The sequence below is a fragment of the Vibrio sp. 3-2(1) genome (assembly GCF_963887575.1).
Classification (GTDB): domain Bacteria; phylum Pseudomonadota; class Gammaproteobacteria; order Enterobacterales; family Vibrionaceae; genus Vibrio; species Vibrio anguillarum.
In genome coordinates, this window is record NZ_CAWPGB010000022.1 from 1 (window position 1) to 57,671 (window position 57,671).

General features: G+C 44.5%; 44 protein-coding genes (1 of these 44 running past the window's edge). 12 read left to right on the top strand and 32 right to left on the bottom strand.

Annotated features, from left to right (window positions below; genetic code table 11):
• Positions 1–302 precede the first annotated feature (302 nt).
• The 8 genes from AACQ79_RS08340 to AACQ79_RS08375 form a co-directional block, all read right to left on the bottom strand.
• A complete protein-coding gene (locus AACQ79_RS08340) occupies positions 303–1,496 on the bottom strand; it encodes an acetate/propionate family kinase (protein WP_026028183.1) in 1,194 nt (397 codons plus the stop codon).
• 329 nt (positions 1,497–1,825) lie between these two features.
• Entirely contained in the window at positions 1,826–2,587 is a 762-nt protein-coding gene (gene vctC / locus AACQ79_RS08345; RefSeq protein ID WP_170898908.1) for an iron chelate ABC transporter ATP-binding protein VctC, read from the bottom strand.
• Between the two features lie 6 nt (positions 2,588–2,593).
• Positions 2,594–3,544 carry an iron chelate uptake ABC transporter permease subunit VctG gene (gene vctG, locus AACQ79_RS08350; RefSeq protein ID WP_026028906.1) on the bottom strand — a complete coding sequence of 317 codons (951 nt, stop codon included), beginning with the start codon at positions 3,542–3,544 and terminating at the stop codon, positions 2,594–2,596.
• 22 nt (positions 3,545–3,566) lie between these two features.
• Positions 3,567–4,502: an iron chelate uptake ABC transporter permease subunit VctD gene (gene vctD / locus AACQ79_RS08355; RefSeq protein WP_170898909.1), complete on the bottom strand. Its 936-nt coding sequence runs from the start codon at positions 4,500–4,502 to the stop codon at positions 3,567–3,569.
• Between the two features lie 27 nt (positions 4,503–4,529).
• Positions 4,530–5,441, bottom strand: a complete 912-nt coding sequence (locus tag AACQ79_RS08360) for a siderophore ABC transporter substrate-binding protein (RefSeq protein ID WP_069212134.1) — start codon at positions 5,439–5,441, stop codon at positions 4,530–4,532.
• A gap of 195 nt (positions 5,442–5,636) precedes the next feature.
• Entirely contained in the window at positions 5,637–6,818 is a 1,182-nt protein-coding gene (locus tag AACQ79_RS08365) for a DUF3103 domain-containing protein (protein WP_170898910.1), read from the bottom strand.
• A 239-nt stretch (positions 6,819–7,057) separates the two neighbouring features.
• Positions 7,058–9,502, bottom strand: a complete 2,445-nt coding sequence (locus AACQ79_RS08370) for a M9 family metallopeptidase (protein WP_170898911.1) — start codon at positions 9,500–9,502, stop codon at positions 7,058–7,060.
• A 187-nt stretch (positions 9,503–9,689) separates the two neighbouring features.
• Positions 9,690–10,451, bottom strand: coding sequence for a class II glutamine amidotransferase (locus AACQ79_RS08375; protein ID WP_019282661.1), 762 nt, complete (start codon positions 10,449–10,451; stop codon positions 9,690–9,692).
• A 506-nt stretch (positions 10,452–10,957) separates the two neighbouring features.
• Here AACQ79_RS08375 and AACQ79_RS08380 point away from each other — a divergent pair.
• Positions 10,958–11,203 carry a hypothetical protein gene (locus AACQ79_RS08380; RefSeq protein WP_170898912.1) on the top strand — a complete coding sequence of 82 codons (246 nt, stop codon included), beginning with the start codon at positions 10,958–10,960 and terminating at the stop codon, positions 11,201–11,203.
• Between the two features lie 195 nt (positions 11,204–11,398).
• Complete coding sequence (locus AACQ79_RS08385; protein ID WP_170898913.1) at positions 11,399–14,155, top strand: immune inhibitor A domain-containing protein; 2,757 nt, start codon at positions 11,399–11,401, stop codon at positions 14,153–14,155.
• 73 nt (positions 14,156–14,228) lie between these two features.
• Here AACQ79_RS08385 and AACQ79_RS08390 read toward each other — a convergent pair whose 3' ends face one another.
• The 3 genes from AACQ79_RS08390 to AACQ79_RS08400 all read right to left on the bottom strand — a co-directional run bounded on the left by AACQ79_RS08390 (position 14,229) and on the right by AACQ79_RS08400 (position 18,604).
• Entirely contained in the window at positions 14,229–15,089 is an 861-nt protein-coding gene (locus AACQ79_RS08390; RefSeq protein WP_170898914.1) for a lipase secretion chaperone, read from the bottom strand.
• Between the two features lie 84 nt (positions 15,090–15,173).
• Positions 15,174–16,115 (bottom strand): esterase/lipase family protein, encoded by a 942-nt coding sequence (locus AACQ79_RS08395; RefSeq protein ID WP_170898915.1) that lies wholly within the window; start codon positions 16,113–16,115, stop codon positions 15,174–15,176.
• 266 nt (positions 16,116–16,381) lie between these two features.
• Positions 16,382–18,604: a leukocidin family pore-forming toxin gene (locus AACQ79_RS08400; protein WP_170898916.1), complete on the bottom strand. Its 2,223-nt coding sequence runs from the start codon at positions 18,602–18,604 to the stop codon at positions 16,382–16,384.
• 506 nt (positions 18,605–19,110) lie between these two features.
• Here AACQ79_RS08400 and AACQ79_RS08405 point away from each other — a divergent pair.
• Positions 19,111–20,361: an SGNH/GDSL hydrolase family protein gene (locus tag AACQ79_RS08405; protein ID WP_094123830.1), complete on the top strand. Its 1,251-nt coding sequence runs from the start codon at positions 19,111–19,113 to the stop codon at positions 20,359–20,361.
• A 38-nt stretch (positions 20,362–20,399) separates the two neighbouring features.
• Here the strand turns inward: AACQ79_RS08405 and AACQ79_RS08410 are convergent, their stop codons facing one another.
• Positions 20,400–20,855, bottom strand: coding sequence for an Lrp/AsnC family transcriptional regulator (locus AACQ79_RS08410; RefSeq protein WP_026027548.1), 456 nt, complete (start codon positions 20,853–20,855; stop codon positions 20,400–20,402).
• Positions 20,856–21,004: 149 nt separating this feature from the next.
• Between AACQ79_RS08410 and AACQ79_RS08415 the strand changes: the two genes are divergently transcribed.
• On the top strand, positions 21,005–21,958 hold the full coding sequence (locus AACQ79_RS08415) for a DMT family transporter (RefSeq protein WP_170898917.1): 954 nt from the start codon (positions 21,005–21,007) through the stop codon (positions 21,956–21,958).
• Here the strand turns inward: AACQ79_RS08415 and yegD are convergent.
• Together yegD and AACQ79_RS08425 are read right to left on the bottom strand one after the other, a co-directional pair.
• Positions 21,949–23,301 carry a molecular chaperone gene (gene yegD / locus AACQ79_RS08420; protein WP_170898918.1) on the bottom strand — a complete coding sequence of 451 codons (1,353 nt, stop codon included), beginning with the start codon at positions 23,299–23,301 and terminating at the stop codon, positions 21,949–21,951. The two genes, AACQ79_RS08415 and yegD, sit on opposite strands and share 10 nt — an antisense overlap.
• A gap of 107 nt (positions 23,302–23,408) precedes the next feature.
• Entirely contained in the window at positions 23,409–23,666 is a 258-nt protein-coding gene (locus tag AACQ79_RS08425) for a hypothetical protein (protein ID WP_170898919.1), read from the bottom strand.
• Positions 23,667–24,011: 345 nt separating this feature from the next.
• Between AACQ79_RS08425 and emrD the strand changes: the two genes are divergently transcribed.
• Positions 24,012–25,217 (top strand): multidrug efflux MFS transporter EmrD, encoded by a 1,206-nt coding sequence (gene emrD / locus AACQ79_RS08430; RefSeq protein WP_017043666.1) that lies wholly within the window; start codon positions 24,012–24,014, stop codon positions 25,215–25,217.
• A 99-nt stretch (positions 25,218–25,316) separates the two neighbouring features.
• Here the strand turns inward: emrD and AACQ79_RS08435 are convergent, their stop codons facing one another.
• The gene (locus tag AACQ79_RS08435; protein WP_170898920.1) at positions 25,317–26,285 is read right to left on the bottom strand and encodes an ABC transporter substrate-binding protein; all 969 of its coding nucleotides are present in this window, start codon (positions 26,283–26,285) and stop codon (positions 25,317–25,319) included.
• A 113-nt stretch (positions 26,286–26,398) separates the two neighbouring features.
• Between AACQ79_RS08435 and AACQ79_RS08440 the strand changes: the two genes are divergently transcribed.
• A complete protein-coding gene (locus AACQ79_RS08440) occupies positions 26,399–28,369 on the top strand; it encodes a PAS domain-containing sensor histidine kinase (RefSeq protein WP_212756365.1) in 1,971 nt (656 codons plus the stop codon).
• A gap of 22 nt (positions 28,370–28,391) precedes the next feature.
• Here AACQ79_RS08440 and AACQ79_RS08445 read toward each other — a convergent pair whose 3' ends face one another.
• From AACQ79_RS08445 to AACQ79_RS08455, 3 genes are all read right to left on the bottom strand, one after another.
• The gene (locus tag AACQ79_RS08445) at positions 28,392–29,165 is read right to left on the bottom strand and encodes a transporter substrate-binding domain-containing protein (RefSeq protein ID WP_017045093.1); all 774 of its coding nucleotides are present in this window, start codon (positions 29,163–29,165) and stop codon (positions 28,392–28,394) included.
• Positions 29,166–29,215: 50 nt separating this feature from the next.
• Positions 29,216–30,763 (bottom strand): DUF3369 domain-containing protein, encoded by a 1,548-nt coding sequence (locus AACQ79_RS08450; protein ID WP_017048193.1) that lies wholly within the window; start codon positions 30,761–30,763, stop codon positions 29,216–29,218.
• A gap of 236 nt (positions 30,764–30,999) precedes the next feature.
• Complete coding sequence (locus AACQ79_RS08455) at positions 31,000–31,842, bottom strand: AraC family transcriptional regulator (RefSeq protein WP_029388320.1); 843 nt, start codon at positions 31,840–31,842, stop codon at positions 31,000–31,002.
• A 94-nt stretch (positions 31,843–31,936) separates the two neighbouring features.
• Between AACQ79_RS08455 and AACQ79_RS08460 the strand changes: the two genes are divergently transcribed.
• On the top strand, positions 31,937–33,331 hold the full coding sequence (locus AACQ79_RS08460) for an MATE family efflux transporter (protein WP_170898922.1): 1,395 nt from the start codon (positions 31,937–31,939) through the stop codon (positions 33,329–33,331).
• 76 nt (positions 33,332–33,407) lie between these two features.
• On the opposite strand, the gene AACQ79_RS08465 is transcribed toward AACQ79_RS08460, so the two are convergent.
• The 3 genes from AACQ79_RS08465 to phhA form a co-directional block, all read right to left on the bottom strand.
• Positions 33,408–35,732, bottom strand: a complete 2,325-nt coding sequence (locus AACQ79_RS08465; RefSeq protein ID WP_170898923.1) for a methyl-accepting chemotaxis protein — start codon at positions 35,730–35,732, stop codon at positions 33,408–33,410.
• Positions 35,733–35,944: 212 nt separating this feature from the next.
• A complete protein-coding gene (locus AACQ79_RS08470; RefSeq protein WP_017043156.1) occupies positions 35,945–36,277 on the bottom strand; it encodes a 4a-hydroxytetrahydrobiopterin dehydratase in 333 nt (110 codons plus the stop codon).
• Positions 36,270–37,061 carry a phenylalanine 4-monooxygenase gene (gene phhA / locus AACQ79_RS08475; protein ID WP_017045087.1) on the bottom strand — a complete coding sequence of 264 codons (792 nt, stop codon included), beginning with the start codon at positions 37,059–37,061 and terminating at the stop codon, positions 36,270–36,272. Before phhA ends, AACQ79_RS08470 begins: the two co-directional genes overlap by 8 nt.
• A gap of 249 nt (positions 37,062–37,310) precedes the next feature.
• Here phhA and AACQ79_RS08480 point away from each other — a divergent pair, with 249 nt between their 5' ends.
• A complete protein-coding gene (locus tag AACQ79_RS08480) occupies positions 37,311–39,284 on the top strand; it encodes an acetoacetate--CoA ligase (RefSeq protein WP_170899078.1) in 1,974 nt (657 codons plus the stop codon).
• A gap of 151 nt (positions 39,285–39,435) precedes the next feature.
• Positions 39,436–40,350 (top strand): LysR family transcriptional regulator, encoded by a 915-nt coding sequence (locus tag AACQ79_RS08485; protein WP_026028597.1) that lies wholly within the window; start codon positions 39,436–39,438, stop codon positions 40,348–40,350.
• Between the two features lie 296 nt (positions 40,351–40,646).
• On the opposite strand, the gene AACQ79_RS08490 is transcribed toward AACQ79_RS08485, so the two are convergent.
• The gene (locus AACQ79_RS08490; RefSeq protein WP_049785471.1) at positions 40,647–41,228 is read right to left on the bottom strand and encodes a class I SAM-dependent DNA methyltransferase; all 582 of its coding nucleotides are present in this window, start codon (positions 41,226–41,228) and stop codon (positions 40,647–40,649) included.
• Between the two features lie 213 nt (positions 41,229–41,441).
• Here AACQ79_RS08490 and AACQ79_RS08495 point away from each other — a divergent pair, with 213 nt between their 5' ends.
• Together AACQ79_RS08495 and AACQ79_RS08500 are read left to right on the top strand one after the other, a co-directional pair.
• Entirely contained in the window at positions 41,442–42,320 is an 879-nt protein-coding gene (locus AACQ79_RS08495) for a LysR family transcriptional regulator (RefSeq protein WP_010319645.1), read from the top strand.
• A 239-nt stretch (positions 42,321–42,559) separates the two neighbouring features.
• The gene (locus AACQ79_RS08500) at positions 42,560–43,456 is read left to right on the top strand and encodes a cation diffusion facilitator family transporter (protein ID WP_017043151.1); all 897 of its coding nucleotides are present in this window, start codon (positions 42,560–42,562) and stop codon (positions 43,454–43,456) included.
• A 75-nt stretch (positions 43,457–43,531) separates the two neighbouring features.
• Here AACQ79_RS08500 and yddG read toward each other — a convergent pair whose 3' ends face one another.
• The 4 genes from yddG to AACQ79_RS08520 all read right to left on the bottom strand — a co-directional run bounded on the left by yddG (position 43,532) and on the right by AACQ79_RS08520 (position 46,629).
• Complete coding sequence (yddG, locus tag AACQ79_RS08505) at positions 43,532–44,446, bottom strand: aromatic amino acid DMT transporter YddG (RefSeq protein WP_170898925.1); 915 nt, start codon at positions 44,444–44,446, stop codon at positions 43,532–43,534.
• A complete protein-coding gene (locus AACQ79_RS08510; protein WP_170898926.1) occupies positions 44,443–45,042 on the bottom strand; it encodes a sugar O-acetyltransferase in 600 nt (199 codons plus the stop codon). Before AACQ79_RS08510 ends, yddG begins: the two co-directional genes overlap by 4 nt.
• A 171-nt stretch (positions 45,043–45,213) precedes the next feature.
• Positions 45,214–45,612 (bottom strand): OsmC family protein, encoded by a 399-nt coding sequence (locus tag AACQ79_RS08515; RefSeq protein WP_170898927.1) that lies wholly within the window; start codon positions 45,610–45,612, stop codon positions 45,214–45,216.
• A gap of 30 nt (positions 45,613–45,642) precedes the next feature.
• On the bottom strand, positions 45,643–46,629 hold the full coding sequence (locus tag AACQ79_RS08520) for a Gfo/Idh/MocA family protein (RefSeq protein WP_170898928.1): 987 nt from the start codon (positions 46,627–46,629) through the stop codon (positions 45,643–45,645).
• 849 nt (positions 46,630–47,478) lie between these two features.
• Here AACQ79_RS08520 and AACQ79_RS08525 point away from each other — a divergent pair.
• Positions 47,479–47,922: a dCMP deaminase family protein gene (locus AACQ79_RS08525; RefSeq protein WP_010319355.1), complete on the top strand. Its 444-nt coding sequence runs from the start codon at positions 47,479–47,481 to the stop codon at positions 47,920–47,922.
• A gap of 78 nt (positions 47,923–48,000) precedes the next feature.
• Here the strand turns inward: AACQ79_RS08525 and copI are convergent, their stop codons facing one another.
• The 6 genes from copI to AACQ79_RS08555 all read right to left on the bottom strand — a co-directional run.
• Positions 48,001–48,513 carry a copper-resistant cuproprotein CopI gene (copI, locus tag AACQ79_RS08530; protein ID WP_329605253.1) on the bottom strand — a complete coding sequence of 171 codons (513 nt, stop codon included), beginning with the start codon at positions 48,511–48,513 and terminating at the stop codon, positions 48,001–48,003.
• A gap of 76 nt (positions 48,514–48,589) precedes the next feature.
• Positions 48,590–51,718 carry an efflux RND transporter permease subunit gene (locus AACQ79_RS08535; protein ID WP_170898930.1) on the bottom strand — a complete coding sequence of 1,043 codons (3,129 nt, stop codon included), beginning with the start codon at positions 51,716–51,718 and terminating at the stop codon, positions 48,590–48,592.
• Complete coding sequence (locus AACQ79_RS08540) at positions 51,715–53,217, bottom strand: efflux RND transporter periplasmic adaptor subunit (protein ID WP_170898931.1); 1,503 nt, start codon at positions 53,215–53,217, stop codon at positions 51,715–51,717. Before AACQ79_RS08540 ends, AACQ79_RS08535 begins: the two co-directional genes overlap by 4 nt.
• Before the next feature lie 9 nt (positions 53,218–53,226).
• Positions 53,227–54,639, bottom strand: coding sequence for a TolC family protein (locus AACQ79_RS08545; protein ID WP_170898932.1), 1,413 nt, complete (start codon positions 54,637–54,639; stop codon positions 53,227–53,229).
• Between the two features lie 82 nt (positions 54,640–54,721).
• Positions 54,722–55,138: a hypothetical protein gene (locus AACQ79_RS08550; RefSeq protein WP_088733157.1), complete on the bottom strand. Its 417-nt coding sequence runs from the start codon at positions 55,136–55,138 to the stop codon at positions 54,722–54,724.
• Between the two features lie 112 nt (positions 55,139–55,250).
• Positions 55,251–57,671, bottom strand: the 3' portion of a protein-coding gene (locus AACQ79_RS08555; RefSeq protein WP_170898933.1) for an ATP-binding protein. The gene runs 246 nt beyond the window's last position; 2,421 of the gene's 2,667 nt are visible here — the last part of the coding sequence; its start codon lies off the right edge, out of view — the gene reads right to left on this strand; its stop codon occupies positions 55,251–55,253.

Below are 57,671 nucleotides of genomic sequence, written 5' to 3' on the forward strand. Positions count from 1 at the left end.
CTCGCTGCTTTATAAGTTGCTGGGTGCCATCAGGTGCCTTTGTGAAGGCTTGAGCCTAGTGCGGTGAAAGTTGCACGCTGGGTTCTTAGAGGGACGACACTTGGTAACAGGTGTCGTCTACTCGACATCAACAACCCAGTACTAACCTCGCTAACTTAGATGCAAAAAAATGAATTGTAGAAGGCAATTTAGTAAGCCATGGGTGTGTCGCCATGCACATCCTTAGCGATGGTCTATCCAACATATGAGTACAAAAAAAGCGAGCACTAAGCTCGCTTTTATCTATTTGATTTTAAATTTAATTATAGCAACTCAACCGACTGTTGGGCGATCACGAATTCTTCGTTGGTTGGTACCACAAGCGCTACTGCATTTAGCATGTCTGATTTTGCGATAATGCCAGCATTACCGAATCGAGCTTGCTCGTTGCCTTGCTCATCTTCCACAAAACCAAGAATTTTCAGGTTGCGTAGAATTTCACGACGAATAGGCAATGCGTTTTCGCCAATACCACCAGTGAAAATAATACCGTCGAGCGAATCAAGCGCTGCAAGGTATGACGCGATGTATTTCGCCACACGGTAGGTGAAGACTTGGAAGGCCAATGTAGCGCCTTCATGACCTTGCTCCATGGCTTCTAGAATGCCACGTGCATCGCTGGTTAAACCAGAAACACCCAAGAAACCAGAGGCTTTGTTCAATGAATTAAACACTTGTTCTTGCGTCCAACCCTTCTTCAATAGAAATTCAATGATACCGGGGTCAAGGTCACCACAGCGAGTGCCCATCATCAAACCGGAAAGCGGTGTAAAACCCATACTGGTATCGACACTCTGGCCATCTTTAATTGCGCACACTGACGCACCATTACCAAGGTGAACAGAAATAAAGCTGCTTTCTTCAACTGGCTTGTTGATCATTTTTGCCGCTTCACGGCTCACAAAATAATGGCTGGTTCCGTGGAAACCATAGCGGCGAATACCAAACTCAGTGTATAGCTCTTTTGCAATCGCACCTGTGTAGGCTTTTGCTGGCATGGTTTGGTGGAAAGCGGTATCAAAAACAGCAAACTGCGGTAACTCAGGAAACGCTAGCATTGCCGCGCGCATACCAATCGCGTGTGCTTTATTGTGTAGCGGTGCTAAATCACTAAGCGCTTCAACTTCGTTGACGATTTTTTCGTCTAACTTAACGGTCTTAGTAAACTTCTCGCCACCATGTACTACGCGGTGTCCAATTGCAACGACGTCATCAATCAAGCCGTAGCTTTTCACAAGCTCAACCAGTTTTGCAACCGCCAACAGGTGGTGATTCGCTTCACCTTGAATCGCACAATTGGCTTTTTCTCCGTTAAACTTCCAGCTCATACGGGCATCATCAAGCCCAAAGCATTCACCTAGACCACTCAGTACGGCATCCCCCGTATTTGAATCAATCACCGCAAACTTCAGTGATGAGCTGCCAGAGTTAATAACCAAAACAAACGAGTTCGACATGGGGTAAGTTTCCTGTTTTAGACTAAGTGTTGAAGTATACAACTTCTTGGTTTACGTGACCCTCATTATTCAATAATTTTTTAATCTTTCAACTTTGTTTTAGTTTCAGCATCATGCCAAACGATTTTTTCTTGATCTGAGGCAAGTTATTATTTCTTTTGAAGTGAGAAATATATCAATATTTAAGTCCATCCTGTAGCGCGCAGTAAACGTCTGCGCTTCCACCATTTTGCGTTGACAACATTAGGCAGTAAAAAGGGGCCTTACGGTGAATCGAAAGCGTTCTGTTCAGTACTCGTAACGTTACGCACACCGGCAGTTAAATCGCATCAATGGGTGTAATACATACAAATACGCTTACTTTCTATTTCTAATACGTTGAACGGCGTTTCATAGATATCGCTCAAAACCGACGATTGAATCACCTCTTGTACTGTGCCAGTTGCTACTACTTGGCCTCGTTTCAGCGCAATTATGGAATCGGAGTAACAGGATGCAAAATTGATGTCGTGGATCACCACGACCACCGCTTTATTCAACTCATGTGCTAAACGCTGAATAGTGGCCATGATCTGCAATGAGTGTTTGATATCGAGGTTGTTCAATGGCTCATCGAGAAAGATGTAATCGGTATCTTGGGCGATCACCATGGCAATAAAGGCCAGCTGGCGTTGGCCGCCACTCAGTTCGTCTAGGTATTTATCTTCTATCGCTTTAAGATCAAGATATTCGATCGATTGCTCAATCATCGCATGATCGTTGGCTGTTAATTTACCTTGCGAATAAGGAAAACGGCCAAAAGCCACCAGCTCTTTCACGGTAAAACGCATGGTCAGAGTATTGGCTTGACGCAGAACCGACAGCTTTTTAGCCAACGCTTTAGTATCCCACTCAACCAGCTCTTTGCTTTCAATCCAAACTTTACCGCTATCACGGCAGACCAAACGGCTGGCCATCGACAGTAAGGTACTTTTCCCTGCGCCATTAGGGCCAATAATTGAAGTGACCTTGCCTTTTTCAAACTGCGCACAGGCCTTATCCACAACGGCTTGTTGGCCAAACACTTTAGTCAGTTTATCTAGCTGAATCATATGAAATTAAACCATTTTATTACGTAAAAGGAGGGAGAGAAAATAGAGGCCTCCGATGAAATTGATCACCACACTCAGCGTTGTTTCAAACTGGAATACTTTTTCAACCACCCATTGACCAGAAAGCAATGCACACACCGCCATCGCGGAACAACCAATCAATAAGGTTCGGTGTTGGTATGAACGAAACCACTCGCGCGTTAAGTTGGTGACCAATAAGCCAAAGAACATCACGGGCCCAACTAAAGCTGTAGAAATAGCAATTAATACCGCACTAAGCATCAATACATGGTGCGTCACTCGGCGTACATCCACCCCTAAACTGACCGCGTTATCGTTATCCAACCATAAAACATCCAACACGCGATGCAGGCGAAACAGGCCAAAGCAAACCAACAGCAGTAACGGTGTTACCCAATACACAAGTTCCACTTTCACGTTGTTGAAGCTCGCAAACATATTGGACTGTACCGATGAAAAATCATTCGGATCCATCAGCATGATCAAAAAGGAGGAAATGCTGGAAAACAGTTGCCCCAGAATGACTCCTAATAGCAACAACACCATTAAGTTGCTCTGCTGCTTACGAAAATAAAAAGCGAACAACAAACTAGAAAACAGCAACATGGCGGCAACGGACAACGAAAAATTGAGGTAAGCATTAAGCGCGTAGCTACTTAGGCCACCAAAAAGAGTCACCACTAACACCTGCACAAACAGGTAGAGTGAATCAAACCCCATGATGCTGGGCGTTAAAATTCGGTTGTGGGTAATGGTTTGAAACGCTAGAGAGGACTGCGCAATGGCAATACCCGCTAACACCATCGCCAATACTTTGGGTACACGACGAGAAAGAAAATAGTGATAGTTGCCGGCGTTCAATCCAACACCAATAAATAACCCAGCAAAAAGCAGAGAAGCCAAAACCAGTAACCACAGTTTGGTATGATCACGCAAAGTGATGCTCGCACATACAGACTTACCCATGGCGTTGGCCTCGCAACAGCAACACAATAAATACACTGCCACCGAGAATACTGATGATCATCGAAATCGGCACTTCATACGGGAAAATAATCAAACGGCCGCCCAAATCGCATAGCAGTACCAATAACGCACCGAAAATGGCCGTACGAGGGATATTTTTGCGTAAGTTGTCGCCGTAATAGTGGCTGACTAAATTAGGCACAATCAACCCTAAAAAAGGCAGTTGACCGACAATCATCACAACCGTCGCAGACATCACCGACACCAAACAAACGCCAATCACCAGCACTTGTTGATAGTTAAGCCCTAAGTTCACAGCAAAATCTTTACCCATGCCGACCGCCGAAATTCGCGCCGCATACAAATAGCTAAAGAGGGCAACCGGAATCGCAATATAGAGCAGTTCGAAATCTCCTTTCAGCAAATTGGCAAAATTGGCTACCGTCCAGCTAGAAAGGTTTTGTATCGCATCGTATTTGTAAGCGATGAAGGCGGCGGCGGATTCCACCACATTACCAAAAATAATGCCGATCAAAGGGACAAAAATGGCATTTTTAAACTGCACGCGCTGAATCAGTTGGACAAACAGCAAAGTGCCCGCAATCGAAACCGAGAAAATAAGCCACAAGCTTTCACCGTGACCAAAAAAGACTAAGCTCAACACATAGCCCAGCATGGCGCATTCAATGGTACCGGAGGTAGAAGGCGCGGCAAATCGGTTTTGGCTGATTTGCTGCATAATAAGACCCGCGATACTGAGCCCTGCCCCGGCTAAAACAATCGCCAACAAACGTGGCAAACGACTGGTAAAAAGCAGTTGCCAAGCATGGGCATCCCCTTGCAGTAATGCTATTAGTGATAGATTGCCTACCCCCACAAACAGTGAAGATAGGCTGACTACCAACAAAGCAAGCAATAACTTTTTCAAAGCTAACCTCAGCTTGTTTGTGGCAAATTAGTGAATGTGTACAGCATTTCTAACGTCGCTGATCATCTGCTCTGTAGCAGTCACACCAGAAATGGATAGGTACCAAGCATTAAGGTCTAAAAACGCCATGCTTTTATTTTTGTAGGCCGCAGTCGCTTTGATCAGGTCATTTTCAAACTCTTGGCGAGTGTGACTCTGCCCTTTGTTGACCAACGTATCACGATCAATGATCAATAAGGTTTTAGGATCATGTTCACGAATAAATTCATAGGAGATTAGATCGCCATGGCGTGTCGCTTTGATGCTATCGACGGTCGTTTTGAATCCAAAATCTTTATACACCGCCGAGAAACGTGATTCAGGCCCAAAAGCGGTAATGTTACCGCCAGAGCTCATCACTGTGAGCGCATCGATTTGGTTGTTCTGATTAAAGCTACGAAGCGCTTGAAACTGCTTATCTAAATCTTCAATTTTGGCTTCCACTTGGTCTTCAATAGCAAATACTTTGCCTAGATTACGCCACTGCTGCTGCGTACTCTGCCAGTAGCCTTGGCTTGCATCGGCTGCAAAAACGATAGTGGGTGCAATTTTAGATAGCTCGTCATAACTGGTTGCTGCGCGCGGCCCAATCACAATCACATCTGGTTTTTGCATATAAATGGTTTCGAAATCAGGCTCAAATAAAGAACCAGCAGGTGCGTATTTATCGCTGTTGTACTTCGCTAAATAATTCGGCAGTTCAGTCACTTTCGATACCGCGACAGGTTCAATACCAAAGCGATCTAACGTATCTAACGCACCTAAACCAATGACAACCACACGTTGCGGATTTTGCTCGATCGTCGTGGTACCGAGTTGATGATCCACAGAAACGGTTTTAGCACTGAGAGTAAAAGAGGTAAGCAAGCCAAGTGCTGCCAAACTAAACAACGATTTCATATAGGTTCCCATTTAAAATAACTGCGACAGATTTTGATAAGCATTCGCATTAAGTTCGGGTAATATAATCGTTGACAGTCGTTCAAGCAACCCTATTCACATCAAAATCAGCCATGATGATCAGAAGCAGCAAGAATGATGAAAAAGCGAGCGCTAATAAGAGATTCGCGCTCGCTTTCTAGGGGGAGAGAAGTGTTATGGACGTGTCGGGTTAATCGTCAAAGGCTCAAAAGTGGCCACTGCGTTACCACTCGCTCCAGGATGATCAACATAGCTGGTGTCTTGCATCAAGGTGTAAAAGACATCGACATAATCGTCGTCGTTGACCAGTAAACCATCGGGAATCGCATCAATGATCTTGCCCGTGATTTGCGGAATAATCGCATATGCCTGCACTTCTGGATCAGGGATAAGCTTCAGCACTTCTTCCGCTACTTTGACGAGTAATTTAGCCAGCTCCTTATAGTCGGTACCATCATCTTGCTCCATCAAGATAAGATCGGCTGCGCCCCAACGGTAACGAGACCATTGGATCATCACTTGATTTGGGAAGTAATCTTGCTTGTCGTAATCCAAATAAGGCATTTCAACTAAGTCAATGGTCGGCTCATCTCGGCTTGGATTGATGCCTGTAACAATCGCATAAATTTCAGCCGCTCCAGAGATCCACGGTTCTTTGTCATCCGCTAAACGAATTTTTTTCAGTACTGTGGTGGAAATAGGCTCAGCGCTATTATCGCTGCTGCGGGCCATCGCTTGCGCGGCGACGCTACCACTTTCTACTGTGGTCAATGTGGTCGATTGACCCAATGCGTTCATCTGTGCACGCATTGCTTGTAAGCCTGCGCGCAATTCCACTTCGCTATTACTATCAACCACGAAAACGGGTACATCTGGCATTTGATATACATCCAGCTGATGAACCTGTCCGTACACATCAAACGCTTCAATATATTGCCAAGACGCATCATTACCTTTGGGCTCAAAAGCAAACAACGGGCTTTGCCCTTCTTGCCACTCTTTAATCATCGACGCATCGGCAATACGCAGTTGCAGCAATTGCTCAGTAAAATCCTCAATGCCTTTCATTGAACGAATTTGCGCGTCCGCTACAACCATCTGTTGACTAAAATCGGAATCAGGCTGCTCTTCAAAAAAAGTGGAAACAGAAATAGATAGGTTTTGCGCGCTGATTTCAGTTTTAAGTGTGGTTTCAAGCTCGGCGTAACTTTCACTCAGTTGCAGTGCTAACGCTCTTTTTTGCTGTGCAATCGCATCAGCATTGGATTGGCTGGTGCTACTGGTTGTCGCTTCTTCTGAGTTGCACCCCATAATAGTGGCCACAAGCAGTAATGAAACGGGTGTTATATATCTCATAATGAACCCTTAATATTTTTAATTACAACATAGAGTAATAACTCTACATAAAAACACAATATCACCGAATGCTATTCTTTCAAGAAATAAATAGAGTGTTAATTTATATTCTTCCCACAAGATCAAATTATTATTAAGTAAAGATTAAATTAAACAATGTTAATATAGCTATTACTTTTATGGCTAATTATATGATTTTAATAAAAAGAAGTGCTTTTACACTTCTTTTTATTCATTAATTATTCATAAGTTGCATAGAGCTCAACTTGGCTATTGGCTTGCTGTGCATTAAGCATGAAATGGACATAGCCCGCTTGCGTTACTGGCAGTTCAATATACTCATAGCTATCAGCGCGTTTAGACGCTTGGTCAAAATGAGTCAATGTAGGCCAGTGCTCGCTTTCTGCATAAAGATCAACATTGTGGGCTGCCATCTTATCAATAGGCTGGAGCCAAACTTTGACACTGCTCATTCCCTCTGGTACATAAATCGCTGCATAGCGAGTTTGATGAATACCCAACGTCATTGGCTGACGATTTTCGAGAACAACAGGTGCTAAATCATCACTAGGCTTTTGCGTATTATCGGTAATGGCGTAACTTACTTTCGTATTTAATTCAACACGCTGGTAAGCTTCTCTACCCGTAATACTAAAATAATAGCGACCCGGTAAAACGGTACCATTGGCTTGTTTTTCTAGGGCAATTGTTTCATTACTATGCAGTTCAAAATTTGTTATTTGATAATCATAATAATGCGCAATTTTTTCATAACTTAAATAAAGATCGGCGTCACCATCACCGCTAATATTAATCGACAATTCACTGATATTATCTGGAACATCAATATAATAGAGTTGTTCACTGTACTGCTCACCCGACAAGGTAACACTCTGCCCTAACGCTAAATGATTCATCGTGTCTTCTGGTTGAATTGGCGGCACAGTCGGATCTTCTGGATTACCACTGTCCGCTGTCAAAGTGTCTAACCAAGTTGAAAATTCGCTGTCTAGGCTTTTGCCGATCCGTTTCACTTGCTCAGCCCATGCTTTGAAATCGCCACTACGTGATAGCGCTAGCAGTTGATCCACTTCATTGGAATGGTTTTCCAGCATAAAACGAACCGCTAAATAGCCCCAGCGATAAATTTGATTGGTGTCATTTTGATAAGTAGTGGCTAGCACTTGCGTGAGGCTCAGTTTTTTCTCAGCAATTAAGTCTACCGCCGCTTGGTAGCCTTTTTTATAGTGCATGTATTCAGCGAAGCCTTCCAACCACCACACGATATGGCCTTCACTTAAATTGAGAGAAAACGAACCGTATTGATTGTAGCGTCCGTCCAAATAATGCACATATTCATGCTCTAAATTGAGAATAGACAACGCCTCATCCTGCGCATATCGGTAAGCAACAAAGCGCGCTGTGTTGTTGGCATCAGCCGGGTTACCTTCAAGGTATTGCCCGCCATTGTTGGTAGTATTGCCAAACAAGAAGTTGGAATAACTGACATAACTTTCGTTGCTATCAAATACCACCACTTCCACTTGTTGATTGAGATCATCGGCCACGGGCGTGAAACCGGTATTCGCGACGGCATGGAAGTCGGCTTCTTTCTCATTCAAAATTTCACACGCTTGCTCTGCTTGTTGTGGTGTTAAGCCTTGCGAACGGATAATAGCAGGCCCATCACATTGATGGCGATTTGGCATGATACGCTGTTCAAGTTGCTGCTTAGCTTGCGTTAAATTAAGCGCTTCCAATGTCTCTGGCGCGTAGTAAGAAAGCATTTCAACCGCAGCAATCCAGAGTTTATCGCTACGTCCACCCAGCGGGTAACGTTCCAATACTTTTTCTAAAATCGCAATGACTCGAGTTTTGGTGTTTGGGTAAGGGCTAACCAGTAAGCGCCCCGTTTCACGCACCGCATTGTACAAAATGAAATCAGCATCGGTTCCTAACGCCCAATCATGCTCAGTGGCAAAACGATACAGTGTCTCCAAATATTCTGGATGGGCTTCAATGTCTTGATAAAAATCATCACGCGAAGCATGGCCGCTCATGGATCGAAATAAGTTATTTAAACCATCAACAAACTGCACATCTTGCGCCGTTTGTGGGTTAAAGGCGTCCAATAGCACGATGAAATTCGCCATCGTTGAAGGTAAGCGTTTCACGTTATCGACCATTAACGTTAAGCTCGACATGGCCGCCACTTGTTCACGACCTAAGCTCAAACTATAAGGCGATAACATAAACTGGTTGATCGTATCCGCAATCGCATTGCTCAATTGATCTGAATAATCGCCAAACTCTTGCTTTACACCATAGCGCACATAATAAGCGGCACGGATAAACTCCCCCAAATTAGCAATAGATTTGGCTTGCGCTTCTGTTCCTTGATATTGCGAAACCTCTAACGCCAGCGCTCGGTTAATGCTGTCTATACTATTTTCACTGTATAGACCCAAGATGGCTTTACTATCGGTGTAAAACCACGAGTTATAACAGACTGGTTGTGCATTTTTAATCGCTAAAATTGGCTCTTGTGCTTGTGTGATATCATTAAACTGGCAGGCATCTAATGCATAAGAAAAAGACGGTAATCCTGCTAACGATAATGCCAATAGCAAAGCATTAGGTTTGGGACGAGGGGAATGAATAGATGGAACCGGAGCAATACGCATAGTAACGACTCTCTATAGATCATAGAAATGAATGAGTCGCGATTTATATCAGAATCACATCAACAAAATGAAACTTGATGCACAGAAACCAGGATCTTACTTCAAAAAAGAATTGCTCTCATGAGAGAGCAATCGATTAACCAATAGATCTTATATATCAATACATTACTAATTTTTCCACCACTAACTAAGTGATCGGATACACAGTACATTGAGTGCCAATCACATGAGTAATGGTTTGCGGCTCAATCATTTGCCAACCACTTTCACTATCAAGGGGTTCTGACGCAACCACCATATTATCGCCTTCGCTTTTACTAAACACGGTCGGCGGATTACCATCAGAGCTATAACGCACTAACCAAAAATCTTGCCCATCAGAGATACAAATCGAAGCTTTAAAAGGTGTGACTATCTGTTTCTCCGCCAAAGCCTGCGCAATTTGACCAATCGTGGTCGTAATGGCTTGTACTGGCTGACTGCGTAACCCATTACTCATCATCAATAAAAAAATCAATTCACTATCCGTTGTCCCAACACGCTTGACGTATAGCGATTCCGGTAGCTGCCGTTCTAAGGCGAATTTCACTTTTTCAAACTCACCAATTTGCCCGTTATGTAAAAACATCCAGTGATCCAAAATAAACGGATGACAGTTAGAACGGGAAACCTGCGTTCCGGTGGACGAACGCACATGAGCCATAAAACGGTGAGAACGAATGTGATGCGTTAAGGATCGCAGGTTTTCATCTCCCCAAGCGGGTAAGACTTCATGAAACTGCCCGGGTGTAGTGCGTTCGGTATACCAACCCAGCCCAAACCCATCAGCGTTGACACGGGTGACCGCTTTACGCGCTTCTAAACTTTGGTGCACGAGAGAGTGTTCCGGTTGATAAACCAGTTGATCGAGGTAGATAGGAGTTCCTTGGTAGGCGAGCCAGCGGCACATAATGCAAACATTCCAAAATAATCAGTCACTGATTTCAATAAAGCACGTTTGCTCAATGGCTGCAAGGTGTCCAGGCAACGATACCTTTGCCACTTGGCTCATCAACGCCACAAGTTAATGACTCTTAAATGCAGGCTTAAATGATGAATTATTTATTGAACTAAGATCATCTTTTAGCAAAGTTCATATTATTAAAAATACTAAACCTATTATTAGTCATTGTTGGTTTTGACCCAACATTTACTTTCGATTGAATTCTAACCTATCACTTTATTTATCTAAAGAATTTCATCTTCATCACTAAGAATAAAATACAAATCCATCAATTATTAATTCTAAATTTAAGAATAAAGAACCGACATATTTATCAATTAAAAACAAACCAAATGTTAACTAGTTATGTTTAAAATATGATGTTATTTCAAAACAACAATTATTTACACTTGCTATGCGTATGACTGATATATAGATTGTTACGAATAATTCACACATTATATGGATATACTGTGAAACATTTAATTTATTTTTTATTAATTAGTTACTCATCAATTAGCCTTGCTCAATCTTCAGTTGATGATGAACGGATGCTCGCCTCATTAATCGAACGAGGTGTGATATGTGAAGGGCTTACATCAGAACAGCAACAACAAGCACTTGCTCTTTATCTACAAAGAAAACACAACAAAGGAAAGTCTCTCAATTCGACAAATCATCAAGAAGAAGCGTGTATTTCTCCGCCGAAGAGCGACTAAATCACCCGTTCAATCTTCACTGAATAACACTCAGAAAACTTGCCTAGATAAGAATATACCAGCCACTCATTGCGTCCATGAATTCTATTTTATGGCGATGAAAGCCATTTATTCTCTATAGCGCTCAGTCGTATGGAAATCAGTTCAGTGAAATTGTTAATACCATAAATACAGAAAGAAAAATAAGGAAAGCAGATGAAACACATAAGGAAAACCTTGCTTGCGTCAGCAATGGTAACACTATTTAACGTCAGTGCTTATGCGCACACCCCGATTGATTTAGGGGTAGTCAATGAAGATAAACTCATTGAAATGTTAGTGCGTAACGGTGTTGTGGATGCCAATGCTACCGATGCAATCAAGCGCGATGCCTTGGATCGTTATTTAGAGCAGAAAATCAAATCGGGCTTCCACGGCGATGCGCAATTTGGTAAGCAAGCTCTTGAGCAACGCGCACGGGTATTAAAGACCATTGAAAAACAAAAAGGCCAGCAAAAAGCCAGCGTTTTTGCTCTCGATATCAGCACCAAACGCACCGATAAGGTATTAGCGCTTTTAATTGATTTTCCCGATTTACCTTGGAACGATAACCGCCTGACCAAAGAGCATACTGAAATGCTCTATGCCAGCTACAATCCACCTCACTATCAAGATCTGCTTTTTTCCGATGCGGGCTATGCAGGCCCTAATGGAGAAAATTTCATCTCGATGCGTCAGTATTATGAAAGCGAGTCTGGGCAAAGCTACAGTGTGGCCGGGCAAGCCGCAGGTTGGTATCGCGCGTCTAAAAACGCCGCGTTTTACGGGGGCAACTCGGCAACAACAGACAAAGATATGAATGCGCAAGAGTTGGTACGCGAAGCACTGAACCAACTGGCGCAAGACCCTAGTATTAATCTGGCCGATTACGATATTGAAGATCGTTACGATTACAATGGTAATGGCAACTTCCGCGAACCGGACGGCGTAATCGATCACTTGATGGTGTTCCATGCATCCGTTGGTGAAGAAGCCGGCGGCGGTGTGCTTGGACCTGACGCCATATGGTCCCACCGTTATAATCTCGGCCAACCTTATGTCCTTCAAGGCACAAAAAGTACGCTTCCAGATCGCTTTAACGGCCAATATGCCGCCTTTGATTACACCATGCAACCGATTGATGCGGCCGCTGGGGTTTGCGCACACGAGTATGGCCACGATTTAGGTTTGCCTGACGAATACGATACCCAATACACAGGTAAAGGTGAGCCAGTTTCTTATTGGTCCATCATGTCTTCTGGCAGTTGGGCCGGAAAAATTGGCGGAACACAACCGACGGCATTCAGCTCTTGGTCTAAACAGTTCTTACAAAAAGCGGTCGGTGGTCGTTGGATCAATGACGATCAAATTTCGATTGCAGAGTTAGAGAAAAATCCTCGCGTATTTACCCTATTCCAAACCACTGACAATGCTCGACCAAATATGGTGAAGATTGATTTACCACTGAAGCGTGTTGATGGGGTGAAGCCTTATCAAGGTTCGTCCGCTTTTTATTCAAACCGAGGCGATGATCTGAAAAATAGCATGTCTCGTAAGCTTTCTATCCCTACAGGTGAACAAGCTACGCTGAATTTTAAAGCATGGTATCAGATTGAAAAAGACTACGACTTTGCACGCGTACTGATCAATGGTAAAGCGATTGCAGGTAACATCACCACCATGGATGACCCGTACAATACAGGGCTTGTACCTGCTATTGCTGGTCAGTCGGATGGCTGGGTTGATGCGATATTTGACGTCTCCCAGTGGGCAGGCCAAGAAGTGACACTCAGCTTTGACTATGTCACTGATGGCGGCTTAGCCATGGAAGGTCTTTACCTTGATAACCTACAGTTAGAGGTCGACGGGCAGCAAACCCTTATTGATGATGCCGAAGGAACATCCACCTTCGCCTTTAAAGGTTACACCACCAACAATGGCTTCCATGAAGCGCCACACTATTATTTACTGCAATGGCGTAGCCACAATGACGTAGACCAAGGCTTAGCCAATATCAAACGCATGGGCCAGTTGATGACTTTCGAACCCGGCCTACTGGTTTGGTATGTGGATGAATCTTACACGGATAACTGGGTAGGTAACCACCCAGGTGAAGGTTGGTTAGGTGTCGTCGATGCGGATCAAAACGCATTGGTTTGGTCAAAAACTGGTGAGGCCGCACAAACGCGCTTCCAAGTGCGAGATGCAACCTTCTCATTGCAAGATCAAACACCTCTACGCTTAGTCGCTGCCGATGGTGATGTGCTCGAAGACACAAGCTTAATCGGTAATGGTAATTTCTCTGATGGCGCGGATTACAGCTCACCATTAGTACCAGATGCTGGGCGTAAGTTAACGGAATTTGGCTTGATGATCGACATCCTCAACCAAGGCCAAGACAATGAGTACGGCGTAATTCGCTTATCAAAAGTCAGCGAACAAAACCAAGCTCCTGTCGCCAACTTTGAGCTTAAAACCGACGGTTTATCTGTCAGTGCTCTCAACTACAGCCATGATGAAGATGGCGAGCTAGTCAGTTACGCATGGGATTTTGGTAACGGCCAAATGAGCAGCGAAATGGCGCCAAGCTGGAGCTACATCAAAGCAGGGCAATACACAGTAAGCCTAACCGTAACGGATGATAAAGGCGCAATCAACACCACAACGCGCACAATACAGGTTGAAGTGCCTAACGCATTACCGCAAGCCAGTGCTAAATATATCCACCTTGGACGCTGGGTAACGATGTGGTCAACCAGCAGCGATAGCGATGGGCGTATTGTCGATACGGAATGGACCCTGCCGAATGGAAAAATAAAACGTGGCAAACTCTTCACCGCCATTTTCCCAAGCTCTGGAAAACATGAAGTGAAAATTAAAGTGATGGATGACAAAGGTGCAACAGTGACTAACACCATTGTGGTGAATTTGTAACCACCTATTCTATTTTCTCTTAGAGAACTTGAGCGCGGCTTCGGTCGCGCTCTTCTTTATTGGATAAACAGAATTAAAGCGATTGATCACGTAACCTTTCCAACGCCTCGACGCGTTTGAGTTGTTTGACCTCAAACGTTTGGGTACGCAGTTGCGTAATTTGCTGATTTTTTTCATCTTGGCTCAAGCGCGTATTTTCAAGCACCGCCGAACGCTGTTGTAGATAGTTTTCGAGATGCTGAGAAAACTGCTCTCGTTGTTCACTAAGCTGCGTTAACCGCTGTGCTCCTTGTTCGCCAACCAACTCGTTCCAAGCTAAGTATTGCTCTTGCGTGGACAAATGGCGACTCGCGTTGAGTGCTGGCAGTAATTGCGCATTGCGTTCACTACGCTGAATGTATTCTGGCTGCTGTGCTAATAACGTTTGCCACTGCAACTGCTCATCATATGAATCTACTGCTTGAGCTTTAATGCGCAGCTTTTCTAACGCTAAATTTCGTAACGCATTCTCTTCACCAAACAACATACTTTGCTGATCAACGTTAAAAAATTGACTTTGTATTTTCAGTAACTGCTGATTGATCTCAGCTAAGGTAGCAAGATCGAGATTGGCGATGGAAGCATTAGCCTCTAACTCAGCTAATGCTTGTTTGTATTGGATAAACTGTTCAAAAAGCATTGGATCGATCACCACGCCCTCATCCTGCTCAGCATGCTGGGCAATGCGCAGCTCAACCTCAGGTAATGAACTCTCTCCTAATGTAGAGATAAAATAGTGAATTAAATCAAGACTCGATGCGCTGTCTATCTGCGTATCTTGTTGAGATGGCGTTTGTAACGCGCTCTGCGGTAATACTGACTTTTGCAGAAAAAGCACCGCACCGATGCTCCCCAAGATGATCACGATAAAACCAAATAGTGCGGGCTTTTTCATAGCCAATCCTTATAAAGTTTGATGTTACAAAACTTGAAGTTATAAACCTCGAAACTATCAACCTCGAGACTATCAACCTCGAAGTTATAAACCTTGAAGCTTCAATCGATTAGCGTGCTGACGATACAAGGTAACAGGGTCAGTTTCAAAAAGGTGGTGTATCCCAAGCAAGCCGTTGATTTCATCTAAGTGGTTCATTTGGTAATCATCGCGGATCACCTTACCCAAGTGAGTACTACATACGCTGACTAAACCATCATTAGGGCCATTAAAGGCAAGTCCAGTCAACATCATCGCAGCATCAGTTGGGTCAAGGAGGTTGGTAAAGGTCGCAGATCCTGTCCACGAATAGTAATAAACACCATTGTCAGCCAGTAATTCACCATCACCACATTCACTGCTTGGAACGCCTTCTGGGTAGTGTTGATTAAACGCTAGCGAACCTTGGGTAGTTAAGGCTTCTAAGGAGGCTAAAGGATCTTGATCTAGGTTACTTCCCCCAGAAAGCAGGCCAACCAAACCCGCCAATCCTTGCGCCATTTTGACAGCAATCGCTTCAGAAATGGAGCCCTCTTTAATGTGCCCACGCACTAAATCTGCCACGATTGAGCCTTTATTCACGCCACCAATGCTAGTCACGGACGCCACAAGATCGGGCCGAACTGATGCAACATAGCGAGCCGTTGGTCCGCCATGACTATGGCCAATCAGGTTAACTTTTTGAGCGCCCGTGGCAGCTAAAAGTGACTCCACTTGTTGCAATAGTTGTTCACCTCGCCGCTCAGAACTGTGAGTCGCGGAGACTTGAGCCACGTAGACCTTTGCGCCATCTTTCGTCAGTGATTGCGGAATGCCGTAGAAATAATCGACTTCGGCCAGCGTATCAAAACCAAATAAGCCATGAACTAACACAATAGGATACTGGGTTTGGGTATAGCCTGTCTTACTTAACGCCACCGTGCTGGTTGCCGCCAGCGCCGTGGTACTCAGCAGACAAAAAGCAGCAATAATAATCGTTCTTTTCAAAGTAAATTCCTTCTTATTGTAGTGCCTGGTTTAGGCGCGGCATACATTTAACCTACCGTTACCACACCAGAGATTAGACCTCTTAGGAGCACCCTAACTGTAGAAGAAAAGCACTTTATTTCATGTCATCTTGCCGGCTTCGTGAATGAATCGAAAAAAACAACAGATAAAATTAACATTAAATTAACAAAAAAGAGCACTCGCTTTTTAGCCAACTAGGCCAAAAGCATGAGTGCTCTTTACTACGAAACGATGAAGGGATCGCGCTATTTTAAAATAAATTGAATACCATCGGCTAACCAACCTTCAGACCACACCTTGACTTGCCGAATTGCCGATCCGGCTGGCAGCTCAAACACTTCATCGTGGGTACTGATTGCGTAGTCTTTTGACCCCACTACTTTGGTTGAACCATCATCAAGCTTAAAAGTCATACGGAGTAAATGGTTACCACCGTACTTGAACTCACCCGAAGTAACGGTTATTTGCGTCACGCGTTTCAGATCAATTTCAGTCAAACTACCACTTTCACCGCCTTGCATCGCATTGGCTTGCGTGCCAATTGCATCAATCGCAGCGCCATGGCGAATATACAGTGTCCCCGATTGACCAACATCTTGTAAGGCCAATGAACCCGATGTAAACCCAAATACGGCCGATTCACTATCTGAATGAAATACGTTGGTGTAAGCGGTAATGGTGCGCACACTTACCTGATCATTGCCATCAGCATACAAACCTAACTCACCGCTGGTTTTATCATGACCAAGTAGCTCATGAGAGAAAACATTACTCAGCTTATCGCTGTTTTCTATCCATTCCCAACGCTGACTTAAACTCGAACTACAGGTTTGTAATTGACCCAGTGATTGTCCATCCAAACATTGATGGATATCGTTTGCACTCACATAACGACCTAACTGATCATAAATAAAAGATTGTGAGTTTTTGGTTTCATCACAGCTTGAGGCAGAGAGCGCGCCATTATCAGCCACATCAACGCAACGATTATTAAAGCTGCCCAATTGCAAATTCACTGGACGGCCGCCCGTGAATACTGGGTGCTCCCAATCGACAGTAAAGCTAGCACTTTTGCTCACTCTGCGGCGCGTCGTATTTTCAAAACCATGGTAGGACTGATGCGCACCTACAACATAATAATGCTTATAAGCACCGTTATAAATGGGACGAATATTGACCGAAGAATCAATGGTAAATTCCGTTGTCCCTGTTGCATTAGGAGCGGCTTTATAGATCACATCCATTTTTGGTACAAAGCTCGCGTAACCAATCGGGTTAATGCGGTTGGTATCCACAGGATAAGTATTGACCCACAGCGCATCCGTTGAACGATTTAACATCGATTCGGCAGTCGCGTATTGGCTACGATTCCATTTAAAGCTGACGTTTTGTGCATTATTGGTGCTACGTTCAACACGATAATCATGCGTTTTAAAGGTTAACCAACGGCTTTGGTTGTAGCTGGCATTGGCTTCTAGCTTGCCTTTAGGTCCATCAGCACTAACCTCGACACCACCACTCACTCCTAGCTGGAAGCCGGATACCTCTTTGACTTCATATTCGGCATTGAGATTTTCTCTCGGGAACGTTTTTAAGATCTGCGCTTTGTTGTTCGAAGAGTTAAATACAAATTGGTAGTCTTGGGCGATGGCATCGGTCGACCAGTCTCGGAAATAAGCATCTAATGTCGTGTAATCAGCACCTGATTGACGATAATCAAGACGGTCATTGAGATGGATCCCCGCACCCGTTGTATCATCATCTAAGCTGATGCGAACAATTTTCGCGTCCGGTGTCGCAGAGCCAATGGTGCCATATTGTAATGAACGCTCTAAATTAACTCTATAGATCAAAGAGATATTCGGGTTATCGCAAAACACTCGCGTACCTCGATCCCAAAGATGTGAGTTATTAAACGTACATTCATTATCAGTAATAGGCCGATTGACATTCAAATAAAACGCGACGTGTGGCAAAGAGTTCGTTTCCGAACCACTATTTGACACCATACTGGCCGTACTACGGCGCTGACGAGAATGGGCAATTGGGGCGGCTTCCAGTAGACGAATGTTGGCATCATTCTCGTCATCTAACGGTGTGAACAACAATTCTCCTTTGTGTTCACTGATGATCAAAAAGTCACTGGCAAACGCTAAGCCCAGTTTTTTCCTGAGCAATGCTTTCGCCTCTGTCTTTTGCGACTCACCTTCAATCGTACTGAAATCGACAAAATAGCGCATATGTTGGTTCAGTACATCGTCACGCATCTGCATTAGTGTCGGGGGCTCAACCTCTCCTTGTAACCAATAGCTCGCATTGAAGTAATTGATTTGGCTGTCATCCTGAAGCTCACTGAACATTTCAATGGCCAAACCTTGCGGCTGATTCACGTCAGCTTGAGCGGTGTTCCATACCAAGCCTGACATAATGGCAATAGCGCTAAGTGCTTTTCTTCTGTTTATTGACATATAAACCTCGTAAGCATTTTTATTGTTATCACGGTATTTAAAAGAAAATGAATACCCATTTTTTATTTTTTCAGACCACAAAATAAAAGAACATTGGTTTTTTGGCACCTTTGTGGCGAATTATTAATAGATCTTAAAATAACAAACACAAAGAAAAATGATTTTTAATGTGGCTTAAAATCACAATAAAACTGTTTAATTTTTACACATATTGACTGATTATAATTTTATTGATATTTTTATTAAACTACTGAGATTTAACATTAGGACAAATTAATAAAGTAAAACCTTATTGTTATTTATCTAAATTAGGATTCATAAAAACCCTTTCGTATTTTCTTCACTGACAGTTCATTGTTTGATCTTAATACCAAATAATGCTCAACATAGTCGTTTATTGATTGACGCTTAACACCATAAACCCAAAATAGGTCTGACCAGTTTGTTAATTTCACTTTCGCACTTATTCTTTAGTAGATACGTGCCTAAACCAATAAGAAAAAAATATGAAACTAATGACGTTATTGATGACCGCAATATTACCACTCTCCATGGCGATTGCAGAAAATACGGATACCACCTCAGAACCAGTTACCGCTTATGGCGTAATGAATACGCAAAATAAGCAAACCTACACTTATGTACGCTGTTGGTATCGGCCCGCTGGCAATCATGATGACCCAGCAACAGATTGGGAGTGGGCATTGGATGAACAAGGAAATGACTACACCATTAGTGGTTACTGGTGGTCATCTGTGCGCTTTAAAAATATGTTTTATACTGACACCTCACAATATGAAATAAAGCAGCGTTGTGAAGAGACGCTCGGCGTCAGTCACGATTCTGCAGATATTACTTATTTCGCAGCAGACAATAGGTTCTCATACAATCATTCGATCTGGACTAACGATAAACAAAATGCCAAACCCGTCATTAATAAAATGGTGACCATAGGTGACAGCCTTTCGGATACAGGAAATATATTCAATGCGTCACAATGGAAATTTCCCAATCCTAACTCTTGGTTTTTAGGACACTTTTCCAATGGTTTGGTGTGGACAGAGTATTTAGCAAAAATGTACAATTTACCTGTATATAACTGGGCGATTGGCGGTGCCGCAGGGCGTAATCAATATATCGCGCTGACAGGTGTGAACGATCAAGTCAGCTCTTATCTAAATTACATGACAATGGCCAAAAACTACCAGCCAGAAAATACGCTCTTTACCCTTGAATTTGGCTTGAATGACTTTATGAATTACAACCGTGAAGTATATGAAGTCAAAGCAGATTTTAGCAGCGCGATGATTCGTCTTGTGGATTCAGGGGCCAAAAATATTATTCTACTCACCCTACCCGATGCAACCAAAGCCCCGCAATTTAAATATTCAACAGCAGAAGAGATAGCGAAAGTCAGCGCTAAGATCACCACTTTCAATGCGTTTATTCAGCAACAAGCACTGTATTATCAGATGCAAGGGGTAAATATCATCCTGTTTGATGCTCATAGCTTGTTTGAAAACCTCACAGCCAATCCACAGCAATACGGCTTTGAAAATGCGACCGATGCATGCCTCAACATCAATCGCAATTCAGCTTTAGATTACTTATACCGTCATAGCTTAACCAATGATTGCGCTTACCATAGCTCTGACAAATACGTATTTTGGGGCGTCACGCACCCTACCACGGCCATCCATCAATTGATTGCCAACGAAATCAGTAAAAACTCTCTCGCGTCATTTCAATTTGAATAAGCACGTCTGACCCTGAAGACAGCACGCAAGTGCTGTCTCTAAACCCAAATAGGCATCGCGGTAGCGGCTTTCACTTGACGCATGGCGAGGTGGGTATGCATATCTTTTACATTGTTGAGCCGCTGTAACTGACGCGTAAATGCTTCGTACCCTGATAAATTGGCACTAACGACTTCCAGCAAGTAATCATACGCACCTGAAACCACATGGCAGCTGATCACCTCCTCCATCTCTTTGATTGCCTCTTCAAAACTATCAATGGAAGCGGCTTGATGATTATTCAGGCTAACTTCAACAAAAACCGTCATACCAACTCCGACAGCTTGCCGGCTTAAGCGAGCTTGATAGCCATCAATGATCCCGCTCTCCTCTAATCGTTTCAAGCGTCTTGCGCAGGGAGAAGGTGATAATCCAACCTTTTCTGCAAGCTCTGCGGTGCTTAAGCGTCCCTCTGTTTGTAATAAGGTCAACATGCGGCGGTCTATTCTATCCATTACTCGATCCTTGATGAAATCCACTAACATTTTGCTAATTTATAGCGGATAAGTGCTAAACCATCTAGCAATAAGGGTGAACTTGCCGGATAAAAGTAAGCCGAACCATAGATAATGGTGAGAAACCATCCATTGATGTGAATGAAATTATGATTTATGGCTACCTCGCGATAGGCACCACACTGTTATTATGGTCCGGCTTTTTCCTCTCTTTAAAGGCAGGGGCGAGCGGCCTATTAACCCCTGCGGATATTGCATTAACGCGCTTTTTACTGCCCGCTTTGTTGCTCTCTCCATTGGTTTGGAGAACTCGACATCAATTGCAAAATGTACCTATGCGTTACTTAATTGGTCTATTTATTGGCTGTGGATTGCCCTATTTACTAGTGACAAGCCATGCGATGCACTACGTTCCGGTTTCTGATGGTAGCGCGCTTGTTCCGGGCGTGCTGCCGCTGTTTGTCTCGGGTATCGCGGTGTTGCTGTTTAAACAGCCGTTAAGTCGCCATCGAATAGCTGGGCTGACTTTAGTGGTGGCAGGGGTTGGTATTTTCCTCTATTCAAGTGCCACTGATTTTGAGTCAAACCGTTTGACCGGACATTTGATGTTTTTAACCGGCAGCCTGATGTGGGCAGTGTTTACGATTTGTGCGCGGGTAGCGAATTTGCATGCGCTCGTCAGCGCGGGATGGGTTGCTTTACTTTCTACTATTTTATTGGCCGTTCTAATCGCTTTAGGCATCGTCGATAGCTACTTAGCCACACACTCTTTTGCACACTGGCCGTGGAAAGAACTGGCGGGACACACACTGCTACAAGGTGTCGGGGCGGGGCTCATTGCAGCATTTACCTATTTATGTGCAGTTTCAACACTCGGCGCAGAACGCTCCGCTGCCTTTGGCTCTGCAACACCAGTCGTGGCAACCTTGTTGGCGATTCCCGTTTTTGGTGAGATGCCAACGCCTTTGACTTGGATCGGATTAGGGTTGATAAGCTTAGGTAGCTTGGTTGCCAGTAATGTTTTAATGAAACACGATCATTCGCAACATTACCGGCCCCCAACGCATCAAAAACGAAGCGCTAAGCGCTCATATCAGCGATAGCAAATCTCAGCCCAACGAGCCAAACCAGCAGTCACTGAACCAAAGTAGTTACCGCTGACAACGGGTACGTGGGGCAGTTGCTGCTCTACCGCTTGGCGTAATATTGGAGAACGAGCAGATCCGCCCGTCATAAAGATAACATCCGGCTTTACGCCACCTTGTTCAACCGCTTCTTTGACCAATTCCACCATTTTCGCTTTAGGGGATTCAATGGCGTCGATCATTTGCTCACGCTCAATTTGCACTTCGATCTGCTCAGAAAGAAGATCGAGCACCACCTGACATTGCGTAAGATCAGATAGAGCAATTTTTGCCTCTTCTGCACGGCGTACAATTTGATAGCCGAGCGTTTCAAAATAGACTTTCAGCAAACGCGCCAACTTTTCTGGTTGCTGCGCCTCTTTGTGTAGCAATTTTAATGCTGCCAAGTTTTGCTGAGCATAGAAGTCACGTTGCGCTTCCACGTTGTTAATTGCAATCGGGTTCCAAAACTGCGTGATCGGCATATCAATGCCAGAAATGGCTTTACTTCCTAATCCAAAAGAAGACATCAACTGTTTGAAAGCAATATAGATATCAAGATCATTGCCTCCGACCCGTTGGCCACTATGCGCAAACAAACTCGCGGTGCGGTCGTCACGCCCTCGCCAACTCGGCCCCATTTTTAGCAATGAACAGTCGGTGGTTCCACCACCGATATCAACCACCAGTACGGTTTGATCTTGCACCAGAGTCGCTTCATATTCTAAGCCCGCCGCAACGGGTTCAAACTGAAAACTGATGTGCTGAAAACCGGCGCGTTTCGCCGCACGTTGTAAAATAGATTCCGCTTGTCGGTTGGCCTCTTCACCACCTCGGCCATGAAAGTTAATAGGACGACCAATCACAGTATCTTGGATGGTGCGCTGAAGGTGCAGCTCTGCATTGTGCTTAATATTGACCATCATGGCGCACACCAAGTCTTCGAAAAAACTGACCTGCACATCACGTAAACCTGCCGCGCCTAGAAATGATTTAGGGGATTTAACGTAATAAATATCGCGCGGATCCTGCAGATAGAGATCGAGCGCCGCTTGGCCAAAGGCAATGTCTTGCGCGGCAAGTTCAATACTCTCTTCTCTATTCACATTGATCGCGCGGCGAAGTACTTGCTCACCAATTTTATCGCTTGGCGTAATATTGTGATGACGGAACAGATGCTCAGAAATGGACTCTCGCGTCGGGGCACATATTGTCGAAGGAATGTAGTGGCTTTTACCTTCTATGGGTAACAATGTTGGTTGCCCATCTTGCATCATTGCGACAGAACAGTTCGCCGTTCCATAGTCAAAACCAATAAACATCGCTACCTCCTAGCATCAGAAAAAGGCCGGCGATCCTACCTTATGATTTTCACAAATACTATCCCCAAGCTACTTGGACTGTCTGGTGAGAAAAGACATGGATTGGTTTACACAAGCCAAGAGACGAAAAAAGACAGCAGCAGGCAGCCCAAATAAGCCATTTTAATCACCTTGATATGTCGATAGTGGATAAGACAAGGTGACAAGATAAACAACGGGATCAGGACAAAAATGGGGTTCATACTGAATAGCCAGCTTAACAATACAACAGAAAGTGCATAGTAGAAGAGCCACGAATTTGGAACCGACAACTTTTTGCCAAGTCCCACTATAAATAATAATGCAGCAAGTAAAGGTAACATCATTAATCACACCTTTATGATATTAATTCTCATTTGCATCAAATATTAGTCACTGTTCAGCGTAAAAGCAATAGAAAAACTAGGTACATTATCAGACACCAAGAACCATACTCAACACAGGCATTGGAACCGTCTTTCATTTCTCTTTACCCACCCAAATAATGATTAGTTTTTCTAATTCAAATCATAGATTTTTATCTTGCTCAACTTCACACTTTTAGATTGATAAAAGCGCCTATCCTCACTAATATCTCGCGCCGAAAGAGCGATACTTTTAACGCTGGCCATTAGTTTCATTATTCATATTAATTATATTTCGTAGTTGCACCATTGTGCAGGAGATAGACCATGTCCGCATCGTTTCCGTTAGTGAAACTCACATTTTTAATTGCGATTTTGACCGCTGTCGGTCAAATGACACAAACGATGTACGTCCCGTCGATTGGCCATATGGCGGGAGAATTTTTAGTTTCTCCTGCATCACTGCAGGCGGTCATGGCATGTTATTTAATCCCTTATGGACTATCACAATTTGTCTATGGTCCATTGTCAGACCGTCTAGGACGCAAACCGATTATTATCGCTGGGTTGCTGATTTATATTGTAGGATCGCTACTCGCATTATTTGCTCATCAATACGATTGGTTTTTGGTCGGTAGTTTTATTCAAGGGCTTGGCATTGGGTGTGGTGGCGCAATGTCTCGAACCCTTACTCGAGACTGTTTTTCAGGAGCAGAATTGCATAAGGCCAATAGCCTTATCAGCATGTGCGTTATTTTTTCGCCACTCATTGCTCCTGTTCTTGGTGGGTACTTAACAGAAAGTTTTGGCTGGCGCTCTAGTTACTTATTTTTATCCCTATTCGCGATTGCCGTGGTGATCACTATGATGACGAGTATGGTAGAAACATTGCCTAAAGCGGCTCGCAGACACGAATCGGTTGCAAACAGCTATCGCTATGTGCTGAGTGACAAACGTTTCCAAGGGTATTTAATTTGTCTCGTGGCGACTTTCTCTGGCGTCGCGGTGTTTGAAGCCGCTGCAGGTGTATTACTTGGTGGCGTTTTGCAACTGCCTGCCACCACCGTCAGCTTATTGTTTGTCTTACCGATCCCTGGTTATTTAGTTGGTGCGGCGCTATCGAGTGTTATTGCGTTGAACTTCAACGAAAAAAGCGCCTTGTATGTGGGCTTGGTAGCGATAGCATTAGGTTCATTGGTGGTGTTTGTTCCTGGAGTGTTGGGGCAAACCAGCGCATTGACCCTAATTGGTGGTGCCACTGTCTATTTTCTCGGTGCAGGCATTCTCTTTCCCGCAGCGACCACTGGAGCGTTAACACCACTGCCTTACCATGCAGGAACAGGAGGTGCTGTGTTAGGCGGTATGCAAAACCTTGGGGCTGGTTTAGCTACCCTTTTAGCGTCGGCTATTCCAGCTCATGACCAGATGCCACTTGGCGCATTGATGCTGTTGATGTCTGTGTTTGCTGTGGTTGGTTTGATTCGTGTTTACAGTAAACATGATCCATCAAATGAAATGCCATTGGCTGTTTAATAAACTGTAATGAAGAAAAAGCAGACAGGTCACCGCCTCTCTGCTTTTTTATTTTAGACGTAATGCTGAATTCGACAATTCAATACAGTCCCATCAAAGTCAGTCAATCTTCATCCATCCTTCCGGTACGCTTAACCCCCAGCGTGACATTTCGCCCTGATGATAAATAGCACGCCCTTGCTGGCCGATTTGGATAGGAATGCGGCTTGCGTCTTCATTATTATTTAAAATACGTAACACCGTTTTGCCCGCCATTTCGCCTTGATCACGACCCGCTAACACAACACCTCCAGCCGCTTTGCCCGCACCGATCGAAAAATCCCAAAAACCAAATAAAGGAACCTCTGTATGTTGGTTTGTCCACGTTAATATAGTATCCGCTGGCACATTATTTTCGCTCTCATCGACCAAGGTTTGGTAAAGCCCCACGACTATAGCGCCAAATCCTTGCTCTTTAGCTGTGCTTATTCTTGTCTGCCATTCTTTCTCTGTCGCCACCGAAGCTATCTCTGTCGCAATGCCTAAATTCTTTTCAATCATACTCGCTTGGGTTTGCATAAATTCCAACGCAATACTCGCCGTACTACCCGAATCAAATAACACCAATACTTTACGCTTATCTTTATCGAGCATCCGGCCAATTTCTCCCATGGTTTTCACATAGAGGGGGCGCTCTAAAATACCAGTCACTTTGGCTTGCCCTTGGTATTGAGCCATGAATTTTCGTGGGTTGGAATTAATCCCCAGAAACACGATTGAGATTGGCTCGTTGTAGAGTTTCGGCAGCATATAAACCAACGCATTGTCGTCACCTAAAACCACCACCTGTGGTTTCAGTTGCTGATATCGGCTAAAGGCTTGTTCGGCGATTTGTGAATAACGGCTCGCTGGTACCCGTTTGGTGTCCATCTCAAAGGTATGCAGTTCATGCGCAGGCGTTAACGACTGCTTAAGGGCGGATACATAGCTAGCGTCCCATTCATAACCTTGCTCGTAGCTCTCTATTAAGAGTACTTTTCCCGCCATAACGGGCACACTTATAAAACATAATATCCATACCCAACGCATGAACTGCCTCCAATGATTCGGCTATTTTTTTATAGTGTAGTCAATAAGATGTTATTCACACTTCCCATGTGACATCTATACTCAAATTATCACTCAAAAAAATGAGAAGCAGGATGAACAAAAGCCGAACATTTAATGAAAGCATTGATAACCCACTATCGAGTCGTATTGGTCGCAGGATCATTTTTTTCCTTGTCATTTTAAGTGGTGCTGTCACCCTGATGACAACGTTAGCACAAACATATTTCGACTATGACAGAGAGTTCGATGATGTGGCTCAGCGTCATCACGAAATAGAATTCGTTCATGCCGAACTGCTTGCCGCTTCTTTATGGAATTATGATCTCGTGACGCTTCAACAGCGCTTAGATGGCTTAGTGAACTTGCCTAAAATTGATTATTTGGAAATCACGTCTGGCGGTTATCAATTCAGTGCCGGAGAAAAAGTGATGGAGCAATTAGTCGCACACCGTTATCCCATGCTTTATATCAACCCAAAAACGGAAGCCAAAGAGCAGATTGGTGAGATCTACGTTGAGTCTAATGCTCAAGAAATCTACAACTACTTAATCAAGCAGTTTCTACTGATATTGGTCGTGAACGCGATTAAGACTGCCTTTATTTGTTACGCTATTTTGATGATTTTCCATGAGAGCGTAAATCGACGAGTCTTCGCCATTGCTCAATACTTACGCAAATACAACCCTCGCCATCCCCCAAAACCACTAAAACTTCCTCATAAGAAATGGATTATGGGGCATAACGATGAACTCACTTGGCTGGCCGATGAGACCAATAAAATTACCGGAAATGTAACTACGTTGTACAGTAATATAAAACTTGAACAAGAACGATTAGCCGATTTTACGGACGTCTCATCCGACTGGTTATGGGAGACGGATAGTACTGACAGGTTGATTTACACTTCCGAACCCATGCGTCAAGCTTTAGAGATCAGTGAAAATAGCAAGCCACTACTTTCAGAGATTGACTCACTGCGAGATATGAAAAAATTACTCCAATCCATTACTAAACACTGCTCGTTTTCAATGTGTGAAGAGACAATTATCATCAATGATTGTAAGCACTATTTGATGTTTCAAGCAGTAGCACGATATGAGAAGGATATGTTTCTCGGGTTACGGGGCACAGCCATTAATATTACCGAGCTAAAACTGGCGCAGCTTGAACTACAAAAACTCAACCAAAACTTAGAGCGCCAAGTCGCCAAGCGAACCTGCGATCTGGAAAACAGTATTGAGCAACTAAAAGCCACGCAAACACAGTTGATTGAATCTGAGAAATTAGCGGCTTTAGGTGGTTTAGTTGCAGGGGTGGCGCATGAAGTCAACACGCCATTAGGTATCGCGGTGACCGCAAGTTCGGTAATCATTGAGGTAACACAAGAGCTAAATAGCGCCTTCGCCAACCAAACGCTCACAAGTCAGCAGTTTTCTGAATTGATGCAGAGAATGAATGAAACCAATACGATGCTTGAAAGCAACTTAAATCGTGCTGCCAAACTGATCCGAGACTTTAAACAAACAGCGGTCGATCAGGTATCTGAGAGTCGTAGTCAATTCTCAATCCACCAAGTATTAAGCGCGCTTATCGCCAGTCTTCATCCCGAGACCAGGAAAATCCCTGTTACCCCCGTACTTGAGGGCGATGGAGGACTAACCATGAACAGCTTACCTGGAGTATTGACTCAAATAGTCTCTAATCTAGTGATGAATAGCGTCAACCACGCTTTTAGTGATGAGCAAAACCCCATCATAACCATTGCGTTCAAACAGGAAGGAGAAAATATCCTCTTAGAATATAAAGATAATGGCTGTGGCGTCGAACCAAAACTGCACCATAAAATCTTTGAACCCTTTTTTACCAGCAAAAGAGGCCGTGGCGGATCAGGGCTTGGCTTGAATCTTGTCTTTAATCTAGCGACTCAAAAATTACAAGGAAAACTAGATTTTAGTTCTAATGTTGGCCAAGGTGTTCATTACGTTTTTACTCTCCCTAAGGCCCTTGAACTTGTTAATGATGATGCTGCAATAAATGATGCAGTAATAATAAACAGAAAGTAATAATAGATAGAAAGTAAGAGGGTCAAGGTTGCCAATCATCGTAAGGACGGTGAATAGCATCATAGAGTATTTTCAACTCTCCACTTTCCTCTAGTTGAGAGAGTATTCGCGTTAAGTATTGATCAACCTCATCGCCTTTAGAGCCGTGAGCAATGACAAATACATCCTTGAAATCGGCAAAGTGTTGGCGTGAAACATTCTCTAAACCTAAACTTTTCAGCGCAATATCCGCTTCTTCTTGTGCCCAGACAAATCCATCAATACGTCCAGCGGCTACTTTAAGTAGTGAAGCATTGATGCTATTTGAGCGCGCAACTTCAAAAGGTATATAGCTAGGAACGGCCTCAACGTAGTATTTATCAGGCTGGCTCCAAAGCTGTTCTGACGTGATTCGATTGGCTTTATTTGTATAAAGAACATGTGCCACTAAACCGAACGACTTCGTACTAAAACGAAATGGTAACTTTCCTTCAGGATCATCAACATAAATCGCGGGTAAGGCAAAGTCAGCTTGCTTATTAACGACCCCATGTACAGCTCGATGCAAAGGGAAAACTTCAATATGGATCTCTGTATCAGGGTCGACCTTATCCATGTACCTCACTAATTCGACAAATGGCCCCGAACCATCCGCATTAATCAGTCCAGGGAGTTCACCAAGGTGTGCGACCATTTGTTTAGGTTCATTAAGTTTGGGATTTGAAGGATCAATTTGTGCTTGTACAAAAGGAATCTGAACGATGGCTAAGCTAGACGTACACAAGCCAACAATCGTCTTTAATTGGTTGCTTTTCACTCTATCCTACTCCCTGAAAACGGATTTATTTTTCGGTTCCAAAAAAGATTCTAGTCTGGAAACTGTTCACGAATAGTGATGAAATCATCCCAATGCGCCAGCATCAGATCGACCAACATCGGATCAAAATGTTTTCCTTTTTGCGCGACAATTTCTTGTTTGATTGTCTCTTCCGGCCAAGCATCTTTATAACTGCGTTTAGAACCAAGAGCATCAAACACATCAGCTAATGCTGTGATTCTGCCACTGATAGGAATGCCTTCACCGGCTAATTGGTTTGGGTAACCGCTTCCATCCCATTTTTCATGGTGAGAACCGGCAATCTCTTTCGCTTTGATAATTAAACTGCGTTTTGAACGACTTAAAATATCAACACCGTATTCAACGTGTTTTTGCATGATCGCCCATTCTTGAGCGTCCAATTTCCCTGGTTTATGAAGAATACTATCAGGGATCGCCACTTTGCCTACATCGTGCAGGGGTGACGCATTTTTAATCATATAAATATCCTGCTCAGGTAGGGTCATTAATGTGGCTAATTTTTCACAGATCAGAGAAACACGCTGTACGTGAGCCCCTGTTTCTTTGCTTCTGGCTTCGACGGCATTGGCTAAGTTATAAACAAGCTCCCTCGATGTTTCGCGTAAATCAAGCTGTAAATTTAAGTTTTCAAAAGTTAACCCTATGTTATACATATAGATTTCAAGCAAACGTTCGTCATTTTCAGATAAGCGCTCAAGCAAATTAATATAGAGTAAATTTTCTACACCACGACTGTCTGTCATATAAAGTACAGAGGCATCATCGTAGCTATGAGACATTTTGCTTTGCAGTGCAAGCTGGCAGCGCTTAGCCACTTCCGAAGGTAAGCGCGAGAAATCACAGTCAGAATAAAAATCGACAAATCCTCCAATAGCCGCCAACGTTAAAGCACACGAACCTTCGCCTTCAGATTTAGGCTGAACGATACAATAAAATGCCGATGCATGGAGTTTAAGTAAAGAAGTGAGCTGGCTCAGTACCGATTCAGCATAGGTTTGTAAGGTTGTGGTATTTTGTACCTTCGCTGAGGCTTCAATCACGCGTTTAAGCCCCTCTTTTTGCTCTTCTATCAAACAAAGATCCCGATAAGATCGCAACATCGAATAGAGCAGGGTTCTGAGTTTTTGTGTGGTAAGTTCTGTTTTCTCTTTATAGTCATCAATTTCATACTCTTGGATGACCGTATCTTCGGGGGCTTGCCCTGCTTGCCCGGTACGTAATACCAAACGAATGATTCTATTCTTACACTCTTCACGGATATGCCTAACTAAATCTAACCCCGCGTGTTCCGTCTCCATAACTACATCAACGAGCGCTAAAGCTATATCGGGCTGAGTATTCAGCACTTCTCTGGCTTCAAGACCAGACATAGCAGACAGTAGCTCTAGTGGCCGTCCTTGAAATGAAAACCCTCTTAGCGCTAAACGAGTGATCTGGTGCATCTGCTCATCATCATCGACTAGCAGTACTCGCCATGGTTTATTTTCAACACTAAGTTCATGACTCTCCTGGCTCTTTGGTTGAGCCTCTTGTCGAAAATCCGCAAACAGATCCATCGCTTATCTCTCTATATTGACAATATTCCTACTCTTATAGGTTTAGCACATAACCGTTTTGTTGGTGGTTAGAATCTAATTAATGTGATGAATAAATTGATTTTTACAAGCCATATACTCAATGATATTGATATTTCAATCACCTTCATAAGCCGTGCTCGAGGTGCAATAATTTCATCGCGTTTAGTCGATAAAAAGTTTATGAATGAAGAGTGCCATTTACCAATACCGTGGAATTAATCATTTCGTTTTTTACGAAATTCTCGTGGTGTGCAATGGCTCCATACCTTAAAACGAGTACTAAAGTTTGCTGGGTTAGGATAGCCGACAATGTCACCGACATGTTGGATTGACCAGTCGGTAGAAACAAGCAAACGAGCGGCGTACTCCATACGCATTCGCGTTAAGTGGGCTTTAGGACTGTGGCCAAAGTGCTGCTGACATAAACGATGTAAATGAGCTTGCGAGCAAGGAAATAATGCGGCGAGATTTTCTATTGTCCAATCTTTATGCAGCTGGCTCTGGACTCGCTGAAAGACGCGATTTAAACGCAACGAAGTACGCGAGAGCGGTAGTTCAATCGGTGCTCGGAGCATGATTTCTATCTGTTCAACAATGCGTTGCCCGACCTGCTCACCAAGCTCAGCAGGCAATATTAAGGTTCGCAGTAGCGCTTGAATACTCGCATACATGACCGCAGCGATAGGCGTTAATGTGTAATGTATTTCTTCTTTTACGGTGTTTTTCCAATGACGCTGTGGTGCAAGAAAGATCCACACCACTTGCCACTCTTCTTCTTCAATTCCAAAACCATTTTCGACACCCGCTGGTACCACAATTAATGAGCTCGGTTCCAGTAAGTAACGGTCAGTTCCACTCGTTAGCCAACCTTTTCCCTTCACCGTGTATAACAGCATATGCACGCTCTGATTTTTCCGATAAACAGAAAACATTTCGCGGCAGGTTGCAATTCCGCATTGCACAATGCCGCTTTGCTCCAATGCTAAAACGCGACTTTGGTCAATAAACTCTTGATGTGTTTTATCTGAGATGGAATACCGTTCTTGCTTATCTGACATATGAGAGTTTGGCAAAAGTTATAGAGGTATTGAGAGAATACAAAAATTACGATTCGATTTACACTTGCCGCATATCAAAATGAGGTAATGCACCATGTTTATGACTCCCTTTCATCAGCTAGACCGTCAATTTTGGCGCAAATTGATCGATATTGGTGTACCAGTATCCCTCCAGTCAATGCTGTTTTCACTGTTAGGTGTAGTAGATATTTTTATGGTCAGCCAATTAGGTGAATCCGCTACGGCGGCCGTTGGTGTTGGCAACCGAATATTTTTCTTTAATCTCATCGTTATTGTTGGTGCTAGCGGTGCAGTAAGCGTGTTAGCTTCGCAATATTTTGGTGCAGGTAACATCGAGGGCATAAAACGGACATTGGCTCAATCTTGGATAGTGGCTCTGCTGTTTACACTCCCCTTTATGCTGCTCTATTTGTGGATACCTCAGTCTGTTGTTTCTTTAGTGGCCAATGATGCTCAATACGTCACACTAGCCACGGATTATTTATGGATCACAGCACTTAGCTTATTTTGTACCGCATTAGTAGTGCCACTAGAGAGCGCACTACGTTCTGTCGGCGTGGCAAAGTTGCCAACTCAAGTAAGTATTCTGGCCATCATTATTAACGCTGTCTTAAACGCTTTACTCATCTTTGGCCTGTTCGGCTTTCCAGAATTGGGGGTTGTGGGTGCAGCGATTGGCACAAGCATCTCACGCGGCTGTCAAACCATGCTTCTTTTTTGGCAAGTAAAGCGACATTACGCTCATCTATTGCCCAATCGCGAAAACTGGCAGCAAGCAAAAATGAAACACCATAGACAGCGCTATTTTAAAGTCGCAAGGCCAATGATTATTCACGATTCAGCATGGGCGGCTGGCATTTTGATTTACAACGTTATTGTCGGCCAGTTGGGCGTTTCTGAACTTGCGATTATCTCACTGCTTTCCCCCATTGAAAGTGTACTCATTTCCGCCTTTCTTGGATTTGCCGTGGCCGCCTCTATCTTGCTTGGACATGAAATTGGTGCACAGCGTTACGAACGTGCCGCGCAGACTTCTTGGTGGTATGTACTTACTAGCTGCGGGCTGGCGTTGCTGCTGGCATTGTTCTGCTTTTTGGCTGAACCTTGGATTTACGCTTTGATCAAAAAAAGTCCACTGCATGATACACAAATGGCCGTGAATGTTTGCTTAGTAATGGCGTTTGGGATGGTACTACGGGTATTTAATATGGTCGGTATCGGTGGCGTGTTAAAAAGTGGCGGCGATATTAACTACAGTATTTTCATTGACTTATTTGGCCAATGGGCGATTGGCATTCCGTTGGCTTATTACACAGGGTTGGTTCTTGGCTGGCCTTTGCATTGGGTTATGATGGTTATTATGCTTGAAGAGGCCGTCAAAATTATCCTTACAACACAACGGATCTATTCCAAACGTTGGATCAATAACTTGGTCAACGAGACAGAGCCTTCAACGCTCCAAGCATAGTTAAACTGAGTATAACTCTATGCTTGGAGCGAACGTAACCAACACAGTTGCTGATTAAGTAGGAAATGTCTTAGCGTTACGCCTTATATTTGAACTGAGCAATCTCACTATTTAGTGTCTCTGCTTGCCCAGAAAGGTCGGTAAGCACCCCATCAACATCATTCACCTGCCCAGAAACCGACAGTGAAGCATCGGCAATCGAAGTAATACTGCTGCTGATTTCATCCGTTACTGATTTTTGCTCTTCTGTCGCGGCAGCAATTTGCACATTCATGTCATTCAGTTCGGTTAACATCGACATGATTTGAGCAAGCATATCCGTATTCAAATGGCAGGTTTCAACACCTTTCACCACGGTTTTATTGGCCTTTTCAATTCCCTGCGACACACTGTTTATTTCATGTTGTAGCGAATCGATTTTTTTACGGATCTCTTCAATCGAAGTCTGCGTGCGCCCTGCTAATGATCGCACTTCATCGGCAACGACCGCAAAACCACGACCCTGCTCGCCAGCACGTGCTGCTTCAATCGCCGCATTAAGGGCCAGTAAGTTGGTCTGCTCGGCGATACCTTGGATAACATCAAGCACTTCAGCAATAGAATTACTTTCACTATGGAGCCGCTCAATAGCTTCCACCGCCATCTTCATCTCATCGCTCAACAAACTGATTTCATTTCCCAACGCTTCCCCGACGTCGACACTTTGTGACCCTGTATCATTAGCTGATTTCACATAATCGGCAGCTCGGCTAGCAAACTGCGCTACCTCGCCAATTGAAGCACTCATTTGATTTACCGCCGCCGCGACCGATTCTGTTCTCATACTCTGCTCGGCAACAGCGCCTCGCGTGCTCTCCATATTGGAAGACATACGATGAGTGCTGCCGTTGAGTGACTTCGTCGCCCGCGCAAACTGCTCAATGGTTTTCTGTAAGCTGCTAAATAGCTGGTTAAAGGCAACCGCAACTTCCGCCATTTCATCTTTACCCTTTTCACTTAAACGCGCGGTTAAATCATTCTCCTGATTAATCCGATGCAGCTCTAACGACGCACTGCGGATAGGTTTGGATATACCACTTCCCACGATGTAAGAAATAAAGAGTGAAAGCACCACAAGAACAGCAATACTAATAAACACCGTCTGCAATACTGAACGCTCTAAAGTCGAGACATCTTGCAACGCCTCAGATTGATCGATTTCAGTTAATATAGCCCATTTTTGTCCTAAAACATCCAGAGGTGCGTAAGCCGAAAGTACTTCAACATTACGATAGTCTTTGATGGTTTCTAGGCCTTGTCCACCCGCCAATGCCTGTCGTACCGCGTCGGTCTTGATGCGTTGACGTCCAATGGCCGAACCCTTGGTTTTGATTTGCTCAATGGTGGCAGGCTCAACACCAATATCAGTTAAGGTTTGAAAGTATTGCTCAGAATCTTCTAATAAAAACCGTGATTGACTGCGCAATAAACCATCTTGCCCCACAAGGTAAGTTTCTCCACTTTTACCGAGCCCCGCATCAGCCCAGCTACCGCCAAATGTCATGATGTTGTTGATCACATCGATCGGCATCTGAAAGATCAGCGTGCCTACCCGCTGCTGTTCTTTGAAAATTGGGGCCGAAATAAACGAAGCCGCTGCCTCATAGGAAGGATAATAAGGTGCAAAATCTTCGAGGTAGGATTGCCCCTCTTGCAAGTTTTTTGCCTTAGCAAATGCATGGCCTAGCCCCGAATTTTGATATGCGCCAGTTGATAAATTGGTCGCAAAATCCAGTTCTTTAAACACGGTATAAACCACGTTGCCTGACAAATCGACAAGGAAAATATCGTAATAGCCAAACGCTTCTAAAAATCGCCTAAATGAGGCGTGATAACGCCGGTGAGCTTCATCATAGCTGCTGCCCAATGAATCAAAATCCAAGTGATGTTTGGATCCAAGCTCGTTAGGGTTTACGCCGATGTAGCGAGCCTGCAGTGCTTTTCCCTGCTCTGAAAGCTGTGCAAATGCACCAAGTTCATTTGGCTGACTGCCATTGTTTTCCTGACGGTAAGTACGACCAAACTGATCACGATAATACCGTTCTAGCGCATCCATATCTTGGGGCGTTATACGGTGGGCAGGATAACGAGAGAACGAACGAGTAAAAGAATCCATTGCTTCTTGAGTCGATACCTCGGAAGACAAGGTCTCAATTTGCAGACGGATCTGTTTGAAATAGTTAGTTATTTCACTCTTTTTGATTTCGCGTACGGAGGTAAGTTGATTTGCGGCTCGGTCATAAAGTGCTTGGCTTGAGAGCTCTGATGCTCGCCACCCAACAAAACCACCGCTGATTACCACGCCAACTGAACACAAGATAGTACATGCCGCAATGATTTTCGTTGATATTTTCATAGTCAAACCCTACGCATAGAAATGAACAACTTTTTGTAAAGCCATCGTCGCCCCCAGCCACTGGGTTTATATGAAATTTGTATTATGAGCTTTTCAAAGTGTAGGTCACGGTTTGGCTTTTGCATAAAAAAACGACCTGATATACACAATGAAGGAAAAATAAGTATCAGGTCGTGTATTGAAACTAGAACATTGATAGAACATTGATAGTAGGAAGTTTAGTCGATTAACCCATCACATTTTGCGGCGCAGATAAAATCGTTTTTGTGCAGTCCTTTGATGGAATGGCTCCACCAGGTCACGGTCACTTTGCCCCACTCTAATAACAAACTGGGGTGGTGGAATTCCGCTTCAGCCAATTGAGCAACTTGGTTAGAAAATGCCCACGCCAACTTGAAGTTTTTGAACACATACACTTTTTCCAACTGGGGGATGTCATCACGTACAACAATAGACCACCCCTCAAGCTCAGTGAGTAGTTGCTGCTGCTCGGGGATCGATAATGCTCGCGCATCAAGGCTACAAGCTTCACAACGTAATTCTTCAAGCATGGGTCTCTTCCTTGGGTTGAAATAAGGGGGCCAACAAGCCTGCCTGCATGGCACTTTCTACCTGCTGTACAAGATTTTCTTGGCTCAAATGGTACAGATCTCGTAGATCATCCAACACATAATAAATGGGTTGCATGATATCAATACGATATGGCGTTCTCAGCACTTGTTGGATGTCAAATTTTTCACGTATGGCCGTTTGATTATCAAGGCTATACACGGTTTCAGCGGGGGAGGATAAAATACCTCCGCCATAGATTTTTACACCGTCACTTTCTTGCACTAAACCAAATTCGACCGTAAACCAATAGAGCCGCGCCAAATAAGCTCTCTGTTTTGGGCTCGCGTTAGCCCCAAGCTTGCCGTAAACCTGAGTAAATGATGCAAAATCAGGATGAGTAAGCATCGCGCAATGACCAAAAATCTCATGAAAAAAATCCGGTTCTTGCAAATAGTCAAACTCTTCACGGCTACGCAAAAACGTGGCAACTGGAAATTTTTTCTCTGCCAACAAGGCGAAAAATCGATCAAAATTGATTAAAGCGGGCACTGGCTCGACTTGCCATCCGGTTTCACGTTGCAAAATACGGTTGATATCGGGCAACTGAGGAACCTGATCTTTAGAGAGTTGCAGCATCGCTAACCCATCCAAATAGGCTTGGCATGCTCGCTGCTCAACGACGGTTTCTTGACGTGCGATCAGATCATACCAAATCCGATCCTCTTCGTTACTCCAGTCAATGAAACCTTTGCTATTTAATGGCTTAGAATGATACTGCGTCATACCACAACCTTTTAACAAATCGATTACATTAAGCCTATCGCCTCGTGAAAAGTCTGCCAATCTTAGGCTCGACATCTGACGACGCTCACGCGTAACAAATATTTTACATTTATAGTTTTTTTACTTAGATATCAGGGATATGATTATGGCCAACCCGTTTGACTTTACGGCGTTCGCCGACAACACTAAACAGTGCCAACAGATCAGAAAATAAACGTGCAAGGGATCGCGATTATGTTTGAAGAAAATTTGACGCCGCACACACCGCTTTGGGTCCCTAGCCAAGACCGCATCAAAGCGTCCAATTTAAACCAGTTTATTGAGCACATTAATATGCAAGGTGAGGCGATAGAAAGCTACTCACAACTGCATCTCTGGTCCGTTGCCGCGAGAAAACAATTTTGGTTAGAAGTGTGGCAATTTTGCGATGTGATCGGCTTTCGTGGTAACTGCATTTACGGTGAGGGGATTGCGAAATGGGACGACTTCACCGCCGCCAGAGACACAATTTGGTTTCCCCAAGCACAACTGAACTACGCGGAAAATCTGCTCTCTTATGCGTTTCAACAACCAGAAGGCATTGCCGTTTGGTTTAAAAATGAAAATGGGCAAAGCAAGAAGCTAACATGGCAGCAACTCAGTGATCAGGTTTCTATTATCCAGCAGTGGTTAAAACAAAATGGAGTTGAAAAAGGTGATGTTGTCGCCGGTTACTTACCCTATATGACCGAAACTTTAGTGGCTATGTTAGCGACTACTAGCTTAGGAGCCGTTTGGACATCAACCTCTCCTGATTTCGGTGTCGACAGCGTAGTGGAGCGTTTCGGCCAAGTACAACCCAAAATTTTATTCTGCTGCAATGGGTATACGTTTAATGGCAAAACTCACCTCATGGAAGAAAAAAACGGTCAGATTGCCGATGCTATTTCGAGCCTACACAACATTTGTCAGATCGAATATTTACAGCAACGCTCACTCACGGCTGATTTTAACGACGCTTTTTCTGATTGGAATGCGATTCTCGCAAGTTACCTTCCACGTGGGCTACGCTATGAACGCGTTGGCTTCAATGACCCACTGTTTATCTTGTACTCATCAGGTACGACAGGTAAACCCAAATGCATCGCCCACTCGGTTGGCGGTACGATTTTAAATCATCTCAAAGAGCATCAATTACACTGTGATATTCAACCGGGCGATCGTGTGTTTTATTACACCACTTGTGGATGGATGATGTGGAACTGGCATGTTTCGGCGCTCGCTAGCGGTGCTACGTTGGTTATTTATGATGGTAGCCCAATGTATCCGCAACCGGGTGTATTGTGGGATTTGGCAGAAGAAGCCAACATCACTTTGTTCGGTACATCAGCCAAATATTTAGAGGCACTGCAAAAAACCGCGTATTCACCGAGCGATTACTACCCTCTCTCCTCACTGAAAACATTATGTTCAACAGGTTCGGTTTTGTACCCAAAACAGTTTGATTATGTATACGCCAACATAAAAGCGGACTTACACCTCGCCTCTATCTCGGGTGGAACCGATATTTGTGGCTGCTTCGTGCTTGGCAACCCCATATCGCCAGTGTATCGAGGAGAATGCCAAGGCGCAGGCTTAGGACTTGATGTCGCCGTATTTAACGACCTTGGTCAACCCGTGATACAACAACGGGGAGAGTTAGTCTGCTGCAACAGTTTCCCTAATCAACCCATCGGGTTTTGGCATGACGATGGCCAACGTTATCACGATGCGTATTGGAGCAAGTTTTCTGGTGTATGGCATCACGGTGATGAAGTTGAGTGGACCGACAATGGTGGAATACGTTTTTACGGGCGCAGTGACACCACCTTAAACCCTGGAGGCGTGCGTATCGGCACGGCGGAAATTTATCAGCAAGTGAATAGCTTTCCTGAAATACAAGATTCGGTCGCAGTGGGTCAGAAAATCGATAATGATGAGCAGATCATCCTTTTTGTACAACTGGCTCCACAGTGCGAACTCAACACCCTACTGGTGAACACCATCAAACAGCGCCTAAGAGAAAACTGCTCCCCTCGTCATGTACCTGCGCAGATCCATTCCATCAGTGATGTGCCTCGTACCAAATCCGGAAAACTGGTAGAACTCGCGGTGAAGCAAGTACTGCATGGCGAGACAGTCAAAAACTTAGGTGCAATTGCCAATCCTCATGTATTAGAAGAAATCCACGCGCTGTTTACATAAACATTATTCTTGAAATAAAGGCGATGGAAGTTGATGTAGGCACAGCGGTAAATATTTCGGCAGCTTGTCAAATAACCCGCATCTTTTCGTGTAATTTGTCAGTATGTCAGTGATATGCTTTTGAAAAAGTTTGGAGGAACCGCCTTTATTTATGGATTATATTCACCTTTCAAGAATCAGTTTAAAACACCTAACAGCGCTACACGTCATGCTCAGTACCCGCAGCGTCACGCAAACAGCGGCCCAGCTCTGCATTAGCCCTTCAAGCATCAGTAAAAACTTGTCGCAATTGCGCATTCTCTTGGAAGATGAACTATTTTATCGTGACGGCACACATTTGATACCTACCCCTTTCGCTCTGCAAATGGGCCCCACTGTTCATTCAATCCTCTCTAGCATGAATGGATTGCTGCATCACTCAAATTTCGAACCTCAACATTATCAGGGGAAATACCGCCTTGCGATGCGAGAAAGTGCCTTTGAGCTGTTTGCTCCTATTTTGACAAACGTAATAAAAAATCATGCACCGCAAGCTTCCTTTACTATCTACTCGAAAGATCACTATGGCTTCGACGCCCTGCAAAGCGGGCTGATTGATTTCGTCATTTTGCCACACGATATCAGCCAGCCCCCAACGCGAGATAAAGAACTCGTGTGGGAAGTGATTGCTCACGATGAAATGGTCTGCTTAATGCGTAGTGATCATGCTTTAGCCAATGAAGTACTCACTATCGATCACTACCTTGCTCAATCGCATATCGGCATTATGGATAAAGAGCTGGCTGAACCTTTTTTTGAACAGAGTTTGGCTCAATCTCATCGAGCTCGTCATGTTCCGGTTGTTGTTGCTGACTTTGGTGCGGCCGCCATCTTATGCAAGCATACTGACTCACTCTTTACTTGCTCCAAACGCTGGGCGGAACAAGCGATGCAAGCTAGGGAGTTGCTCATCAAACCGTTACCTTTCAATTATGGGAAAGTGGCTTACAGCTTAGTGTGGAATAAGCCCAGTATGAACGACCAAGCTTTGAAATGGTTGTGTGATCAGCTCAAAAAACCACACTGATGTTTGTGAATCAATATTGAAAATTTAGCTCAATGCTTAAAATAAAGAAGGCCAGCACTATTTTGCACTGGCCTTCTTTATTTATCTTCTGATGTGCTTTTATTTTTGCTTAACCCTAGCCATGAGTTATCAGTCAACAAACAGAATTATTCGTGATCAATGCCTTATAGTCTTCTAGGGAGTGACTATCATGACACTTATCAACAAGCTAGAGCTTACGCAAGTTGGTCATTATGGAACAGTGAAATAATGTAAATAAGCCATTCTCAATCTGGAAAACCATCGACTTTATGATGTTATTTCCTACCAATGCCCATCACTACTGGCGCTAGACCTTTTGAATTTTTAATCTCGAACGCAACTGCGGTTTCCACTTGGCTAAAACCTGCGCTTTTCAGTTGTGTCTCAATTTGGTTTTGGCTAAGACCATAGTCAGGATCATCTTCTTCAACCAACCAGTCCCAATGAATAAAAACGCCATGCTCATCTAATAGAGAATGAATGATAGTAAATACTTCATTAAGATTCGGCACAAACGCGCACACAGATGACGCCACAACAAGATCGAATTGTTTGCGAAAGGCCGGATGTTGCGCGACTAGACCACGGGTCAGAAAATCCACCACAGGTTCAACGTTGACCAACTCTTTTTTATCCAACTCTTCAATCATGGCCTCAGAGCCATCTAGCGCGACAATATCTCTGGCATGGCGAGACATCATTTGGCTCAGCAAGCCCGTACCACACCCGAAATCAAGAACATGTTTACCTTCGAGAGTGACCCGTTTCTGCAATTGCTGAAACACATTTTGAGCAAAAAGCGTTGTGGATTCGTCCTGCTCCCACTGAGCCGCACACTCATCCCATTCGTTCGCCATCATGGCCTCCGTGTTACTTCTTGTATTGGGGAAATTTCCCCAAGAATAAACCAAAACTGTGTTACGTTCATAGAGTTACAGCTCAATCTTGACTAAGAAATGATGAACTGGCTTTGATTGGCGAGAAAACCGTCAGTTGGTAGAAGAACATCAGATAGGCAGTGGTACTAAAATTGTTTATGATCAACCCATTATTGTGCCTTAGAGAACGTTATGAACCTTTCTCAAATTGAAGCATTTTTCTCTGTCGCGGACACTGGCTCAGTCTCCGAAGCGGCGCGACAATTAGAATGTAACCGAACCAAACTCAGCATGGCGATTAAAGCGTTGGAAAAAGAGCTCGATACCGCTCTGTTTGTGCGCACTGGCAACAACCTGACCTTATCTGAAGCGGGGAAAGCAATTTATAAAGATTGTGAAAGTGTTTTGGTGACCATTGCACGTATAAAACACACCTGTACGCAAATATCACGGGGCTTCAACGCCGAGATGTGGATTGCCCGTGATGATTCTCTTCCTGATGCCTTGTGGCAAGATTTTGCTCACCAGCTGAATAATCGTTTTCCCGCGACCTCGTTCAACCTTGTATTGGCTTCTAGCGGCGACTTAGCCAACTTGATTGCCACCCATCAAGTCGATTTTGCCTTTGGCGTCGATTACGAAAGAATCAACGACCCGCGGATCACTTATCAACCTTTGGGTAAAATCCGGATGATGTCGGTGTGCAAAAGTGACCACCCGCTAACTAAAATTTCGCGAGTCACCGACGAAGAACTGCGCAGAGCAATGCAAGCCGTGATGGTCTATTTAAACGAAAAAGATAACCCCGAATTACAACCTTTCTCTCGTCGCTACATTGGCTTTTCCAGTTTCGATTACATGCTCAATACCATTTTGACTGAGAATGCATGGGGCGTATTGCCAGAACCTTTAATTCGCCACTTCCTACGTGAACAAAAGCTAACGGTGATTAAGCACACCTACGGTCTCACTCAAGAAGATTACTGCATGTTTACGGCCACTGGCATGGCCGAACACCCTGGCATGAACTGGTTAGCCGATAAGTTGCGTGACTATTTGTTTGATTTTTAATTTTCTTGTTTGATTTTTAATTTTCGTTGTTTGGTTTTTAAGATGCCCACATTTCAAACAATCTAAAGCGAAGACAGTCAGCGTCAATTATCCTGACAAGAAAATAACAGCATAACTAGTTGTTTTAATTAAAAATAAACTTAACCCCCAATATTCAAGCCAACGACCAATGCACTTAGAGATTGTCAAAACCGTGCTTTAAGCCAAAATAACAGCATGTTTTCAACAGGTAGTCTTTTATGTGTGCTCGAACAAGAAATAATGAAAATCGCATTTTGACGATTTCGGCCCTTTTAGCTTCTGGCTTTGCTGGTGGCGGACTTGTGGTTGGTATGCTTGTCGGTTCACTGGTTATCGTGTTTGACGGTGTGTATTCACTGGTTAGTTTGCTGTTAACATTATTGTCGCTGGTGGCGTCACGCTACATTCGTAAACCTTCTGACTCGACTTTTCCCTTTGGACGCGCGGTGCTAGAACCTGCGGTTATTGCTATCAAAGCCAGCGTTATTTTGTTAGTCGTGAGTTATTCGTTGTACTCGGCTGTCATGGCATTGTTTAGCGGTGGTCGAGAAGTGGATGCTTCTATCGCCACTGTTTTTGGCACAGTGAACGTGATTGGTTGTGCGATTGCGTGGTGGTTCATGGTCAACAAGAGTAAACGTTACTCTTCTGGTTTGATTGACGCTGAAGTAAAACAGTGGCAAATGGACACGCTATTAAGCGTCGCGGTAACGGTCGGTTTCATTGCCGCTTGGTTGATGACCTTGTCTCCTTGGGCAAAATATGCCGTCTATGCAGACCCAATCATGATGCTATTAATGTCGTTTTACTTTATCAAAGTGCCTTATGACATGCTTAAATCGGCAACGCGTGAATTGTTGATGATGTCACCAAGCAAAGAGATTTGTAAAACCGTGGATCAAGGTGTCATTGCCGTAGGCGAAGAATCAGAGCAAGATATCGAGTTGACTGCGGTGACTAAAGTCGGTCATGAGCTGTGGGTCAATGTCGATATTCGCCCTGATGAGAATGAAATGATTGCACTTGAAGATATCGAAAGTACTCGTCGCTCGCTACATAAGCGTTTATCAAAGCTACCATTCGTACTGCAATTAACCATGAACGTGGCTCGCTAATCAGTCTCAATTAAACGGAAAAAGCCCTCTCGTTCCCGAGAGGGCTTTTTTATACATAGCAAAGCTGTTGCGATGTCAGGCTATTGGCATTTTCTCTTGCACCGTAGATTGACGTTCTCTGGTCGCCCACCAACAAATTAAAGAACCCATCGTCACCATAATCACACCTTGCCAAAAGCTAAACCCAAGCGCTACACCTAAGATTAGCGATGAAAGCAAGGTTGAAATCACTGGCGTGAAATAAGAAAGAGTCGCCAATAACATCATATTCCCGCGCAAGATTGCCACATTCCAAAGTGCATAACCGCTGCCCATCACCACACCCGTTAACGCTAAATTCAAGGTTGCTGGAACGGTAAACACTAAAGTGCTTTCGCTGCTAAGAAAATACTTAATCCAGAGGGCGATAGCCGTAGCCATAAAGAACGGGATAATGGCATTTTGTCCATTGGCTAACTGTTTGGTGATATTGCAATAAACAGCCCAAATAATCGCCCCGCCAAACGCCATGCTATAGGTTAAAGGATTAGTCGCAATATTGGCTGAGATTTGCATCACCGAAAATCCACTATCATCAGTAATAGTCCAAGCAACCCCAACAAATGCGAGCGCAACGCTTGGATACACCAGAATATGGACGGGTTTACGGCTGAGAAATACCGCAAACAACACCGTCAAGGCTGGCCATAAATAGTTAATCACTGCCATCTCGAGCGCTTGATGGCGATCATTGGCCATACCTAACGCTAATGCTAAGCAGATTTCGTAGCTCACAAAAAGCGCGCCACCGATCAGAACATAACGCAGAGAAAAGTGTTTGAATTTAGGCACGCCCATGACAAGCATCAGAAATACTGAGCTCACCGTGTAAATCAGCGCCGCCCCACCAATTGGGCTAAATTGCTCGGTGACCGTTCTGATTAGCCCCATGAGACAGCTCCACAGCAAGATAGCCGCAACACCAAATAGTGTATGTTTATGCTGCTTCAATGATGCCCTTCCTTAAATGGACTATGCAGGTCAGATGTTCCATTCATTTCTTTTAATGAACGGAGCACTCTCGCTGGTGTGCCTCCGACTAGGCTATCAGCTGGCACATCCTGATTGACCACTGAATTTGCCGCGACAACCGAACGCGCACCAATCGTGACTCCCTGATTAATCACAACGTTGCCACCAATCCATACGTCATCTTCAACCCTAATCGGCTTACAAAATGTTTCCCACAAGCGGCGGCTGCGATAATCCAAAGCATGCGCTGGTGTATAAAACTGGGTGTTAGGGCCAATCAAAACATGATTACCAATCGTGATTTTAGCGCCATCAAGCATAGTGACATTCATGTTGATAAAGGTTTCATCACCAATGGAAATTGTTTCACCGAATTCACAATAGAAAGGAGGCTGCACCACACTTTGTTGGCCAATTTGACGATATAGCTGAGTTTGCAATTGATGGCGGGCTGTGGCATCGGCGCATTGGTTGATCTGCAACAGTAAATGTCCTGCTTTGCTACGAATGGCTTCCATTTCTGGGTCTGCACCGTCAAACACCATACCATTCATCATTTTTTCCATTTCGGTCATGAGCCGTTCCTCCTTATGCATCTAGTGTATTTAGACTACTTGGATAAACAAAAGAAAAAAGAGAAAAGCTCACTGTTTCACTTTCCTCTTTAATTTCAACCAACCTGTAACGCATAGGAAAAGGCAAGATCAGAGCATATCGCTTTTTCCTAGTTTTATTGATTGAATGGCTTAAACAATCGCCCAACTGTGAGTCATTGTGACACCTTTGCCTAACATTAAGCAGACAGAACAGTACTTTTCTAATGAATCGGCCGTCACTTTTTCAACGACATTAGGGTCAAGATCAACACCTGATACGTCGAAATGGATATTGACTAGCGTAAAAATCCGCGGTGCGGTTTCACGGCGCTCAGCCGTCAATTTGGCGTTACATGCAGTGACCTGTTGATTGGCCAATTTTAAGCCATCAACCACATCCACAGAGCTACAACCTCCCGCGGCCATAAGAACCATCTCCATCGGGCTAGGCGCGGTTGCACCACCACTGCCATCCATCACCACCGAATGACCAGATTGGGATTGGCCCAAGAACTTGAAATTTTCGACCCACTTTACTTCAGCTTGCATTATTTTTGCTCTCTTCTCTGTGCGATGAAACTACAGGTTATCGGTTGGAAAAATCACGCCCGTTTGGCGGCGTATTTCTGTCAATAATTTGGAAACGGTGAGTGAGCGTAATTTGCATTGCTCATCTATTGTCTTGTTCTGTATCTGATCTGCAAATTTGTGTGCTTCGTAGAACATGCGGTTGGCGTGTTGCTCAATACTCAGATCTTGGGTTTGACCACCACGGTTAATTCTCGTGATGTGGTTGCAGGTAGAGATCATCTCAACGTGCAGTGCGGCCTCTTCACCTTGAATTTCGCTCGGCAAATAGGAGTCACTGGTTTTTGAATGCATTAATAGCACATCAAAACCGTCATATCCTAAGATCACACTGCCGTTACCATCAACCCCCGTCTCCAGTAAATGCGCTTGGGCTTGTACCGATTTAGGCTCACCAAACAGTTCAATGGCTGAGCCCAAACAGTAATAACCAATATCCATGATCGAACCATTGGAGAACTCGGGCAAAAAGGTATTGGGCATCTCACCCTTGAGATATTTAGGGTAACGAGAGGAATACTGGCAGTAGCTGAGCACCGCTTTACGGATAGCGCCAATCTGCGATAGCTCTTGTTTGAGAACGGAAAAATTGGGCAAATGTGGGGTTATAAAGGCCTCGAATAATACTACGCCATGCTGTTTGGCAACTTGATACATCTGCTGTGCTAATGAGAAATCAGAAGCCAGCGGCTTCTCACAGATAACATGTTTGCCCGCTTGCATCATTTGAATCGACTGTGGACCATGCAGTACATTCGGGCTGGCGATGTACACGGCATCCACATTGTCACTCTCACCTAGGCTCTTAAGGTCAGTAAACAAAGCAGGAGCATCGTATTTTTCGGCAAATTGTTTCGCCCTGTCCAGCGAACGGGAATAAACCGCTACTAGCTGAAATTCCCCCGTTTTTAATGCCCCTTCGATAAATTGGTCAGTAATCCAGTTGGTTCCAATAACGGCTAAGCGAATCATCATCATATCCTTTCATTATTTTCACCTATTATCTGGAGTTACTCCGCAGGAAGCAATGTTAACCTCACCACTTATTATTTTCAGGTGGCCATTATTTTTAGGTAACCAAAATAAAGAAAACCCCACTAAGCTCTCACTTAGTGGGGTTCCAGTTCTTACTCGCAGCAATCCAGCTACTGATAAGTGCTCCCTGCATCAATTCCTTGATAGTCTGCTGATTCCCTCAGCGCATTCCCTTTCATCGCCTTCCTAGCGGTGTCCTTAACTCCGTCGTCCCGACAGATTTGTGCACTTTTCCTTTGCACCGTCCATTAACTTTCCTTGATAACCATCCTAGTTATTCAGCATCCAGCTAATGTCCTTCGCTATCCTTGCCGATCATTCTTCCTGAATTATCGAATCTTCGTCCTGAAGATGACCTATCCTTGGGTCTTTCCTGTTCCGTGTCCGCTTCCTGCTGACAACTTCAGATTACGGATTTCACTTTTTTCAGCAATCCCCCACCTGTTGTTTTTTCTCTACCAGAAAGACACAAAATGACAATTATCATTTAAATTCAAATAATTACAAAAATTCAATCTCTTTTTATTGCATAGCAAAACGTTAAAGTCTCACGATACGTGTAAGAGATCTCTCACAAACTTAATCCTATAATTGCCTATCGCCGTAGCTAAGATACCCGCACGAAATGAGATAGAGCTCTCACTCTAATACTGATTGGCACGGCTGAATTCTGTTTAGAAATGAGAATTGCTCTAGACTAAGTGTGAGAAAACTAGGATATTGATGTCGATCTTAATCACATATCTCCCTCGCTACTGAGGAAATGCAAGAAAATCGTCAGAGGAACAACACATGATTTCGAAATGGGCACAGCGCTTTTACCAAATGGCAGAACTTGTTGGCTCTTGGAGTAAAGATCCCTCCACGCAAGTCGGCGCAGTGATCACTAAGCAAAATCGCATCGTTTCGGTTGGATTTAACGGTTACCCGCATGGTATTTCAGACAGTGCAGGCACCGATGATCGTGATATGAAATACCTCAAAACACTGCATGCTGAGGAAAATGCCATCCTATTCGCCAAGCGTGATTTGGATGGTTGCGAAATTTATGTGACACATTTTCCTTGCCCAAACTGTGCAGCAAAAATCATTCAAACTGGGATTTCCGCAGTACACTGCCCAGAGCAAACAGAAGACTTCTTATCCCGTTGGGGTGATAAGATCAAAGTCAGCCAAGATATGTTTTTACAAGCGGGTGTTAAAGTAAACTGGCTACCGCTCAGTGATTTGAAATAATTAATCAATGGTCAAAAAAAACCGCCCTACCAAATTGGAAGGGCGGTTTTTTCTTTTAACGAGTTAGCGTGACAACTTTTACTGAAGCTGAATTTTCTTAATCATCCCAGCTTCAGCATGGCCGGGGATATTGCAGGCGAACTCAACATTATTATCACCATGGAAGTGCCATAACAGTTGTTTCGCTTTACCCGGTGCCACGGTGACGGCACTGCCACCATCATGTTTATGATTGCCCATTTGGCGCATCATTTCTCGGTGTTTTAGCTGCTCGTCGGCTGAACCAATCGAAAATTCGTGCTCAATTTTACCTGTGTTCATAACGACAAATTGCACCACATCATCAGGTTCAATATTCACCTCCTTTTTGAAGGTGATTTTCATGTCATCCGAGAGTAAAACATGCACCACTTTATCGGGTTTGGCTCCTTTGGCAGGCATGCCGACTTCTGACATGTCATCCATCGCCATGTTCATCGTGTCTGTTTGCTTCATCACCATGCTGCCATGATCCATTTTGCTATGGTCCATTTCAGCCATGACAGAAGAGGTGAATAACGCTAGTGAAAGTGTGATTAGTGTTTTTTTCATTTTGATTTTCCTTAAATTCATCCAGTTACTATTTATTTTCCGATTAGTGCTTAGCTTTTACTTTGCCAGCTGCACGCTATTTGAGTGTTGCGATTTCACGGTTTTTCCATAACTTGAATACCGCGGGTAGAACCAATAATGTGAGCAATAGTGCTGAAGCCATGCCTCCAATCATGGGGGCGGCAATGCGCTGCATTACCTCCGAACCGGTTCCCGTGCCATACATAATCGGGATCAGGCCAATAATAACTGTCAGTACCGTCATCATGACTGGGCGCACGCGCTGTCCTGCTCCTTCGCCAATTGCATTGATGAGATCTTGGCTGTCAATGGCCGCACCATTTTCCTGTGCATCAATTTTTTTGTAGTGCCAAGCTTGGTTTAAATAAACGAGCATGATCACGCCAATTTCTACCGCAACACCTGAAAGTGCAATAAACCCCACCCCCACGGCGATTGAAAAGTTGTAGCCAAGGTAGTGCATCAACCACACGCCACCCACCATCGCCAGCGGCAATGTCGCCATAATGATCAACACTTCTCCGATTCGACGGAAACTGAAATAGAGTAGCAACATGATGATTGCGATCGTGATCGGTGCGACGACACCCAAGCGTGCTTTGGCTCGCTCCATGTATTCATATTGACCAGACCACACGAGAGAATATCCCGCTGGCAGCTGTAATTGCTCCGCTACCGCTTGTTGCGCCTCTGCCACATATGAACCGAGATCGCGTCCATCAATATCGACAAAGACCCAGCCGTTTGGCCGTGCGTTTTCGGTTTTGATCATTGGCGGGCCGTCTTCGTAGCGAATATCAGCCACATCGGCCAAGGCCAAACGTGCACCGTTTTGAGTCACCAAAGGTAAGTTTTGCAGCTTCACTACCGAATCACGGTAATCTTGCGGGTAACGTACATTGATCGGGTAACGCTCTAACCCCTCAATGGTTTCCCCTACATTCATGCCCCCCACTGCGGTTGAAACCACTTGTTGCACATCTTTAATGCTTAGCCCATAGCGCGCCGCTTGTAACCGATTGATGTCTATCGTTACATAACGTCCACCAGCCACACGTTCAGCATAAACCGATGCCGTGCCTTGAACGCGGTTAAGGATAGGTTCAAGTTGTGCACCGATGGTTTCAATCTGTTTGAGATCGGGACCCGCTATCTTGATACCAATCGGCGTTTTGATCCCTGTAGCTAACATATCGATGCGTGTTTTGATTGGCATCACCCACGCGTTGGTTAACCCCGGAAATTGCACTAAGCTGTCAAATTCCTTACGTAGCGATTCTGTGGTTACGCCTTCACGCCATTGATCGCGAGGTTTAAGTTGGATCACCGTTTCAATCATGGTTAAGGGCGCGGGATCGGTTGCGGTTTCTGCACGCCCCATTTTGCCCCACACGGTTTTGACCTCTGGTATGGTTTTGATGAGTTTATTGGTTTGCTGCAATAGCTCACGCGCCTTACCAATCGAGATCCCCGGATAGGTTGTCGGCATGTACATGAGATCGCCTTCATCTAATGGCGGAATAAACTCACTGCCTAATTTGCTCATTGGGTAATAAGCGGAAGCCATTAATGCCAAAGCCAATACAATCATGCTTTTGGGATAACGCAAACTCAGGTTGAGTAGTGGACGATAAAGTGCCACAAGCCCTTTATTGATAGGATTTTTGTGCTCGGAAATAATATTGCCACGCACAAAATAGCCCATGAGTACAGGGACGAGCGTGATCGCTAAACCTGCCGCAGCGGCCATGGCATACGTTTTGGTGAACGCCAATGGCGAGAACATCTTGCCTTCTTGGCCTTCGAGTGCGAAGACAGGCACAAAACTTAACGTAATGATAAGTAGTGAGAAAAACAGCGGCGCGCCAACTTCTTCAGCGGCTTTACCGATCACCTGCCAGCGATTTTTATCGGTCAATGGCGTGCGTTCAATGTGTTTATGCACATTTTCGATCATCACAATCGCCCCATCGACCATAGCACCGATAGCAATGGCGATCCCCCCAAGTGACATGATGTTGGCGTTGATGCCTTGCCAGTGCATCACAATAAACGCCGACAAAATGCCCACAGGCAAACTCAAAGCAATCACTAATGATGAGCGGATATGGAATAAAAACAGCGCACACACGACCGCAACGACAATGAACTCTTCTGCTAGCTTATGCCAAAGGTTTTCAACGGCTTGATTGATCAAGGTTGAACGATCATAAGTGGCAACAATTTCGACACCTTCCGGTAAGCTGCGTTGGAGATCAGTCAATTTCGCTTTGACGTCATCAATCACTTGGCTAGCATTTTCACCAAAACGCATCACGATCACACCTCCAACCGCTTCTCCTTCACCGTTAAATTCAGAAATACCACGACGCATTTGTGGGCCAAGGTTAATATCCGCCACATCACCTAACAATAATGGCGTTCCTTTGTCAGTCACTTTCAGTGGTAGCGCTTTAATGTCATCAATACTGGTCAGATAGCCGCTGGTGCGTACCATGTGTTCGGCTTCCGCAACCTCAATCACTGACGCTCCCGACTCTTGGTTACCATTTTGGATCGCCGCATTGATTTGTTGCAAAGTCAGGTTATAAGCGCGTAGCTTTGCCGGATCAATTTGCACTTGATACTGCTTAACCATGCCGCCAACGGTAGCCACTTCGGAGACACCATTCACCGTTTGCAGCTCGTACTTCAAAAACCAATCTTGCAAACTGCGTAGCTGCGCAAGATCGTGTTGGCCGGTTTTATCTTGCAGTACATAACTGTAGATCCAGCCAACCCCCGTCGCATCCGGCCCCAAGGTTGGTTTGGCATTGGGTGGCAGTTTTGGCGTCACTTGGCTTAGATATTCCAATACCCGCGAGCGAGCCCAATACATATCGGTTTTATCATCAAAGATGATGTAGACGTAGGAATCACCGAAGAATGAATAACCACGAACCGTTTCTGCCCCCGGAACGGCAAGCATCGCCGTTGTGAGCGGGTAAGTGACCTGATCTTCCACTACCTGCGGCGCTTGGCCGGGATAGCTGGTTTTGATGATCACTTGCACATCTGAGAGATCCGGTAAAGCATCAACAGGCGTATTCTTTACACTGTAAAGTCCGCCCAAAGTGAGAAACAGAGCCGCCACCAACACCAGAAATCGGTTATTGATCGACCAACGAATAATCGCACCAATCATTGTTGACCTCCTAACGTTTCTGCTGCAGTCATGTTCGCCGCATTGCTTATCTGCTCACTCGCTTCCAGTGCTTTCAGCACGTATTCATCACCCTGCTTTGCCACTAGAAATCGAACCCTTTGCCCTTCAGCAAATAAGCTGAGATCCAACGTCTCCTCAACCGTGAAATTGATCTGACCCGCTTGCCAACCCCATTTGCTTACTGGTTTGTAATTGAGAGTGATCATCCCAAAATCTGCCATCAATGTACTGACATCACCGGTTAACCACGCTTCATTCATCGCTTCTACTCCGTTAATTCGCGACAAATCAGCGCTTTGGCTTGACTCCGAATCCAGCAGAAAATGCGCCGACGTGACGACCGTGTCTTGCTCCGTTAACCCTTGTAAAACTTCAAGGCGCTCGCCTGCTTCGCGGCCAACTTCAACCCTTGCTGAACGGTATTTGCCATTTCCTTCAGCAAGTACGACTCGCGTAATGCCGCCCGAATGAATGACTGCTGATTTAGGAATGGTGAGCACCGCTTGTTGCGATACGGGCTGCAAAGCGATATTGGCGAACATGTTAGGCTTCAACTCCCCCTTCGGATTGAGAAATTTCAAACGCATACGCAGCGTTCGGGTTTTCGGATCCAAAATGGGATAGACGTAATCTATCTTCCCTTGCCACTCCTTGCCGGGAATAGCATCCAGTGTCATTGACGCTAAACTACCCGACGTAATCCAATGTGCTTGGCGCTCGAATACCTCAGCATCAACCCACACTTCGTTTAAAGGACCTGCGCTTATCACCGCTTGCGCTGGCGATAAGTAACCCCCTTCGCGAATATTCAAACTCGCAATCACCCCATCAGCAATGGCTTTGACCTCTATCGATTGAGTGGCTTTGCCTCGAGCGATAATCTGTCTGATCTGTGCACGATCAACCCCCAGTGAAACCAAACGCTCGGTTGCGCCTTTCAGTAAACTTTCACGGCTGGCTCGATGAGCATTTAACAGCTCCTCCTGCGCTTTAACCAGCTCCGGTGAGTAGAGCGTAAATAAGACATCGCCTTTACGAACCTGCTCTCCAACCGCATTAATGTTCAGTTTTTCAACCCAACCGGCAACGCGAACGTTCGTTTGCCACAATAAACTGTCATCAAATGCAATGTAGCCCACTGTCTCAATACGTGGAGATAACTGCGTAAACACCACGGGTTCCGTTTTCACACCCAAGTTATTTTCGACCGCAGCACTGATGGTCACCGTGCCACTCTTCTCTTGTGCTTGCGTCGGCGATTCGGTGTACACCGGGATGAGGTCCATCCCCATCGGCGACTTACCCGGTTTATCACGTTTATAGTTTGGGTCCATCGGCGCAACCCAATACAGCGGTTCAGACATCGCATTGGTTGAGTTCATTGCCTCCATATCATGACCAGACAGGTATTGATTGATACTAAACCCCAGTAATCCACCTATCGCTAAGGAAAGTACGGCTATGTTTAATGATTTCATTGAGTTCTCCTACTTTTCTACAGGCGTAAGTGTTTCTAAAGAGGTAAGTGAAGGGGCAATAGCTTGAAAATCGAACCCATTTAATAGATAAGCGAGGTTACTTTTGGTTAGATTTAAATCGGTCATTAGGCGTACTTGCTCTAATTGCAGCGCTAGTTCATCGCTGGCGGCACTGACGACATCATTAAACTGGGAAGTATTGTTTTCATAGCCTCTCTCAACCGCTTGAGTGCGGGCTTTCGCTTGCGTTAATAAGGTGGTTTGATAGCGCGATAAACGCTGTTCGAGGTTCATTTTATCAACCAATAAGGCATTCACTTTGGCGTTCATCTGCGCCAATAGAACATCACGCTGTGATTTAGCCGCGCCCACTTGATATTGCGCCGCAGCGTGGTTTCTATCTTGGCGGTTCCCCGTAAACAGCGGGATATCCATGGTGAGATAAGCACTGACCATATCGGCTGCGGGTCCGCCTTGCATGCTGTTTGCTTGGCGATAGGCGTACATCACTTCCAAACCAAACTGAGGTTGATAGGCCGTTTGTGCTATTTCGACTTGCGTTTGGTTGGTGTGAATTGCCGCTTCTGCCATGCCGACCATCGGGTGAGTGACCAACAAAGCGTAGTGAGTGGTACTGTCGTTAACCGTAACCAATTGCGCATCTAAACGGGACCAGTTCACTGACTCTTCAGCGGCTAACATAGGCTGTTCAACCAACCAAGCGCTACCTAACCATTCGGATAATTGCGACACAATGCGTTGCTGCATTTGTTGATTGGCTTGTAATTTTTCGTCCAACTTGGAAACTTGTAACTGCGCTTGCAGCAGATCTTGCGCTTCGCTTTTACCTAATGAATAGTTCGTTTCAATAAAACCAGCCAGCTCACGCATTAAGGTTTGGTTTGCCCGCACGATACGTTCAGCGCGTTGTTGGTAGCCTAACTCTAACCATAATTGAGTCATGCTGTTTGCCACTTCCAACTCACGTAAATTAACCTGAAGCGCAACGCCAGTGGCTTGTTGCTTTGCTTTTTTCGCTTGTAATGCCAAGCTTGAACCCCGTTCAAACTGCTGCATTAAGCCCACAGAAATGTTAGTCATAGGATCTTCATCAAACTTAAAACTATCAATGGGCAAACCACCAAAGCCAACTTTGATCTTAGGATCCATCAGGGTTGAACTGGCCATTCCAGTTTCTTGTATTGCTTGAGATTGAGCAAAATATTGCTTGCGGACGGCATCATTCGCTAATGCAGCGTCAATCAGCTGAGCTAATTGTTTTGCATGCGAATCTGGCTGAGCCATCGCGGCTTGTGGGGCTGCATTCACCATCAAGGGGAATGACAAAACGCCCACTATACTGATCGACCAAGCGATCACAGAGAGTTTAAGGTTCACAATAAAATTCCATCTTTCATGCATCGCAAAAGGTTGAGATGCAACAGAGAGTCACGAACCTAGTTAAAGGCCGCACAAACACGCCATAGGCGTAATGAAAAGGAAATTAAACGATAGGGGGACGGTAAAGTGAGCGGGCGACCATCACAATGCCACGCGTTGCTTCTGCATTGATCAACAATAAAACCGCGTGAGGTGTGAAGGGTTGGTGTTCAGTGATAAAGAAAGCTAACGTGGTCATGCACATGACGCTGCAACAGGAATCAACACCTTGGCCGCTGTGATCGATACAATCGTTACTCATCGCTGATGAAATCATATCACTTGCATCGGAATCATGGTGCGCAGCGTTCATATTTGAGCAGTGTTGCGGCGGGTTTGCATCGTCAGTCACTGAATGTGATACAGCCGAAATCGGTGACATTGTGATCGCCATTAAAGGTGCGCTAGACACTAAGCTTGAAGCAAGCAGCGTCATCATCACCAACATGGAAACCCAAATTGTATGCAGCGAAAGTTGCATATCCAATATCACTATCTGACTGAAAACTCCCACAGACTAAAGCTTGCCCTAGGGGTAAGGTCAATTAATTTAAATTTCGAAAATCGATAAAAATAGCGATTAGGCTATCTTCTCAAGAGTTCGCCACTTGCAGATCGCTAAAAATATCAAAAAGTTGCTTGGATTTATAAGGTTTGGGCAAATACGCATCCATGCCCGCGTCAAAGCAGCTTTTAATATCCTCCTCCAAAACGCTGGCGGTTAAGGCGATAATAGGTAATTTTTCAACGCCTTGCTCTTTTTCCCATTCGCGGATTTTCTTCGTCGCGGTTAAGCCATCCATCACTGGCATCATGCAGTCCATTAACACCGCAGCAAAATGTCCCCCTTGGGTGATGGCATCTACCGCTTCTTGCCCGTTGTTGGCCACCACATAACCAATCCCTGCTTTTTCAAGGAAGAAGCTGGCGATTTTTTGATTCATCAAATTGTCTTCAACGATCAAAATACGCTTATGATTGCACTCTAAGTAGTCTAACTGACTCTCCTCGACTGGCGTTAAATCCGTCTCTGTATCGGCCACTAATGCTTTGAGGGCACGTTCAAAACGCGCCCCTAAAAAAGGCAACGTGATACTTGCCTGCGCAAGATGAATTGCGTCTTTGTTGACGAACAAGTGATGCTGCAGAACCACTATTTTTGCACTTGAAAAATGCTCACGCAGCGCAATGAGATCCGATTGCATGCTGTGGCTTAAGCTTTGGCAATATAAAATACATACGGCGCTAAACCCACTCTTGACTGCTTGTTCAACATCACGCGCTTCATTGAGTTGAATCCCCCATTGAACGCATTCACGCCGAATAGCGGATGAGTGGTTAGACATATTGGTAATTAACAACGCCTGCGTGGCAAGAGGCTCAACTTGCGGCTGATCTTCGGCAACCTCAATCGGGACGACAAATTCAAAGCAGCTACCTAAGCCTTTAGTGGACTGTACATGAATGTCACCCTGCATCAGATCGACTAATTGACGGCAGATAGCCAACCCTAACCCAGTCCCACCAAAACGACGGGTAATACTGCTATCTTCTTGAATAAATGGATCAAAAATCGTGTTCAACATCTCTTTATCGATACCACTTCCCGTATCGGATACAGCAAAACGTATCGAGGTTATATCGCCCGTTTCTAAGGTTAAACCCGTGTTGACATAACCATCTTTGGTAAATTTCACCGCATTGGACAACAAATTCATCAAGACCTGCTTCAGACGATATTCATCCGCGATGATAAAACGAGGTAATGTAGGGTCGAGATAAATATTAAGCTCGATATGCTGGCTCAACGCTTTCGCGTTCACCAAGTTCACCGTGTCGTATACCAATTCAGCGAGTTCAAAGCGATGCGGAGCAAGCTCCAAGTTGCCTGATTCAATTTTAGATAAATCGAGAATATCGTTAATCAAGATCAGCAACGCTTGCGAAGAGGTATCAATATCGGCCAGGATTTCACGCTCATTCCCCGTAAACTCGCTGCGTGACAATATTTCAGTCATACCGATAATGCCATTAAGAGGCGTTCGGATCTCATGCGACATATTGGCTAAGAACGCGCTTTTGGCTCGATTAGCGGCAATTGCCGCTTCCTTTGTTTCCACCAAAGCACTCTCGTACTGTTGCTGTTTCTCAATAATATGGTTGAGATTGATTGTAAAACGGGAAAACTCATCTTTGCCATCAATCGGGATCTGTTCAATGCCGTTCTGCTTTTCACGCAATCGACTCATGGTATTGATGATCCGCTTGAGCTTTGACGAGATGCGAGATGAGGTACTTGCTCCTAGCACAAACAGCAGCGCCAACACGGCTAACAGCGATGCCGATATACTTAACATACCCATTTTTTCTTGCTGGAGACGCACATTCAGTTGAGCCGATAAGTGTTGGTTGACACTTTGCACCAGTTTATCTATCGCCAAGTAACGCTCTTCCACATTTTTGACATAAGAAGCTAATGCTTGAGGATCGGCTTCATTACTAACGATTTTTTCGCGAATCAAGGCGGCTTGGCGAAATTCAGGTTGCGTAAACAACTGCACCAGTTGTTCGAGTTGAGCACCGTTATCAATGATACGTTCGAAGTATTGTTGCTGGCGCTCAACAGCTTGAAAGTATTCTGTTTGTCGAGATTGAAACACCTCTTGATCCATGGTTAATTCTTTGATTAACCACGCCTCTTTTTGCACCCAAAATGCAAACCAATGCAGGTCGCTATACACCAGATCCAAGGTATGGATATCAACAGGCGCAAGAAAACTGTTGGTTTTTTGCAGATCGGCCATCACTTCATACAAAAGATTAAATACTTGGCGGCCTAATTCTAGGGTCTCGCTTTGTGAGGCCGACGGCAACTCATCCAACAAATGGTGAAGGTCAAGCACACGGTTTTCTATCAATGTACGGTTGCTTTTACTCCCAAAATGACTATTTGTAGAACCTGTATCCAGCACAATTTTATCCAGCGATTCAGCTAACTCCTGCTTGAGCTGCGG

Coding starts and splice junctions, on each gene's coding strand:
- AACQ79_RS08550 (WP_088733157.1), bottom strand. CDS start 55,138: ATGCAACTTTCGCTGCATACAATTTGGGTTTCCATGTTGGTGATGATG.
- AACQ79_RS08400 (WP_170898916.1), bottom strand. CDS start 18,604: ATGTCAATAAACAGAAGAAAAGCACTTAGCGCTATTGCCATTATGTCA.
- AACQ79_RS08540 (WP_170898931.1), bottom strand. CDS start 53,217: ATGAAATCATTAAACATAGCCGTACTTTCCTTAGCGATAGGTGGATTA.
- AACQ79_RS08390 (WP_170898914.1), bottom strand. CDS start 15,089: ATGAAAAAGCCCGCACTATTTGGTTTTATCGTGATCATCTTGGGGAGC.
- AACQ79_RS08410 (WP_026027548.1), bottom strand. CDS start 20,855: ATGGATAGAATAGACCGCCGCATGTTGACCTTATTACAAACAGAGGGA.
- AACQ79_RS08340 (WP_026028183.1), bottom strand. CDS start 1,496: ATGTCGAACTCGTTTGTTTTGGTTATTAACTCTGGCAGCTCATCACTG.
- AACQ79_RS08515 (WP_170898927.1), bottom strand. CDS start 45,612: ATGCAAGCTGAAGTAAAGTGGGTCGAAAATTTCAAGTTCTTGGGCCAA.
- AACQ79_RS08470 (WP_017043156.1), bottom strand. CDS start 36,277: ATGCTTGAAGAATTACGTTGTGAAGCTTGTAGCCTTGATGCGCGAGCA.
- phhA (WP_017045087.1), bottom strand. CDS start 37,061: ATGACGCAGTATCATTCTAAGCCATTAAATAGCAAAGGTTTCATTGAC.
- AACQ79_RS08370 (WP_170898911.1), bottom strand. CDS start 9,502: ATGCGTATTGCTCCGGTTCCATCTATTCATTCCCCTCGTCCCAAACCT.
- AACQ79_RS08425 (WP_170898919.1), bottom strand. CDS start 23,666: ATGATGTTACCTTTACTTGCTGCATTATTATTTATAGTGGGACTTGGC.
- AACQ79_RS08485 (WP_026028597.1), top strand. CDS start 39,436: ATGGATTATATTCACCTTTCAAGAATCAGTTTAAAACACCTAACAGCG.
- AACQ79_RS08490 (WP_049785471.1), bottom strand. CDS start 41,228: ATGGCGAACGAATGGGATGAGTGTGCGGCTCAGTGGGAGCAGGACGAA.
- AACQ79_RS08545 (WP_170898932.1), bottom strand. CDS start 54,639: ATGCATGAAAGATGGAATTTTATTGTGAACCTTAAACTCTCTGTGATC.
- AACQ79_RS08360 (WP_069212134.1), bottom strand. CDS start 5,441: ATGAAATCGTTGTTTAGTTTGGCAGCACTTGGCTTGCTTACCTCTTTT.
- AACQ79_RS08535 (WP_170898930.1), bottom strand. CDS start 51,718: ATGATTGGTGCGATTATTCGTTGGTCGATCAATAACCGATTTCTGGTG.
- emrD (WP_017043666.1), top strand. CDS start 24,012: ATGTCCGCATCGTTTCCGTTAGTGAAACTCACATTTTTAATTGCGATT.
- AACQ79_RS08520 (WP_170898928.1), bottom strand. CDS start 46,629: ATGATGATGATTCGCTTAGCCGTTATTGGAACCAACTGGATTACTGAC.
- AACQ79_RS08500 (WP_017043151.1), top strand. CDS start 42,560: ATGTGTGCTCGAACAAGAAATAATGAAAATCGCATTTTGACGATTTCG.
- AACQ79_RS08460 (WP_170898922.1), top strand. CDS start 31,937: ATGTTTATGACTCCCTTTCATCAGCTAGACCGTCAATTTTGGCGCAAA.
- AACQ79_RS08385 (WP_170898913.1), top strand. CDS start 11,399: ATGAAACACATAAGGAAAACCTTGCTTGCGTCAGCAATGGTAACACTA.
- AACQ79_RS08450 (WP_017048193.1), bottom strand. CDS start 30,763: ATGGATCTGTTTGCGGATTTTCGACAAGAGGCTCAACCAAAGAGCCAG.
- copI (WP_329605253.1), bottom strand. CDS start 48,513: ATGAAAAAAACACTAATCACACTTTCACTAGCGTTATTCACCTCTTCT.
- AACQ79_RS08440 (WP_212756365.1), top strand. CDS start 26,399: ATGAACAAAAGCCGAACATTTAATGAAAGCATTGATAACCCACTATCG.
- AACQ79_RS08525 (WP_010319355.1), top strand. CDS start 47,479: ATGATTTCGAAATGGGCACAGCGCTTTTACCAAATGGCAGAACTTGTT.
- AACQ79_RS08415 (WP_170898917.1), top strand. CDS start 21,005: ATGATTTATGGCTACCTCGCGATAGGCACCACACTGTTATTATGGTCC.
- AACQ79_RS08375 (WP_019282661.1), bottom strand. CDS start 10,451: ATGTGCCGCTGGCTCGCCTACCAAGGAACTCCTATCTACCTCGATCAA.
- AACQ79_RS08495 (WP_010319645.1), top strand. CDS start 41,442: ATGAACCTTTCTCAAATTGAAGCATTTTTCTCTGTCGCGGACACTGGC.
- yegD (WP_170898918.1), bottom strand. CDS start 23,301: ATGTTTATTGGTTTTGACTATGGAACGGCGAACTGTTCTGTCGCAATG.
- AACQ79_RS08510 (WP_170898926.1), bottom strand. CDS start 45,042: ATGACCGAAATGGAAAAAATGATGAATGGTATGGTGTTTGACGGTGCA.
- AACQ79_RS08405 (WP_094123830.1), top strand. CDS start 19,111: ATGAAACTAATGACGTTATTGATGACCGCAATATTACCACTCTCCATG.
- AACQ79_RS08435 (WP_170898920.1), bottom strand. CDS start 26,285: ATGCGTTGGGTATGGATATTATGTTTTATAAGTGTGCCCGTTATGGCG.
- vctC (WP_170898908.1), bottom strand. CDS start 2,587: ATGATTCAGCTAGATAAACTGACTAAAGTGTTTGGCCAACAAGCCGTT.
- AACQ79_RS08365 (WP_170898910.1), bottom strand. CDS start 6,818: ATGAGATATATAACACCCGTTTCATTACTGCTTGTGGCCACTATTATG.
- AACQ79_RS08455 (WP_029388320.1), bottom strand. CDS start 31,842: ATGTCAGATAAGCAAGAACGGTATTCCATCTCAGATAAAACACATCAA.